The sequence below is a fragment of the Rhodococcus sp. T7 genome (assembly GCF_009872365.1).
In the GTDB taxonomy this organism is placed as follows: Bacteria; Actinomycetota; Actinomycetes; order Mycobacteriales; family Mycobacteriaceae; genus Rhodococcus_F.
Genome location: NZ_WXYH01000325.1, coordinates 1 through 57,409 on the forward strand (window position 1 = coordinate 1; position 57,409 = coordinate 57,409).

The following is a 57,409-nucleotide window of genomic DNA, read 5'->3' on the forward strand; positions in this document are numbered from 1 at the left end:
GTCCGTGACGAAACGGGCACCGGGCGCAGGCTGAAAGCGGTGGAGAACTAGTCGGAGATGGTGCGCACGTGCATCCCGGAACCGACCGTGTCCACGATGTCCGCGACCGGGATGCCGAGGCTGGCGGTGCCGCCCTCCGGTGCCAGCACCAGGTTCGCCTCCGTGCAGTTGGGGGCGCCGGCGGCATTGGAACCACTGGTGATGCCCAGCGCGAGGGTGCCGGTGACGATGGCGCCGCCGCTGTCACCCGCGAGGGTGCACGCGGTGCCCGCGAAACCGTTGATCACGCGGCTCGAACCGTCGGCCACGAACAACTGCGTCTCGACGTGATCGGCGGCGACCACACCACATGTGAACGACGACGTCTGACCCGACTTGCAGATCGGGGCGCCGACGACGGGACGGGCGGTGCCGGTGATCTCCAGCGTGGTGCCGTTCGCGCCGCGCACCGCGGGACGGTCCAGACCGGCCTTGACGCCCGCGTCGTTCAGCTTGATCACCGAGTAGTCGAGCTTGTCGGCCGGGTTACCCACCGACGACTTCGAGAACGCGCCGATCTGCTGGCTGTCGTCGACGTTCTGATGGTTGGGGAGGAACACCGGCGACGGCTGACCCTCGACGGGGTTGCAGTGCCCGGCGCTGATGTTGACGGCCTGGCCGCTGTCGTCGACGGCGTTGAAGCCGAGCGAGCAGACGGAGATTTCCGAGATCGGCGTCTTCGGCAGTTCACCCGCGGTGGTGATGTACGTGTCGCCGGCGAGGGGACCTCGCTCCACCGGACCGCCGCCACCGGGGCTCAGCATCACCTTGACGTTGGCGAGCAGCGTCGGCAGGTTCAGTGCCTGGCCGACGGGGCTGTTGACGACGTCGATGACGACGCGGTTGTCGAGAACGTCGATCGACGCGGAGTTGACCTGGGAGGCCACGTCCTTCGGCAGGCCCGCGATCCAGCCGTTCACGTCGGCGAGGGTCTTCTCTAGACCGTTCGCGGACACCGGCGCAATCCGGGTGTCGTACCCGGCCTTGGCTGCTGCGGCGGCGGCCTCGTTCGTGGTGACCGCGACGACGGGCTTGCCGTCGAGGCCGATCCACGCCCCGGCGAAGTCGTCGGGATGCTGCTCCCGGAAGTCCTCGGCGTAACTACCCAGCTCCTGTGCCTTCGCGGCGCGGTCGAGGTATTCCTGCGGGCTGATCTTCAGGTCGCGGGTAATGGCCTCGACGAGTTCGGCCGGCAACTTGTCGGCGCTCAGCTGCGTGGTGTCGGGCTGCGTAACAGGGTCGGCCTGGGCGGCAGTGGAAAACGGAAAGAGAAGAAGCATTGCCGAGGCGCCTACAACAGCGGCGCGGTGCGCCAGCACGTTACGCATGAAATCCCTTCTGCACGGAATCCGTTCACTGGGGATTCCTTCTGGGGTGGGTATCAGCGCCCCACCTTAAGCTACGGACGGGTCGACCCGTCGGGCAGGTGTGATCGAAGCCTCACTGACCTGGCGTTTTCAGTGCAGGCTGCACCGGAGTCGTCGTGGTGGTGATCGCGGCCACCGATTCCTTCGTCGTTGTGGTGGTCGTCGTCTCCGGCGCAGTGGTCGTGGTCGTCGCGGCGGTCGTCGTCGTGGTGGTCTGCGGGACCGTGGTGATCGAGGGAAGGGTGATCACCGGCGTCGTAGTCGTCGTGGTTGTAGTCGGCGGGGGCGGCGGCACGAACACGGACGTCGTCTCCACCGGGGTGGGCGGGGGAGCGACCGGGATCGGGGCCTCCACCTCCGGCGTCACGGCCACCTCCTGCGTGCTCGCCGTCGGGAACACCGCGGGCGCGACCGGTGTGGGCCGCGCGGTCGTCGTCGTCACCGCCGCGGTCTGCGCGTCCTGGATCGACGGGACCGCGGTGCTGCCGTTGCCGGTGAGCGCGAACGCGACCGCCCCACCGGCCACCACCAGTGCGGCCGCGGCGACGCCGGCGATGATCAGCGGCCGACGGTCGAGGCGCTTGGCGGTAGCGGTCGGCGTGCTCGCCGGAAGGGACGCCTCGGTCTCGGCCGGCGGAAACGCGTCGGCGGACGCGGCAGCAGCGGCCGCCGGCACCGCCGTCACGGCGGAGTACGCGGTGTGCAGCGGGGCCTCGACGACGGGAATCGACTCCGTGTCGGCGCTCGTGTCCTCGTCGGTCAGCGCCAGCCCGGCCGCCAGCAGCGCCGCACCGTGGGCCGGGGACTCGGATGACGCGGCGAGCGCCACCGACTCCGGGATGAGCGTCGCCTCGCCCAGACCCATGTAGTCGAGCGATTCACGCAGCTTGGTGACGATCTCCGGCGCCCAGTCCGACGGATGGGTCGCGGTGACCTTCACCGTCCCGGACAGTCCGTCCGACGCCTCCCGGAACAGGCAGAACATCGCCGTCGCGACGAGGTCCTCGGCGCGGGTCAGGGAACCCGCGTACTCGATGCCCGCGGGCTCGCCGACGCGTGCGAGGAAGTCGCGGACGGCGCCCGTCGACTCCGTGCCGGGATCGCCGAGCTGAACAGTGCCGTCCGGTGCCGTGAACAGGACGGACGGGTGTTCGATCGTCCTCACGTCGGTTCCGGAAGCGGTCACCACCGCCGTGGAAACCGAATCGCCGACGGTGAGTCCGACTCCGGTGGTCATGGAAGATCCTTACTGGCACGGTTCAGAGGGGTGCATCATCGCACCATGTGCACAGTGTGTCGCGCGCCGCAGGCGAATGGTTACATACGGCACCCGTGAGTACTTCTTAACCGCCGGCGGTTAAGAAGTACTCACGGGCGGCGAAGCCGCAGAACCGTGGCCCATCGCACGCAGCATCGACAGCAATTCCGACCGCGACCCGGCGCCCAGCCGCCGCCGGATCCGGGCGACGTGGTGCTCGATCGTCTTCGCGGAGATGTAGAGACGCGACCCGATCTCCCGGTACGTCAGCCCCTGGACCAGCAGTTCCGCGACCTCCGCCTCGCGGTCGGTGAGCGCCCCCGGGGTGCTCGGGCTCGGCACGACCGCGGAGTCGGCGCCGTTGCCGGCGGACGTCGGCTGGCGCAGGGCCCGCGCGACCTGCAGCAGGGTGGTCGCCACCCTGGTGTCGGAGGCGCGCAGCGCGGCCTCACCGGCGAGGCGGGCGCCGTCCCACGGCAGGCCGATCCGGTCGAGGGTGCGGGCCGCGTCCTCGACGGAGGCGGCGTCGATGTCGCCCTGCAGCACGCGCAGCCAGGCGCGACCGGCGGTGGCGAGCCCGGACGCGTACGTGCTGACCTTGGCGGCCTCGCCGAGGGCGCGGGCGTGCGGCATCAGGTCGGCGGGGCATTCGGCGAGGATCGAGGCCTGCACGCCGTACCAGTGCAGGGCCGATCCCCACATCGCCGGTTCGCCGAGGGTTCGCAGCAGCGACTGGGCGTCCTCGACGAGGTGGGTGATCCGGCCGGGTTCGCCGACGCGGATCGCGGTGAGCCACAGTTCGCCGAGCGGCAGCAGGCTCAGCAGGTCCACCGAGTACTCGGCGAGCACCCCCTGCGCGCCCGCCCACGCCTGGAGCAGGGCCGCGTTGTCGCCGGTGCGCCGCGCCAGCCCGACCCGCAGGCCGTGGACGAACAGCAGATCGCGCTGGTGCATCGTCGCCGCGTCGAGACCGTCGAGCCGGGACTGCGCCGACGTGAGGTCGCCGCGGACCATCGCCGTCCACGCGGTGAGCAGTTGGTGCCGGTTCGCGGTGACACTGCCGGGGCGCTCTGCGTCCCGGGCCCGGGTGAGGACGGCGTCCGCGTGGGCGAGTTCGCCGCAGTGGAGTGCGGCGAGGGCGGTGATCGCGGCGGGAGAGTCGGGCAGCATCCGGGGCCGCGACGCGCGGCCGGGCAGCGACAGGGCGCGGGTCAGTGAGTTCAGTGCCGCATTCGCGGACGCGGTCACCGACTGCACGAGTCCGGTCGCGACGAGGGCCGCGCCCGCGGTGGCAGCGGTGGGAGGTGCGCCCGCGCTCGTCGCGAGGACGGCTTCGGCGTCGTCGAGCCTGCCTGCGACCACGAGGACGGAGGCGGCGACGGAGGCGTCGGCGCCGGCCCGGTCCGCACCGAGCCAGGCGTACAGTTCGGCGCTCCGGTCGATCATCCCGCAGTACGCGGCGCCTGCGGCCGAAATCCGGACGGCCGCAGCGAGTTCCGGACCGTCGACGGTCGCCGATCGTTCGAGGACCGAATCGGCCAGGCCGACCGCGGTGTCGAGGTCACCGTTCAGGGCGCTCGCCTCGGCGTACGCGACGACGGCGCTGTCGGAGAGCCTGCCGGCCCGGCCCGCTTCGGCGTACAGCGCGACGGCGACGGCCGGCTCGGCGAGTTCGGCCTGGGCGCAGAGGAATTGGCTCAGCTCCTCGCTGGGTGTTCCGGTCGAGGCCACCGCACGGGCGACGGGCAGCGTGAGCGTTCCGCCGTCGAGATGATGGGCGAGCAGGCGGCGCGCCAGCGTGTGCAGGCGGTTCTCGCCGAGTGTCGTCGTGAGATGCGTGCGATCGAGAACCAGGGTGTCCCGTTCGTCGACCCAGCCGTCCGAACGGAGCGCGTCGACGGCCGCGCGGGCACGGTCGGGTTCGACGTCGAGGACCCGGGCGACCACCGTCTCGTCGAGGTCGCTGCCGAGCAGAACCAGTGCGAGAGCGGAGAGTTGGGGGCCGTCGAGGTCCGCGAGTTCGGTGGGAGGAAGCGGTGAGGGCAGCGTGGACACCGGCGCCCTATCCGCCGTTGCCGAGGACGCCGGGCACCAGGCCGGTGACTCCGCCGACAACGCCGCCGACCGTGTCGCCCACCCCGGTGACGGTGTCGCCGACCGCGCCGGCACCACCGACGATGGTGTTGGCGATCGCGGCGCCGCCGTCGGACGGAACGCTCGGTGCCGGAGCGGGCGCAGGTGCCGGCGCGGGAGCAGCGGGTGCCGGAGCGGGTGCGGGCGCCGCAGCGGCGGGGGCCGGGGCCGTGCCGGGTGCCGCGGCAACCGGTGGGGCCGCGGCCGGTGCGACGGTGCCGGGTGGGACGGTGCCGGGCGCGGCGACCGGAGTCGCGACACCGGCCGCGGTGCCGGGAACCCCGGTCGCGGCGGCGACACCCGCAGCTTCGGTGCCGGGTGCGACGGCGCCCGTGGCGGCGGCCTCCGCCGGAACACCGGACGTGGAGGCCGCACCCGCCGACGTGCCCGACGACTGCGAGGTGGTCGAACCCGAACTGGACGCCGGTGCGACGTCGAAGGCCGTGCCGAGCGACAGCCCACCCGCGGCGAGCAGGGCGATGGCGGCGACGGACGCGGTGATGATCCCGGCCTTCTTCTTGCGCGACATGCCGGTGGGGGCGGGGTCGACGGGTCTCGGTGCGGGCGGCCGGGCGGCGAGGACGACGGTGTCGGCGTCCGACTCGACGGACTTGGCGGCGGCGGACGCTGCCGCCGCCGGTGCGGCGGCGGGAACGACGACCGGCATCCGCGCGACGGTCGGGGCGGCGGCGCGTCCCGCATCCCGGTCGGCGGCGAGCAGCGCCGCACCCAGGGCGGCGGTGTGGCCCGGACGTTCGGCCGCGACGACAGGGACCCGCAGTTCCGCGGACAGGAGTTCCGCGACGAGCGGGATGGCGGCGCTGCCACCGGTGAGCACCACCTGGGTGACGTCGCTGGATTCGAGACCGGCGGCGTGGATGCTCTCGCGGACCAAGGTCACCGAGTCCTGCAGGGGTTCGCGGATGAGGTCTTCGAGTTCCGAGCGGACGAGGCGCACATCGGTGGAGATGCCGGGCAGTTCGATGCCGATGGTGGCCTCGGTGTCGGAGGACAGTGCCTCCTTCGCCGCGGTGCACCGGGTCCGCAGGCGGGTCAGCGCGGCGACGGTGTCGGGGGCGAACGGGTCGATGTCGCCGAACTCCTCGGCGACGTTGCCGAGGACGTACTGCATGGTGGCGTGGTCGAAGTGGGCGCCGCCGAAGTCCTCGGACCGCACCGGCTTGCCGAGGACACCGGTCTCCGTGCCGTGTGCGTCCGAACGGAACAGGGTGATGTCGAGTGATGTGCCGCCGAGGTCGTAGATGACGGTCAACGCGTCGTCGTGGGTGCCGCGGGTCCGTTCGAGCCACGTCATCACCGCCTGCGCCTCCGACACGAGGGTGGCGTCCGCGACGCCGGCCTCCTCGAGCGCCTCGGCGAGGACCCCGACGGTGTACGGCGGCCAGACGGTCGGGTGGGCGACGACGGTGGCCGGGAGACCGTGCCTGCCCGACGCCGCCTCGTGCACGATGCAGCTCACGGCGGTGGCCACGAGGTCTTCACCGGAGTAGGTCGAGCCGTCGTCGGTGAGGATCCCGACCGGGTCGCCCACGCGGTTCGCGAAGTCGGACACCGTCACGGCGTCCGGTTCGCCGCCGTCGCCGCCGAGTACGGGTGCGCGGTCGGGGGAGAGGTGCAGAACACTCGCGCGGGACAGGACGGTGAGGTCGGCGGCATCCGTCACGCTCGCCCCGTCCGTGTCGACGGCGGCCACCGTGTTGACCGATCCGACACCGATACCGAGCGCTGCAGCCATGTTCCACTCCTGTGATCCTGGCGGGCGTCACGCCGCCTGTGTCAGACGGACGGTGCCGCCGTCGCATGTGACGGCCGGGGCCGTCGTGGTCACTCGAATTGTCGCGTGCGGCGGCCGTTTCGTTACGCCGATGCGCAGGTCGACGGCAGTTACGGGGCCGATCCCCTAATGCCCCCCTACCCCCTAACGGTGGGGGCCCGACCCCCGATGGGAGATCCCCGATACCGGGGCCGGCGAGTAGGGGGCGCCGCCCCGTTGGGAAGGGGGCCGCCGATCCATAACGTGTATTTCACTCGCCGTCACAGCAGTTGTGGTGGCCACCCGAACTCCCCGAACCTCGACCACAGGAGAGATTGCCATGGCTACCAACGCCGTCCTCGACTTCATCCTCGGCCTTCTTCGCGACGAGCAGGCTGCGGCGGCCTACTGCGCCAACCCGACCGACGCGCTGTGCGCTGCCGGCCTGCAGGGTGTGAGCCACGCGGACATCGTCTCCGTCGCTCCCCTGGTCGCGGAGTCGGGACTGTTCGCGGGCAGCGGAGCCGACCTGGCCGCGATCGTCAACGCCGGTGCCGGTGTCGTCGGTGACGTCGCCGGCGGTCTCGGCGCGGGTGTCGGCGGCGGACTCGGTGGCGGCCTGGGCGCAGGCCTCGGTCTCGGTGGCGGCCTCGGCGGTGCGGTCGGTCTCGGTGCCGGCGCAGGCCTCGGTCTGGGCGCCGGCCTGGGAGGCGACTTCGACTTCGCCGCGGAACTGGCCGCCGGTCTGAGCTCCGCACTCGGCGCCGCACTGGAGATCGGCGGCGAGATCGGTGCACAGCTCGGTGCCGCGCTGGGTGCGGCCCTCGACGCGGCACTCTCCCTCACCGGTGGCCTCGACCTCGGCAGCGCCCTCGACCTCGGCACCGTGATCAGCGGAGCCCTCGGGGGAGCGCTCGGACTGGGCACCGACCTGACCGCGCAGCTCGCCACCACCCTCACCGCGGCAATCACGGCCCTGCCGGTGGTCAACGTGGCCGGTGGTCTCACCGGGATCCTCGCGCCGGCCCTGTCGATCGGCGGTGACCTCGGCGCCGAGCTGGGGGCGGCTCTCGGTGCCGCCCTCGCAAGCGTCGTCGACCTCGGTGGCAGCGTGGACGGCGACATCCTCACCGGAGTCGGTGCCGGCCTCGACCTCGGCGGCCTGCTCGGAACGACCCTCGGCAGCGTGCTCGGTGTCGACGCCGGTCTCGGTGGCACGCTGGGCGGTGCCCTCGACGCGGCGATCGGTGCCGGCGGCGGACTGGGCGCGACCCTCGACGGACTGCTCGGCGGTGACCTGCTCGGCGACGTCGCCGGTTCGCTCGGCGGAGTCCTCGGCACCGACCTCGGCGCCGTCCTCGGTGGCGCGCTCGGCGGTGTTCTCGGTGCGGGCGGCGACCTCGGCGCAGACCTCGGTGGCGCGCTCGGTGCGACGCTCGGCTCGATCGCGGACCTGGGTGGCGGGCTGGACCTCGACGCGATCCTCGGCGCGGGCGGCAGCCTCGGCGGTGCGCTGAGCGGGCTGCTCGGCGGTGAACTCGGAGTCGGCGGCGACCTCACGGCCGGTCTGGGCACCGCACTGGACGCGGCGCTCGGTGCCGGCGGCGGACTCGACCTCGGTGCCGTGCTCGGTGCCGACGGCGACCTCGGTGGCGCGCTGAGCGGCATCCTCGGTGGCGTCCTCGGCGCAGGCGGCGACGTCAGCGGTGATCTCGGCGGAGCCCTGGGCGGTCTGCTCGGCGGCGCACTCGACCTGGACGGCGGCCTCGGCGGCGCACTGTCCGGCGCACTCGACAGCGGCCTGGGTCTGGATGCCGCACTCGGCACGGTCCTCGGCGGCGCCCTCGGCCTGGACGGTGGCCTGGCCACGCAGCTGGGCAGCACCCTCGACGCCGCACTCGGTGCCGGTGGCGTGACGGGCCTCGACCTCGGTGGCCTGCTGGACGGCGGACTGGACCTTGGTCTCGGCGGCGACCTCGGCCTCGGCGGGGAACTGACCTCGGAGCTGACGACGGCCCTGAGCGGTGCCCTCGGTCTGGGCGGCGACGCAGGCGCGAACCTGGGAACGGTCCTGGGCGGCGCGCTGGAGAGCGGCCTCGGACTGGGCGGTGTCCTCGACACCGGTGCCGATCTGGGAACCACGATCAGCAGCGCGCTCGGCGGAGTGCTCGGAGTCGACGGTGACGCCACCGCCGGACTGGGTGCGGCGCTCGACGCGGTGCTCGGTGCGGACGGTGGGGTCGACCTCGGCGGGGCGACCGACCTGGGTGGTCTGCTCGGCGGTGCGTTCGGTGCCGGTGGCGCCGCGGGCGCCGATCTCGGCGCGGCCCTCGGCGGAGTGCTCGGCGGTGCGCTGGAGACCGGCGGCGCCCTCGACCTCGACAGCGTCCTCGGCGCGGAGGGAAGCATCGGCAGCACGCTGGGCACCGCTCTCGGCGGCGTCCTCGGCGCGGACGGCGACCTCAGCGCGACCCTCGGTTCCGCACTGGAGACGGCACTGGAGGCCGGTGGCGGGCTCGACCTCGACTCCGCTCTGGACGCCGACCTCGGACTCGACGCGGCAGCCGGCGTGGGCGGCGCCCTCGACGGTGCGCTGGACGCAGGCACCGGTCTCGCGGGTGGCCTGACGAGCGGCATCGACGGTGCGCTGGGCGGGCTGCTCGACGTCGGCACTGACGTCACGGGCAACGTGGGCGGCGCCGTCGGCGGCGGTGTGGCGGGCGGCGCGGACGCTGCGGCCGGCATCGGTGCCGGTGTCGCGGCGGGTGTCGGCGCGGTCGCCGACGCCGGAGCGGACCTGGGCGGCAGCCTCGGAACCAACCTGGTCGGCGGACTGGACACGGCCGGTGGCCTGGGCGCCGGCCTGACCAGCGGCCTCACCGGTGGTCTCGGCGGAATCTTCGAAACCGGTGCGGGCCTCGGCTCGGCACTGACCGGCAGCGTCGGCGGTGCCGTGGACGCGGTCGGGGAGGCGGGCGCCTCGGTCGGCGCGGTCGCCGACGCCGGTGCGAGCCTGGACGCCAACCTCGGCGGTGCTCTGGACACGGCCGCCAACCTGGGCGGCACGGTCGGTGGCGCCCTGGACACGGCCGCGAACGTCGGCGGAGGCCTCGGCGGCACCGTGGACGCCGCTGCCGGAATCGGCGGCGACGTGGCAGGCGGACTCGAAGGCAGCGTGGACAGCGCCGTCGACGCCACCGCCGGTCTGACCGGTGGCCTGGAGGCCACCACCGACGCGGCCGCCGACCTCGGCGCCGGACTGTCCGGTGGCGTGGGCGGACTCGGATCGCTCGGCACCTCGGTCGGCGGCGCCCTCGACGGTGCCGTCGGTGGAGCGGTCGACGGCGGAGCCGCAGCGGGCGGTGCCCTCGACGGTGCAGCGTCCGCCGGTGGATCGGTCGCGGGTGGCGTTTCCGCCGGTGCGGATGCAGGTGCGGACGCCGGTGCGGACGGTTCCGCGGACCTCGGAGCGGTCGGCGGCGCCGTCGCCGACACCACCGGTTCGATCGCCGGCGGCCTGGGATCCACCCTGGGCGGTGCCGTCGACACCGGGGCCGACACCTGGTCGTCGATCGACGCGGACAACGCGTTCGGCGCCGACTCGGGCCTGCACGCCGACACCGACGGTTCGCTGTTCGGCGACACCGACTCCTCGGTGGACCTCTCGCACGACGTCACGGGCGTGGTCGATCACCTCGAGCCGTGATGAAATGGCGGTTCCGGCATCCCCCAGACAGGGCGGCCGGGACCGCCGTACGATGTAACGAAATCAGCCCCGGACGCGTTATGCGTGCGGGGCTGTTTCACACAGTCGGGTGTCGGGGCACCGAACAGGTGCCCGCACGAGGTCGGAAGAATTGCGGGTCAACGAAGCTCATGGACAGTGCAGCCGCCGAGAAGAGTCCAGCCCGATCGCAGTCGATGACGGCGCTGCTCGAGCAGGCCCTGGACGTGGCGAAGCGGTTCGGTCGCGGCGACCTGGCGCAGCGCCTCGACTCGGCCCGGAGCCGGGTGCAGGACCCGCGGATGCGGATCGTGGTGGTCGGGCCGCTGAAGCAGGGCAAGAGCCAGTTCGTGAATTCGCTTCTCAACCTCACCGTGTGCTCGGTGGGCGACGACGAGACCACCGCGATCCCCACCGTCGTCCAGAACGCGGAGACCGCGTCGGCGGAACTGGTCCTCGCCGATCCGGGAGCCGACCCGATCCGGGTGCCGCTGCCGCTCGACGAGCTGAAAGGCATCACCCCGGCCTCGCCTCGCGCCGGGGGCCGCGAGGTGCTGCGGGTGGAGGTCAACGTTCCGAGCCCGCTGCTCGCCGACGGACTGGTCCTCGTCGACACACCCGGGGTGGGCGGCGCGGGCAACCCGCACGCCGCGAGCACGCTCGGTCTGATTCCGGCGTCGGACGCCGTGTTCGTCCTCTCCGACGCCAGCCAGGAATTCACCGAGCCGGAACTCGGTTTCATCCGCCAGGTCACGAGCCTGTGCCCGTCGGTGGCCTGCCTGATCAGCAAGACCGACCTGTACCCGCACTGGCGCGAGATCGTCGAGGCCGATCGAGGGCACCTCGCACGCGCCGGTCTCGACGTTCCCCTGATCCCGATCTCCTCGGTGCTGCGTTCGCACGCGCTGCGACTGCAGGACGAGGAACTCAACACCGAATCCGGTTTCGTCGACCTGTACGCGTTCCTGCGCGACCGGGTGGTGGCGCGCGCGGAGGCGAACACCCGCCGGGCCGTGTCGCTGGACGTGTCGTCGGCGGCCGAGCATCTGACCCTGGGGATCGGCAGTGAGCTTGCCGCCCTGCGTGATCCGGCGAAGGGAGTCGCCGCGGTCGCGGAACTACAGAAGGCGAAGGCCGCCGCCGAGGAACTCCACAAGAAGACGTCGCTGTGGCAGCAGACGCTCGGCGACGGCATCGCCGACCTGGCCGCGGACATCGACCACGACCTGCGGGACCGGTTGCGCCGCGTCACCCGGGAGGCGGAGGAGACGGTCGACGAGGGCGATCCCGGCAAGGACTGGGACGCACTGGGGCAGTGGCTCGAGCAGGAGTTCGCCACCGCGATCGGCGACAACTTCGTCTGGGCCCACGACCGCGCGCTGTGGCTGGCCGAGGTGGTGGCGCAGCACTTCGCGGAGACGGGTTCCGTCGAGTTGCCGCACCTGGACGTCGCGAACGTGGACGGGGTCCTCGAACCCGTGGCGTCGCTCGCCGACCTCGAGGCGGGGCGCATCGGCATCACGCAGAAGGTCCTCGTCGGGATGCGCGGGTCCTATGGCGGCGTCCTCATGTTCGGTCTGATCACCACCATGATGGGGATGGCCCTGGTCAATCCGATTTCGATCGGCGCCGGAGTCCTGCTGGGCACCAAGGCGTACCGGGAAGACCGGGAGAGCCGGATCCTGAAGCGGCGGGCCGAGGCGAAGGCCGCGATCCGCCGGTTCGCGGACGACGCCAGCTTCCAGGTGGGCAAGGAGTCGAAGGACAGGCTCCGGTCGATCCAGCGGTTGCTGCGTGATCATTTCACCGCGATCGCCGAGCAGGCGCTGCGTTCGATCAACGAGTCGCTGCGGGCCGCGCAGGAGGCGGCGAACCTCGAGTCCACCGAGCGGACCCGCCGCATCGCGCAACTCGAGAAGGATCTGCACGTCGCCTCCGAGCTGAAGCAGCAGGCCGCGCAACTCGTCGCAGGCGACGCCGGAGCGGTCACGGCATGACCACCGCTCCGCTCCACGAAGCCCGGGCACTCATCGCGTCCGCCCGGCAGTTGTACGCGGGCCGCCCCGAGATCCGGGACCAGCTGACCGAATGCGCCCGGCGATTGGAGCAACCGCTGCGGGTGGCGCTGGCGGGTTCGTTGAAGGCCGGCAAGTCCACGCTGCTCAATTCGCTGGTGGGCCAGGACATCGCACCCACCGACGCCACCGAGTGCACCCGCGTCGTCACCTGGTACCGGAGCGGGTCGACGCCCACCGTGACGGCCTGGTACCAGCCGGACCCGGGCACCGGCGGCCGGCGTTCGGCGAACGTCCCGGTACTGCGCCGGGACGGACATCTCACGTTCGACCTCGGTCACCTCACCGCCGACCAGGTGGACCGCCTCGACGTGGAGTGGCCGTCGTCCGCGCTGGCGCACACGACGATCATCGACACCCCGGGCACGTCCTCGCTGTCCCGGGACGTCTCGGCCCGCACCCTCGAGATGCTCACCCCGGACAACGAGGCGTCCGGTGCCGACGCCGTGGTCTACCTGCTGCGCACGCTCAACGCGACCGACGTCCAGTTCCTCGGTCAGATCGGCGACCACGTCGGCGACGAATCGGGACCGCTCGGTGTGGTCGGGGTCGTGTCGCGGGCCGACGAGGTGGGGGCCGGACGCCTGGACGCCATGATGTCGGCGAAGGAGGTGGCGTCCCGGTTCGCCGGCGAACTCGAGCGCACCGGGCTGTGCCAGGCCGTCGTCCCCGTCGCGGGTCTGCTGGCACTGGGGGCCCGCACGATGCGTCAGGCCGAGTTCACGGCGTTCCAGCATCTCGCCGAGGTGCCGGTGGACGATCTGAACCTGGCGATGCTGTCGGCCGACCGGTTCGCCCGGGAGGACAGCCCGCTTCCCGTGGACGCCCGGATGCGGGCCCAGCTGGCAGACCGCTTCGGGCTCTTCGGGATCCGGATGGCCGTCACCCTGATCCGGCTGGGCACCAAGGACTCGCCGACGCTGGCGGCCGAACTGGTGGAACGCAGCGGGCTCGACGAACTGCGTCAGGTGATCGACATCCAGTTCGGGCAGCGGGCCGATCAGTTGAAGACCCACTCGGCGCTCGTCGCACTCAAGCGGGTCCTTACGGCGCATCCGGTGCCGGGGGCGGGCGAGATCCTGATGTCGGCCGAACGACTGCTCTCCGACGTGCACGGTTTCCAGGAACTGCGGCTGCTCGGGCGGCTGCGGTCCACCGAGGTGGGTCTGCCCGCCGACGACGTGGCCGAACTGCAGCGCCTGATCGGCGGGTTCGGAATCCAGATTTCCGAACGACTGGGCACCGACGGTGACGACTCCGTGGAGTTGCAGCGCATGCGGGCGCTCGCCGCGGTGCGGAAGTGGCGCGAACGCGCACGGCACCCGTTGCTCGACCAGTTCACGGCAAGGGCGTGCACCGTCGCGGCCCGCAGCGCGGAAGGTGTTCTGGAGGAACTGAACACGGTCCGCCTTTGACGCCCTCCTCGGCCTAAAGACCGGGGATTCCTACCAGCGCCGATTGACGCTCTCGGTGGGTTCCTGCTTCGCCGCGCTGCGCCGGAACACGTTCCGGTCTTACCTGCGCTCCACAGGCGTTTAGCCTCTCCGCCCGTCCGGCGGCGAGAATGTTTCGTGCTGCATTGAGGTCCCGATCGTGCTCGGCTCCGCACGGGCAGGTCCACGAGCGCACCGACAGTGGCTTGAGGCCGTCGATCCGTCCGCACGCCGAGCACAGTTGCGAGGACGGGAACCACCGATCGACCTTCGAGAAGTGCCGTCCGTACCGGGTGGCCTTCTCCTCGAGCAATCGGGTGAAGATGGACCATCCGGCATCGTGCACCGATTTCGCCAACCTGGTCTGTGCCAGCCCCTTCACGCACAGGTCCTCGACGTACACCGCTTGGTTCTCGCGGATGATCGCCGTGGACTGCTTGTGCGCGAAGTCGAGTCTGGCAGCCCGGATCTTCGCGTGTGCCCGGGCAACCTTGATGCGGGCCTTGGCCCGATTCTTCGATCCTTTCTGCTTGCGGGACAGATGCTGTTGCGCCTTGCGGAGTCGACGTTCGGCGCGGCGGAAGAACTTCGGGGAGTCGACGCTCTTCCCGTTCGAGAGAACCACGAACGTCGCCAATCCGAGATCGATACCGACTTCGGTGTCCATCTCCGGCATCGGTTCGTCGTCCACCGCCACCACGAACGACGCGAAGTACCGACCCGACGCATCCTTGATCACGGTCACACTCGACGGCTCGGACGGCAACTCCCGAGACCAGCGCACTTCCACGTCCCCGATCTTCGGCAACCGCAGTGCGCGTCCGTCCGTGATCTGAAATCGCGCGTTTTTCGTGAACCGGATCGACTGCCGGTGATCGTGACGGGACCGGTATCGCGGCGATCCGAGCCTCGGCCCTTTGCGCGTGCCGGTGATCGAGGCGAAGAAGTTGCGGTACGCGGAATTCAGATCGGCCAGCGCCTCATACTTCGCGGGGTCGGTCGGCGGTGCCCCGATCTCCATCCTTCGCCAATACATCGAGCAGCAGCACCGGCCCGCCTAGCCAGGACGCGCTCGGGCCTGAAGGGGCCCTCCCGTGCGCCTTCACCCCCGCCGTGAACGGCGGAGCACTGGCGCACAACCTGGTAGCCGAGCTACGTCGCGGACACGCCCGCGATTTCGCCCTCCCGGAACGCGTCCACGAACAGTTGGTGATCCTTGCGGCTGACCTCGGCGTAGGCGATGCCGAAGTCGACGATCTCGCCGACGAACTCGTCCAGCCTGCCGTCGACGACGTTCTGGATCGCGTCCTCGGTCTGGAACGTCACCAGGGTCTGGTCGCTGTCCTCGTCGGAGACGCAGTGCACCTTCGCCGTCGCCCGGCCGAGGTCCTCGAGCAGCGGCGCGATGTCCTCCGGTTCGGTGAGGTCGGACCAGTCGAGGTCCAGTTCGTACGGAGAGAGTTCGGCGACGACGAAGCCGCTGCCGTCGATCTCCGTGTAACCGAGCAGTGGATCCGTGTGGACCTGCAGGGCGCGCTGACTCACCGCGGTGCGGTGGCCCTCGTGCTCGAAGTACTCGCGCACACCGGGTTCGTCGACGATCCGGCTCGGAGCGGCGACGTTGCCCTGCTTGAGAGACAGCACGATGTCGTTCTCGAGCGCCTGGGACGCCCCTTCGATGAGCACGTTGTACGCGGGCAGGCCGGCGCTGCCGATCCCGAAGCCCTTCCGGCCCACCACGTCCTTGATGCTGTAGAACACCGGGCGTGAGGACCGCTTGCTGCGGGGGATCCTCTCGACGTACGTCTCCACCGCCTCGCAGACCGTGGTGCGTTCCGCCTCCTCCAGTTCGCGGACCCCGCGGCCGCGGCGGAAGTGCCGGTCGTAGTCCTCGAGCACCGTCACCGATTCGAGCAGGCTCACCCGGGTGGCGAGGCGCGCGCTCAGCAGGAGGTCGTGAATGGCGCCGCGCGAATTGTCCAGGCGCAGCGCATACGCCTCGTCCGCCTCCTCCCGCGCATACTGCAGGACCTGCTCGACGTAACTGCGCAGATACGTCTCGGCGAGTTCCCGGACATCACTCTCGGGGAGCGCCTTCTGCCAGCCCATCAACGCCAGACTCGCGACGAAGCGCCGCAGATCCCAGCTGAAGTGCCCCACGTACGCCTCGTCGAAATCGTTGACGTCGAAGACGAGCGTGCCCTCCGAGTTCATGTACGTGCCGAAATTCTCCAGATGCAGATCGCCGTGAATCCACACGCGGCCGGTGCGCTCGTCCGCCCACGGATCGTCGAAGTCACGCAGATCGTCGTAGAACAAGCACGCGCTGCCCCGGTAGAACGCGAACGGGTTGGCGGCCATCTTCCGGAACTTCGTGCGGAACGCGCTCGGATCCGCCTCCATCAGGTCGGCGAAGGCCTCGACGAGGACCTCCACGATCCGCCTCTGCCTCGTGGAATCGGCGTCGTCCACAGCAGCCTCCTTCTCGCGGCACAGCCGTCACGACCGCACCGAACCACGGTAGCGCCGCCGCCCGGCCGGCGACTGCAGATACGCCCAGGCATCGGCCACGATCTCGTCGAGATCGGTGTGCCGTGGCTGCCAGCCCAGTTCGGCCTGCACCCGGGCGCCGGACGCGACGAGTACGGCCGGATCCCCGGCGCGGCGCAGGGCGTCCCGGGTGGCGACGGACCGCCCGGTGACGCGTTCGCAGGACGCGATCACCTCCCGCACACTGAACCCGGTGCCGGTGCCGAGGTTGTAGATCCGGTGCGTTCCGGGCCGCGAGAATTCGAGAGCGAGGACGTGCGCCTCGGCCAGGTCGCGGATGTGGATGTAGTCGCGGACGGCGGTGCCGTCGGGGGTGGGCCAGTCGGTGCCGAACACCGAGATCTCGTCGCGGTGCCCGGCCGCGACCTGCAGCACCAGCGGGATCAGGTGTGTCTCCACGGCCCGGTTCTCGCCGAGCCCGGCGTACGCGCCTGCGACGTTGAAATACCGGAGGCTGCACGCCGCCAGCCCGTGGGCGTGCGCGTACGACGTGATCGCGTGGTCGATCGCCAGTTTGGTGGCGCCGTACGGGTTGGTCGGCCGGGTGGGTGCGTCCTCGGTGATCGGCACAGAATCCGGGGAACCGTACGTCGCCGCCGTCGAGGAGAACACCAGCCGGGCTGTACCGGAGGAGCGCATCGCCTCCAGCAGCGTCAGGGTCTTGACGACGTTGGCCTGCCAGTACGTTTCCGGTGTCTCCACCGACTCGCCGACGAGGGAGCGGGCGGCGAAATGCAGCACGCCGTCGATATCTTCGGCGCCGAGAACCCGGTGGGCTGCGCTCGCGACGTCGTCCTCGACGAATTCCGCTCCTGCAGGCACCGCGTCGGCGTTGCCGGTCGACAGGTCGTCGACGATGACGACCGTGTGGCCGCACTCGAGTAGTCGCTGCGCGCAAACGCTGCCGACGTACCCGGCGCCGCCGGTGACGAGAAGTTTCACCGTTCTCCTTCCGTTTCAGTCGCCGAGCCGGGCGCCGGTGGTGGGCGAGAAGTAGTGCAGGCGGGCCGGATCCGGTGCCAGCCGGATCACGTCGCCCTTGGCCGGGGAGGCGGAGTCGCTGACCCGGGCGACGATGTCGTGGCCGCCGAGGTCGCCGTCGCGGACGAGGCGTCCGTAGATGTAGGCGTCGGCGCCGAGTTCCTCGACCACGTCGACCTTCACGGCGGTGCCCTGATCGGACACGGTCCACGCCTCCGGGCGGACACCGACGACGACCCGGCCGGTGTCCAGGGCGCCCAGCACCGACCGCTCGATCGGCGTCGACAGCGAGCCGATCCGGGCGTCGCCGTGCACGACGTCCACCTCGAACAGGTTCATGGCCGGTGACCCGATGAACCCGGCGACGAAACTGTTGACCGGCTTCTCGTACAGGGTCTTCGGGCTCGCACATTGCTGCAGGACGCCCGCCTTCATGACGGCGACGCGGTCGCCCATCGTCATTGCTTCCACCTGGTCGTGGGTGACGTAGACGGTGGTGGTGGCCAGTCGGCGCTGCAGCAGCGAGATCTGGGTGCGGGTCTGCACCCGGAGTTTCGCGTCGAGGTTGCTCAGCGGTTCGTCCATGAGGAACACCTGCGGGTTGCGGACGATCGCCCGGCCCATCGCGACCCGCTGCCGCTGCCCACCGGACAGTGCCTTCGGTTTGCGGTTCAGGTAGTCGCCGAGGTCGAGGATCTTCGCGGCCTCCTCGACGCGGCGCCCGATCTCGCTCTTGTCCATGCCGGCGATCTCGAGGGCGAAGCCCATATTCTTCGCGACCGTCATGTGGGGGTACAGCGCGTAGTTCTGGAACACCATCGCGATGTCCCGTTCCTTCGGGGCGAGCGCGGTGACGTCGCGTTCGCCGATGCGGATGGCGCCGTAGTCGACGTCTTCGAGACCGGCGAGCATCCGCAACGACGTCGACTTGCCGCAGCCGGACGGGCCGACGAGGACGAGGAATTCGCCGTCCTCGATGTCGAGGTTCAGCGAATCCACTGCCGGCACGTCCGAGCCGGGGTACATCTTGGTCGCCGCGTCATACGTGACTCGTGCCATGGTCTTCTCCTCGCAGTTCGAGAAATCGGTTGTTCGAGAAATCGGTGGGGAAATTCAGAGTCGGTGGGCCGAGCCCGACGGCTCGGCGGACAGGAACTGCGGTGTGGGCAGGGACGCGGATTCGGCGCGGCGGACGATGTTCTCGGTGACGGCGTCGACCCGGTCGAGGGGGACGAGCGCGATCGCGGAACCGCCGAAGCCGCCGCCGGTCATCCGTGCTCCCCAGGCGCCGGCCTCGACCGCGGCGTCGACGGCGGAGTCGAGTTCGACGGAACTGACCTCGTAGTCGTCGCGCAGGGAGGCGTGCGAGCGGTTGAGGGCGTCGCCGAGGTCGGCGATCCGGCCGCGGTCGAGCAGATCGGCGACCTCCCGGACGCGGCCGATCTCGCCGAGCACGTGCCGGGCCCGCTGCGCCGCAGGGGAACTCAGCGCCGCGACGGCCGCGTCGGGGTCGGCGACGTCGCGCAGGGTGGCGACACCGAGGTCGGCGCACGCCTTCTCGACGGCGGCGCGCCGGTTGCCGTACTGGCCGTCGACCAGCCGGTGCGGCGCGTTGGTGTCGACGACCACCAGCCGGGCGCCCGCGGAGCCGAAGTCGAGCGGGACGTGCCTGCTCGTCCCGTCCCGGCAGTCGAGGAGCAGGGCGTGGCCGGGGCGGGCGAGCATCGCGACCGACTGGTCCATGCCGCCGGTGGACGCCCCGGCGATCTCGTTCTCCGCGCGGATGGACGCGTCGATCAGCGGCCGGCGGCCGGACTCGTCCGTGGGCAGCCCGGCGAGGTCGGCGACGGCGAGCGCGAACGCGCACTCGAGCGCGGCCGAACTCGACAGCCCGGAGCCGACCGGGACCGTCGAATGCACTGCCACATCGAAACCTGTTCCGGCCGTGAGATGTCCGGATCGGCGCAGCGCCCACACCACCCCGGCGACGTACGCGGCCCAGCCGGACGGGGGGCCCGGGGCGACGTCTGCGAGCGCACCCTGCCAGGACTCGCCGGTGTGGGTGGACAGGGCGTGCAGGATCCCGTCGTCCCGTACGCGGACGGCGACGACGGTGACGTAGGGGAGGGCGAACGGCAGGACCAGTCCGCCGGCGTAGTCGACGTGCTCGCCGATGAGGTTGACGCGGCCGGGCGCCGCCCAGACACCGTCCGCGTCGCCGCCGAACGTGGTGCGGAACAACGCCTCCGCGGTGCCTGCGACCGTGTGCTCTTCGGCGGGGGTCACCCACTGTGCGGCATTCACGACGCCACCTCCCGTAGCCGGTCGGCGATGCGCTCGGGCGTGGTGTCGTTGACCCACGCACCCATCCCGGATTCCGAGCCGGCCAGGTACTTCATCCGGCCTGGTGATCGCATCATCGAGAACAGTTGCAGGTGCAGCCGTCCGAGCGGGCGGTCCTCGCCGACGGGTGCCTGGTGCCACGCCGCGATGTAGGGCACGGCGTCGACGCCGTCGAAGAAGCGGTCGACCCGCCGCAGCAGTTCGAGATACACCTGCGCGAGTTCGTCGCGTTCGTCGTCGGTCAGTTCGGCGAGGTCGCGGACGTCGCGGTGCGGTGCGAGGTGCACCTCCAGCGGCCAGCGCGAGGCGGCCGGAACGTACGCGGTCCAGTGTTCGCCGGCCAGCACCACCCGTCTGCCGGAGCGGCGTTCGGCGTCGAGGACGTCGGCGAGCAGCAACCGCCCGGTGCTCTCGAAGTGCTCGCGGGAACGCCGGATCAGCGCGTCCGTGCGCGGCGGCAGATACGGGTAGGCGTAGATTTGCCCGTGCGGATGGGTGAGAGTGACACCGATTTCCTTGCCCCGGTTCTCGAAGCAGAACACCTGCCGCACCCCCGGCAGCGCCGACAGTTCGGCGGTGCGGTCGGCCCAGACGTCGACGACGGTGCGGACCCGGTCGATGCTCAGAGTGGAGAACGCGGCATCCGGGTTGCTGGTGAAGCAGACCACCTCGCACCTGCCTGCTCCCGGTGCCAGCGGCCACAGCGCCTCGCCGTCGACGCAGTCCGGGAGGTCCTGCTCCGCGGCGGCCGTGGCCAGCGAGGGGAAGCGGTTCTCGAACACCACCACGTCGTAGTCGTCGGCCGGAATCTCGGTGGGCGCCTTGCCCGGCCGGCTCGGCGCGAGCGGCGACGCGTCCGGCGGCGGCAGGAACGTGCGGTCCATCCGCTGCGCGGCGATGACCACCCACTCCCCGGTGAGCACGTCGAAACGCATCTGCGACAGCGACACCGCGGGCGGCAGCGGACGCGAATCCACCAGTTCCCGGGTGGCGCCGCCCGACACGTATGGCTCGGAGTCGTCGAAGTAGAGGAGTTCGCGGCCGTCCGCGAGCGTCGTCCGGGTCTTGCGCATCCGGACGCGCGTGGGGGCCTCCAGCGCCTCCTGTTCGTCACGCACGGTCATCGATATGTCCTTCCGCGTTCTCCCGTGTGACCACGAGATCGCCGACGTGGTCGGCGAGGGCTTCCTGGGCGGTGCGCTCGAGCCCGGCGTCGGTGATGAGGATGTCGACGTCGGACAGCGGGATCGTGTTGGCCAGCGCGGTCACCCCCCACTTCGTGTGGTCGGCGAGCACCACGACGCGCCGCGACGACGCGACGAGCGCCTGATTGGTCTGGGCTTCCATCAGATTGGGGCAGGTCAGCCCCGAGTCGATCCCCATGCCGTGCGTGCCGAGGAACAGCATGTCCACGTGGATGCCGCGCAGGGCGGCGACCGTGAGCGGTCCGACCAGGGCGAACGACGGGGTGCGCTGACCGCCGGTGAGGAGGATGGTCTGGTCGTCGCGGCCGCCCTCGTGGAAGGCGTCGGCGACGGGCAGCGAGTTGGTGACGACGGTGATGTCGGGGACGTCGAGGAGTTCGCGGGCGAGGGCGTGCGTGGTGGTGCCGCCGGAGATGCCGACCGACGTGCCCGGCCGCACCAGCCTGGCGGCGGCGCGGGCGATGGCCCGCTTGGCCTCCCGGTCGAGTTCGGACTTCGCCGAGAACCCCGGTTCGTGGACGCTCGCCGAGCGCGGCAGCGTCACCCCGCCGTGCACCCGCTCGACGAGACCCTGCTCGACGAGTTCGTTGATGTCGCGCCGGATGGTCATGTCGGAGACCCCGAGCGTCACACCGAGGTCGACGACCTTCACCGCGCCGTGCGTGGTGACCTCGTCGAGGATCACCTGCTGGCGCTGACGAGCGAGCATCATGCGTCCGCCTTCCGTGTCGGGGCGCCGGTGCCGGCGCTGTCTTCGCGAATCACAGCACAGTTGCCCGGTTCCAGCGTGAGCGGTCCGTCGAACACCCGTTCAGTCACGAGGTCGGTGCCCGAGACGTCGACGGTCACCTTCTCGTTCGTGTGATTGAGGACGAACAGCCACGACCCGTTCTCGCCCCGCCTGCGTACGATCTCGACGTCGGAGTTCCCCCCAGCGTGCAGGTCGAGACCGGCTGCGGCGCAGACCGTCTCGGCGAGCCGCTCCAGGCCCCGCGTGTCGGGGACGGTCGCGAGATACCACGCGGCGCCGTCGCCGACGGGACGCCGGGTGACGGCGGGCACGCCCTGCAGGTGTCCCTCGGTGTGGCGGGCGAGGACGTCCACGTCCCCGGCGACCGTGAGGTATTCGGTCCAGACGCGGGCCGACGTGCCGTCGTCGAGGGCGACCGTCTCGTCGGCGCCGAGTGGGAAGAACTCCTCGGTCCGGACGCCGAGCAGGTCTCCGAACGCCCCCGGGTAGCCGCCGAGCCGGACGTGGTCGTCGCGGTCCGCGATCCCGGAGAACGCCGTCACCAGTACCTGCGCGCCTGCGCGGGCCGCCGCGGCGATGCGGTCCGCCTCCTCGTCGCTGCACAGATACATCGCGGGCACGACCAGCACCGAGTACCGGCCGAGGTCGGCGTCCGGGGGAACGACGTCGCAGGTCACCCCGGCGAACGCGCGGTGCATCCGCTCGGCGATCGTCATCGGCTGCATCAACCGCGACGGGTGCCCGTCCTGCTCGCACGCCCACTGCGACTCCCAGTCGAACAGGATGCCGACCGGGGCCTCGACGCGGCTGCCGCGGACCGGCTCCAGCCGCTGCAGCACCGCCCCGAGTTGGACGACTTCACGCCACCGGGCGGAGTCGGTGCCCGCGTGCGGCACCAGCGCGGAGTGGAACTTCTCGGCCCCGGCCTGCGACGCGCGGAACTGGAAGAACGCGACACCGTCCGCGCCGCGAGCGACGTGGGCGAGGGAGTTGCGCAGCATCTCGCCGGGCGCCTTCGCCCGGTTGACCGGCTGCCAGTTGACGGCACTCGTCGAGTGCTCCATCAGCAGCCACGGCTCGGAACCGGCGATGCCGCGGGTGAGGTCGGCGGAGAACGACAGCCGGTGGTGGGCGGCGCCGTCACCGGTCGCGGGTCCGACCAGATAGTGGTCGGTGGAGACGAGGTCCTGTTCCGGCGCCCACTGCGCGTAGTTCATGTCGCCGGCGAGGGACAGCGGCGAGCCCATGCCCACCATGAAGTTCGTCGTCACCGGGACCTCGGGGGTGATGCGCCGCAACACCTCCCGCTCCGCGAGGTACTGGTCGAGGAGCGCGTCGGAGCAGAAGCGGCGCCAGTCCAGCAGATGGGTGGGGTTACCGAACGTCGTGCTCGCGGCAGGCGGCACCACCTCGTCCCACGCGCTGTAGTGCTGGCTCCAGAACGTCGTGCCCCATACCCGGTTGAGTTCGGTGAGGTCGCCGTAGCGACGCTGCAGCCACCGCCGGAACGCCCGCGCGCTGTCGGGGGAGTAGCAGCGCGAGTTGTGGCAGCCGAGTTCGTTCGACACGTGCCAGAGAGCGAGTGCGGGGTGGTCGCCGTAGCGGGTGGCCATCTTCTCGACGAGGGCGAGGGAGTGGTCGCGGTAGATCGGCGAACTCGGGCTCCACGTCTGCCTGCTGCCGATCTCGTACCGGTAACCGCGTTCGTCCACGGGCCGGATCTCGGGATGCGCCGCCGTGAGCCAGGGGGGTGGGGACGCGGTCGCGGTGGCCAGGTCGACGCGGACGCCGCCGTCGTGCAGGAGGTCGAGGACGCGGTCGAGCCAGCCGAAGTCCCAGGTGGAGGGGGTGGGCTGCAGTCGCGCCCAGGAGAAGACGCCGACGGTCGCGAAGTCGACGCCCGCCTCGCGCATGAGTTCGACGTCGTGCTGCCAGACCTCTTCCGGCCACTGCTCGGGGTTGTAGTCACCGCCGAAGGAAATGCCCCGGGTCGGCCACCGCAGGTGCCGCCCGCCGGAATCGCTCGCTGTGTGCATGCTCACAATCTGTCCGATCGCTGCTCAAAAGTCAACACGAATGAACATTTATGCACTTACGCAGGTAAACGCGCTGTGTAGCGGTTGACAACGCGTGACAAGGCGTGGTTTTGTAACCTGCATCACGTAACGGCGTGAGGCGACATCAGCGAAATGTGATCGAGTTTGTTCGATTTCGATTCGGATGGTGAGCGACTCCGCCCCACCCCGCTACTCGAGCGAAAAGGGCACCATGAACCGAAACGAGCTGCCGCACCCGTGGCAACCCTCCCGGCGCACCTTTCTCAAGGCCGCGCTCGGCGCCGCGGGCGCCCTGTCGACGGCCGGCCTGCTGTCCGGGTGCACCAGCGGCGTCGACCCCCACGTGATCACCCTCGGATCGCGGCTGTCGGACAAGAACGCCAAACTCGGCGTGCAGGACGTCGTCGGGATGTTCCAGCAGCAGACCGGCGGCGCCGTGCGCATCAACTCCGTCGACTCCACGTCGTTCCAGGAGAACGTCAACAACTACCTGCAGGGCACCCCGGACGACGTCTTCACCTGGATGTCGGGATACCGGATGAGGTATTTCGCCGACAAGGGCCTCGTCGACGACGTCAGCCCGGTGTGGCAAACGCACGGCAGCGGCTTCAGCGACAGCTTCCGCGAGGCGTCCACCGGCACCGACGGCAAGCAGTACCTGATCCCGTTCTTCTACTACCCGTGGGCCGTGTTCTACCGCCCCAGCCTCTGGCAGCAACGCGGTTACGCGCCGCCGAAGACGTTCGACGAATGGGTGGCCCTGTCGAAACGCATGCAGTCGGACGGGCTCACCCCCATCGGTTTCGGGGTCCGGGACGGCTGGTCGCCGTTCGGCACGTTCGACTATCTCGATCTGCGCCTCAACGGCGTCGACTTCCACCGCTCCCTCCTCGCGGGCGACGTGAGCTGGACCGACAACCGCGTCCGGTCGGTGTTCGACACCTGGCGCGAGATCCTTCCGTTCCATCAGCCGCAACCGCTGGGCCGCAAGATGTCCGAGGCGCAGCAGGCGCTCCTCAACAAGGAGGTCGGGATGCTGGTGGCCGGCATGTTCGTCGCGCAGAGTTTCCCGGCGGGCCCCGACCGCGAGGATCTGGACTTCTTCGCGTTCCCCGAACTCGACTCCGCGGTCGGCACGTCGGCGGTGGAGGCGCCGATGGACGGATTCATGATGCGCAAGGATCCGCGGAATCCCGACGGGGCGCAGCAGTTCCTCTCCTTCCTCACGAACGCCGACGCCGCCGTCGCGTACGCGAAGCAGGACCCCCAGGCGATCCCGGCGCACCGCGACGCCGACCTGTCGAGTTTCCCTCCGCTCGTGCAGAAGTCGGCTGCCCTCGTCCAGGGTGCGGGGTCCATCACCCAGTTCCTCGACCGGGACACCCGCCCCGATTTCGCGTCCGTCGTGATGATCCCCGCGATGCAGCAGTTCCTCGGCAACCCGAACGACGTGGACGGCTTGGTCCGGAGCATCGAGCGGCAGAAGGCGGCGGTGTTCGGGCAATGAGCGCACACGAGAAGACAACGACCGCCATCACGGTCCCGACAGGTCAGGTGAATTCATGACCAGCACAGTTCCTCCCCAGGCCGGAACCGAACCCAGGATCCCGGCGCCGAAGATCCGGCGCAGCCGCGGCGACCGGTGGACCATCGCCGTCATGCTCGGGCTGCCCGCCGCGATCGTGATCGGGCTGGTGTGGATTCCCACCGTCTTCACGGTGATCCTGTCGTTCGCCCGCTGGGACGGCATCGGCGGCACATCGAGCATCGAGTGGATCGGCCCGCAGAACTACGTCGACGCCGTCCAGGCGTACCCGCCGTTCCAGCAGGCGCTCCACAACAACGTCCTGTGGCTGGCGTTCCTCTTCGTCTTCCCGACGATCCTCGGCATCTTCCTCGCCGTGTTGCTCGACCGGGGCCTGAAGGGAAGCCGGCTGTACCAGAGCATCTTCTACATCCCCGTGGTGCTGTCGATGGCCCTCGTCGGGTTCGTGTGGCAGCTGATCTACTCCACCGACGGCGGCGTGCTCAACACCATCCTCGGCACGGACGTCGACTGGCTCGGCAACCCGGACGTCAACATCTGGGCCGTCATGGTCGCCGCGAGCTGGCGGCACACCGGCTACATCATGCTGTTGTACTTGGCCGGTCTCAAGGCCATCGACCCGTCGGTGCGCGAAGCCGCCCTGATGGACGGTGCCGGGCCGATCCGCACGTTCTTCCGGATCGTGTTCCCCCTGATGAAACCCACCAACCTGCTGATCATCGTCATCACCGTCATCGAGGCCCTGCGCGCCTTCGACCTCGTGTGGGTGATCAACAAGGGCCGCAACGGACTCGAACTGATCTCCGCCCTCGTCACCGCGAACGTCGTGGGTGAAGCGGGCCGCGTCGGATTCGGTTCGGCCCTGGCGACGATCATGCTCGTGATCTCGCTGGTGTTCATTGCCCTCTATCTCTGGATCGTGATGCGGAGCGACGACTGATGACCATGACGACACCCCTCGCCGACCGCAGTGCGCCCGCCGATCGGACCGGGCCCCGCAACAGGGCCGCGGTGGCCAACCGGCGCCGGCTCAGTGCCGCGCACGCGGCGATGTACCTCCTGCTCACCGCGCTCGCGTTGCTGTGGATCTTCCCGCTGCTGTGGGCGCTCTACAACTCGTTCCGCGACTACGACTACGTCCTCACCCACGGCTACCTGTCCGTAGGCGGCTTCACGCTGAGCAATTACACCGAGTCGTGGGAGGTCGGCGGAATCCCGCACTACTTCCTCAACTCGATGATCATCACCATCCCGGCGGTGCTGCTGATCCTGTTCATCGGGTCGATGGCGGCGTTCGTGCTCGCCCGGTTCCCGTGGAAGTTGAACGTGATCATGCTGGCGGTGTTCATCGCAGGCAACCTGCTGCCGCAGCAGACGCTGCTGACCCCGTTGTTCCGTCTGTACAACGCGATTCCGCTGCCGTACTGGATGAGTTCGTCGGGTTCTCTTTACGACAGCTACTGGGGACTGATCCTGGTGCACGTCGCATTTCAGACCGGCTTCTGCGTGTTCGTGCTGAGCAACTACATGAAGACCGTTCCCCCCGAACTGCTCGAGGCCGCGACGGTCGACGGCGCCGGCCTGTTCCGCCAGTACTGGCAGGTGGTGCTGCCGCTGTGCCGTCCGGCGCTGGCCGCGCTCGCGACGCTCATGATCACCTGGATTTACAATGATTTCTTCTGGGCCCTCGCGTTGATGGTCAGCGGCGACAAGCTGCCGGTCACCACCGCCCTGCAGAACCTGCAGGGCAGCTTCTTCACCGACACCAACCTGCTCGCCGCCGGATCGGTGCTCGTCGCGTTGCCGACGGTGCTCGTATTCGTCGCGCTGCAGCGACATTTCGTTTCCGGACTCACGATGGGAGCCAACAAGTGAGCGACACCGCCTCACCGCACGCATACGTTCACCTCACCGCCGGCGGCGTGTCCGTCGTGCTCGACGTCACCGGGGGCCGGTTGCCGGCGGTCGTGCACTGGGGTGCGGCGCTCGGCGACCTGAACGTCGGCGATGCCGTGGCCCTGGCGCAGGCGAACATCGAGCCCCTTGCGGGAAATGTCGTCGATCTTCCGGTGCGACTGTCGATCCTCCCGGAACACCACACCGGATGGGTGGGAAAACCAGGGATCGCGGGCCATCGGGACGGCACCGACTGGTCGCCGCTGTTCACGACCACCGCGCTGACCGTCGACGGGGCCGAACACCGGCCGTCCCCGGACGCGGAACTCGTCTCGGCCGGTGCGGGCACCGTCCGGGTCTCGGCGCACGACGCCATCGCCGAACTCGGGCTGACCCTCGACATCGAGCTGCGGCCGAGTGGTCTCCTGCGGGCGCGCGCCGAGGTCACCAACACGGGCAGCTCCTTCTACGTTCTCGACGACCTCCAGCTCGCGTTCCCGGTCCCGCCGCAGGCCCGGGAGATCCTCGACTTCGCAGGCCGGTGGGGGAAGGAACGGACCCCGCAGCGCCGCGAACTCACCGTCGGGATCCACGAACGCGAAGGGCGGAAGGGGCGCACCGGCCCGGACGCGGCAACGGTGCTCTCCGTCGGCGTGCCCGGTTTCGGTTTCGGCCGCGGTGAGGTGTGGGGCACCCATGTCGGGTTCAGCGGCAACCATCGCCACTACGCCGAGCGGCTCTTCACCGGTTTCCAGGTGGTCGGCGGCGGAGAACTGCTGCTGCCGGGCGAGATTCGGCTGTCCGACGGCGAAAGCTACGAAACCCCCTGGATCTACGGCGCCTACGGTGACGGGCTCGACGCCCAGGCCCACCGCTTCCACGACCATCTCCGGTCGCGGCCCACCCACCCGCGGCGCGCGCGCCCGGTCACGATCAACGTGTGGGAGGCCGTCTACTTCGATCACGACCTCGCCCGGTTGAAGGACCTGGCGGATCGAGCGGCCAAGCTCGGCGTCGAGCGTTACGTGCTCGACGACGGCTGGTTCCGGTACCGGCGCAACGATCTGGCGGGGCTGGGGGATTGGCACGTCGACGAGACGGTGTGGCCGGACGGACTGCACCCGATCATCGATCATGTGCGCTCGCTCGGCATGGAGTTCGGCCTTTGGTTCGAACCGGAGATGATCAACTTCGATTCCGATCTCGCGCGGGAACATCCCGAATGGGTCATGGCGACAGGCGGGCGCACGCCGGTGCCGTCCCGGAACCAGCAGGTGCTCAACCTGGGGATCCCCGAGGCGTACGACCACATCCTCGAGCGGATGTCCGCGATTCTCGGCGAGTACGACATCGCCTACATCAAGTGGGACCACAACCGCGACCTGATCGACGCGGGCACCGCCCCGCACGGGCGTGCCGGGGTCCACGACCAGACGCTCGCGACGTACCGGCTGATGGACGAGCTGAAGCGCCGGTTCCCCGGACTGGAGATCGAATCCTGCTCCTCGGGTGGCGCGCGGGTCGACCTCGGCATCCTCGACCGCACCGACCGCATCTGGGTCTCGGACTGCATCGATCCGCTCGAACGCCAGCAGATGAACCGGTGGACGATGCAACTGCTTCCCCCCGAACTGCTCGGCTCGCACATCGCGTCGGGGATCTCCCACACGACGGGCCGGTACCACCGGCTGTCGTTCCGGGCGGGGACGGCGCTGTACGGGCACCTCGGGATCGAGTGGGATCTCGCGACCGCCACCGACGACGAGAACGCACAGCTCGCCGTGTGGATCGACCTGTACAAGCGGCACCGGGAACTGCTGCACACGGGAACGATGGTGCGCGCCGACGAGATCGACCCCACCCTGCTGGTCTACGGTGCCGTCGCCGACGACCGCGCGGAGGCACTGTTCTTCCTCGCGTACGTGGGGCGGTCCGACGTGTCGCCGCGCGGCCGGTTCACGCTGCCCGGGCTCGACCCGGACCGGCGGTACCGCGTGCGGCCAGTCTTCGCCGGTGAACCGGACGAGGGCCTGAAACCGCCCGCCTGGTTCAACGTGCCGCCGCAGCCTCACCCGGCCGTCACCACCCTGCCCGGCGGCGGCCGAGCCGACGGACTGTCGGCGGGCAGCGAGGTTCCCGGCGTCTCGATGACGGGACGGGCCCTCGCCGTCGTGGGCCTGCAGACGCCCGCGTCCTTCCCCGACGACGTGGTGGTGCTGTCCGTGACCGAGGAGACGTAGCCACACACCGAGACGAGAAACACCTCACCGGAACCCGAAGCCGGTGAGGTGTTTTCGTCTGTGCCGTCGGGTGGGTCAGAACTCCATGCCCGCGTCGGCGCCCATCTGCCTGGTGGTGTTTCCGCCGTCGAGGGATTCCCGGATGATGTCGGCGTGACCGGCGTGGTGGCTGGTCTCCCGGATGATGTGCAGCAGGGTGCGGCGGACGGTCCACCACTGCCGCTCCGGCGCCCAGGGGGCGGTGGGCAGCGGAACGAGCACGTCCAGGTCGTCGAGTCCGGCCACGGCGGCCTCCGTCGCGCGGGCCACCTCGGCGTACTCGGCCAGCAGTCCCTCGAGGGTTTCGTCGTCCCGCATGTAGTACTGCTGCATCGACCACTCCATGTCGAACTCCGCGTTCTCGTCGGGTTCGAGAATGGTTTCGATCCAGTGCTTTTCCGTCTGGGACACGTGCTTGATCAGACCCCCGAGCGTCAGGTCGCTGACGGTCGAGCGCTTCCGTGCCTGTTCGTCGTCGATGCCGCGGATCGTGATCAGCAGGGTGGCGCGCTGCTCCTGCAGGATCTGGAGGAGGTCGGCGCGTTCGCCGGTGGCCGGGGAATTCTGCGAAGTGGTCATGAGAAGAACGATAGAAGCGATTGAGGTCAGAAACGGTCCTCATTAGGAAGGGCTTTTCGGGGTGTCGCTCGGCTGGGTGTCCTGTGTGGAGTAAGAAAAGCGCCGGCCGAGTCAGCGACTCGGGCGCAGCCACGGCGACACACCGGGAGCGAACAGCGCGAGCACTCCCACCACGACGAGGGCGCTGTAGGCGAGCGGCGCCCACTGCAGCACACCCGCGGTCGCGTCGCCGGCGTCGGACAGCAGCATCCACAGGCCCACCCCGCCCGCGGCGCTGAGGACGCCGACGACGGCGAGGGTGATCCGCCCCGCCGTCTTCCGCGCGCGCAGCAGTTGAATCCCCAGCAGTCCGAGCAGGATCAGCACGACCGCGATGGCGCCGCTGCCGATCAGCGTCAGGTTCACCGTGTCGGTGATGTCCGTCGCCGAGTCGCCGGGATTGTCCGCGGCCACCGACGCCTCGAGGGCGTCGCGGACCGCGCCGAGGTCGAGGGCGACGGCCCCGGCGATGCCGGCGAGAACGACGAACGATCCCACCCAGGCGGACAGCGACACCGCGACGGCCTTCGGGGTGGCGTCGGTGGGGGCGGCGCGCAGCGGGGTGACCGCGAACTCCGGGCGCGGCGGTACGGGTCGCGGCGGTGCCGGCCGGCGTGGCGGCTGTTCGGGTGTCGTCACGCTGCGATCCTATCGAGCGGTCGCCGGTAGATTGGCCGACGCGCACGGGACCGCGCCGGCGGCGCCGAAAGAAAATCCGGGCGGCCGGGAACAAATCTCCTCACTCCTCCTTTGAGCCCTACGACAAGATTGAGCGTGCTCGACTCAAGTTCGAATTGACTCCCGACGGTGTCGGAGTGCAAACTTGAGCGGAGGGCGCTCACTAAGCGCCAACATCGCAGTTCAGTACTGAACAACCTGCCCACAGGACTGCAAAACGGAAGTGAGGAACACTATGGCTCGTGCCGTCGGTATCGACCTCGGTACAACGAACTCGGTCGTGTCTGTGCTGGAAGGCGGCGAGCCCGTAGTGGTCGCCAACGCCGAAGGTTCACGCACCACCCCGTCGATCGTCGCCTTCGCCAAGAACGGTGAGGTGCTGGTCGGCCAGCCCGCCAAGAACCAGGCCGTCACCAACGTCGACCGCACCATCCGCTCCGTCAAGCGCCACATCGGCACCGACTGGAACGTGGAGATCGACGGCAAGAAGTACACGCCGCAGGAGATCAGCGCGCGCACGCTCATGAAGCTGAAGCGCGACGCCGAGGCCTACCTGGGTGAGGACATCACGGACGCCGTGATCACCGTCCCCGCGTACTTCGAGGACGCCCAGCGTCAGGCGACGAAGGAAGCCGGCCAGATCGCCGGCCTCAACGTCCTGCGCATCGTCAACGAGCCCACCGCGGCCGCACTGGCCTACGGCCTCGACAAGGGCGACAAGGAACAGACCATCCTGGTCTTCGACCTCGGTGGCGGCACGTTCGACGTCTCGCTGCTCGAAATCGGCGACGGCGTCGTCGAGGTCCGCGCCACGTCCGGCGACAACCACCTCGGTGGTGACGACTGGGACGAGCGCATCGTCACGTGGCTCGTCGACAAGTTCAAGGCTCAGAACGGCATCGATCTGACCAAGGACAAGATGGCCCTGCAGCGTCTCCGTGAGGCTGCCGAGAAGGCGAAGATCGAACTGAGCTCCTCGCAGAGCACGTCGATCAACCTGCCCTACATCACCGTCGACGCGGACAAGAACCCGCTGTTCCTCGACGAGCAGTTGTCCCGCAGCGAGTTCCAGAAGATCACGTCCGATCTCCTCGACCGCACCCGCGCGCCTTTCCAGGCCGTGATCAAGGACAGCGGCATCGCCGTCAAGGACATCGACCACGTCGTGCTCGTCGGTGGTTCCACCCGTATGCCCGCCGTCTCCGACCTGGTGCGCGAGCTGACCGGTGGCCGTGAGCCCAACAAGGGCGTCAACCCGGACGAGGTCGTCGCCGTCGGCGCCGCCCTGCAGGCCGGCGTGCTCAAGGGCGAGGTCAAGGACGTGCTGCTCCTCGACGTCACCCCGCTGTCCCTCGGCATCGAGACCAAGGGTGGCGTGATGACCAAGCTCATCGAGCGCAACACCACCATCCCGACCAAGCGGTCCGAGACCTTCACCACGGCTGACGACAACCAGCCCTCGGTGCAGATCCAGGTGTTCCAGGGTGAGCGCGAAATCGCGTCGCACAACAAGCTGCTCGGCTCGTTCGAGCTGGCCGACCTGCCGCCCGCCCCGCGTGGCGTGCCGCAGATCGAGGTCACGTTCGACATCGACGCCAACGGCATCGTGCACGTGACCGCCAAGGACAAGGGCACGGGCAAGGAAAACACGATCAAGATCCAGGACGGCTCCGGTCTGTCCAAGGAAGAGATCGAGCGGATGGTCAAGGACGCCGAGGCGCACGCCGAGGAAGACAAGGCCCGCCGCGAGGAGGCCGAGGTTCGCAACCAGGCCGAGTCGCTGGTGCACCAGACCGAGAAGTTCATCAAGGACAACGAGGACAAGGTGCCCGCCGACGTCAAGGAGAAGGTCGAGGCTGCCATCAAGGAAGCCAACGACGCTCTCGCAGGCACCGACATTGCGGCCGTCAAGACCGCGGTCGAGAAGCTGGCCACCGAGTCGCAGGCCCTCGGCCAGGCGATCTACGAGGCCAGTGCCGCCGAGGAGGCCGCCAACACCGACGGCTCCGGCGCGAGCGGTGCCGACGACGTCGTCGACGCCGAGGTCGTGGACGAGCCGTCCGACGCGGAGAAGAAGTGACGTCCGACAACACCGAGCAGGAACCGGTCACTTTCGTGGACAAGCGGAAGATCGACCCCGAGACCGGTCTCACACGGGACGCGGAACCGGTAGTGGAGCCCCTCGCGGGCGCCGCTGCCGCTCCGCAGCCCGGCTCGGTGGACGAAGGGGCCCTGTCGGAGACGGCGGCACCGGAGACGGACGAGTTGGCGGAGCGCACCGCTGACCTGCAGCGACTGCAGGCGGAATACGCGAACTACCGTCGCCGCGTCCAGCGCGACAAGCAGTCCGACATCGCGAACGCGAAAGCGTCCGTCGTCGGTGAGCTCATCGCGGTGCTGGACGACCTCGACCGTGCCCGCAGCCACGGCGACCTCGACTCGGGGCCGCTGAAGGGTGTGGCGGACAAGCTCACCGGCACCCTCACCTCGCTCGGTCTGAGCGAGTTCGGTGCCGAGGGCGACGCATTCGACCCGGCGCTGCACGAGGCAGTGCAGCACGAGGGCGAGGGTCACGACCCCGTTCTCGGCACGGTGATGCGAAAGGGCTACAAATTCGGTGATCGCGTCCTGCGGCATGCGATGGTAGCTGTGATCGACCGCGCCGGCGATGCCGACGCGAACACCCCCGACGGGGCGGCGAAGCCCGCCGCGTCGGAACAAGAGTAAGAGCGAGAGGAGGAGACGCCCAGTGAGCCAGCGGGAGTGGATCGAAAAGGACTTCTACAAGGAGCTGGGCGTCTCGTCCAACGCATCCGCGGACGAGATCAAGAAGGCGTACCGCAAGCTCGCCCGCGACCTGCATCCGGACGCGAACCCCGGCGACACGAAGGCCGAGGAGCGTTTCAAGTCCGTCAGCGAAGCACACGCCGTGCTGTCCGATCCGGCCAAGCGCAAGGAATACGACGAGGCGCGGCGGCTGTTCGCGAGCGGCGGCTTCGGTCAGGGCGGCGGCGGATTCAACCCCGGAGCCGGCGGTTTCGGCCAGGGCGGATTCGACATCAACGACCTGTTCGGCGGCGGCGGCGCGGCGGCCGGTGACGGCGGCCTCGGCGACATCTTCGGCGGCCTGTTCAACCGCGGTGCCGGCGGCGGTGGCGGCGGCGCGACCCGCACTACCAACCGTCCCCGCCGGGGCAGTGACGTCGAGACGGAGACGACCCTCGAATTCCGCGAGGCCACGCTGGGTGTCACGGTTCCGCTGCGACTGACCAGCCCCTCGCCGTGCACCACCTGCCACGGCAGCGGCGCCCAGCCGGGCACCAGCCCGCGAGTCTGCCCGCGCTGCAACGGGACCGGGATCGTCAGCCGCAACCAGGGCGCGTTCGGGTTCAGTGAGCCGTGCGACGACTGCCGCGGCACCGGATCCATCATCGACTCGCCGTGCGAGGTCTGCCACGGCAACGGCGTCACCAACCGGACCCGCACCATCACCGTCCGCGTCCCCGCGGGTGTCAGTGACGGACAGAAGATCCGGCTGGCAGGCCAGGGCGAGGCGGGCCTGCGCGGCGCGCCGTCCGGCGACCTGTTCGTGACGGTCCGGGTGCGTCCCGACAAGGTGTTCGGCCGCAACGGCGACGACCTCACCCTCGTCGTCCCCGTCAGTTACGGTGAGCTCGTGCTCGGAACCACTGTCTCCGTCCCCACCTTGGAGGGCCGGGTCGGTGTGAAGATTCCGGCGGGCACGGCCGACGGCCGGATCCTGCGCGTACGCGGCCGGGGAGTCCCCAAGCGTGCCGGTGGCGCCGGTGACCTGCTGGTCACGGTCAAGGTCGCGGTTCCGCAGAAGCTCGACGACCCGGCCACCGAAGCACTGAAGACCTATCTGGAAGCAGAGAAGGCCAGCGGATTCGATCCGAGGGCCGGGTGGGCTGGTGCCTGATGAGCGACACGACCGGGGATCCACGCGAAACCGCCGTTGATCCGGATGCCCAGATATTCGTGATCTCGGTGGCCGCGGAACTCGCGGGCATGCACGCCCAGACGTTGCGCAACTACGACCGGCTCGGACTGGTCACCCCGCACCGCACGTCCGGTGGTGGGCGACGCTACTCGCCGCGGGATGTGGCTTTGCTCCGCGAGGTGCAGCGCCTCTCCCAGGACGAGGGTGTCAATCTCGCCGGGATCAAGCGGATCATCGAACTCACCAACCAGGTGGAGGCTCTGCAACACCGGGTTCGCGAGCTGGCGGAGGAGATCTCGAAGGTCCACGCCGGTTACCGGCGCGACCTGGTGCCGATCCCGCGGAGCAACGCACTCGTTGTGTGGAAGCCACGGCACCAGCGCTGACCGGGCGTTCCGCCGTGTGAACCGGAACCGGTGTCGCACTGATCCTGTCGGAGTGGATCAGTGCGACACCGCATCCCCCGCCCTCCAGCCCCCCAGCCCCCGGCTTATCGGTCGCGGCTGCCCCAGCGGGGCCCGCGGCGGGTGTGTGAGCGTGGAATGTCCATCTGCTCGAGTCGTGCCTTGATCTCCTCGGTGCTCCACAGTGCCTTGGAGACGGTGGGGGTGGGGGTGGGGGTGACGTGCATGATCATGGTCTCGCTCTTTCGGGGAGTGTTCGGTGGATGGTTGTGGTCGTCGATCAGGGCTGGCCGTACAGGTGGTAGCCGGCGTTCATGTTCGGGTAGCCCGAGTCGATCCAGCTGCTGATGCCGTAGCCGTGGCCGAAGTTGCCGTCGATGCGGGTCCCGTCCACGTCGGTCGTGTTGTTGTAGTTGTCGGCGCGGAACACGGCCTGGGCACCACCGGGCAGTGAGTAGGTGGTGTCCACCTCGACGCCGTTCGGGTCGTTGGAATACGCCTTCACGATCTGGCTGCTGTGCGGGGCGAGGTAGTCCGACGGCGCCTGAATCCACTGCCCGTACGGGTTCGACGATCCTGCGAGGACCATCGGCAGGTCGGTGTCGTTGCTGATCGTCATCGCGATCGTCGGTCCCGACGTCGGCATCGTGCCCGCGGTGGCGACTCCGGCGGCCGCGACGGCGAATCCGGTGACGGCCAGGGCGGTGGCGGGCAGTGCGATGAAGAGGGCGATTCGGCGGCGGGCGTTGGTGCGCATGATGGCTTCTCCTGAGTTGTGACTCTTCGGGGGAACGTCTGGGGCCGTGGGGTTTTCGTTTTCCGATCACCCCGTTTTCCGGTGTGCACCAACTATGTCGCGAATCCGCGCCGCAGTCTGTCCACCGACAGGACCGAGGGCGGGATGAATCCGGTGTCCCCCGATCGGGGGACACCGGCGCCGCGAAGTGCTCCGCGCGGGCCCGGTCTCGTGAGAAAGTGAGCAATGGAATTCGCCGGAGCCGACACGGATCGGACCGCGCCGTGACCGCCGTGCGGGTCGTGGTGGGCGACGACCACCCGATCTTCCGGGACGGTGTCGTCCGTGCCCTCCTCGCGAGCGGCGACATCGAGGTGGTCGGCGAGGCGGACGACGGTGCGGCGGCGCTCGCCCTGATCCGCGAACTCGCCCCCGACGTCGCGCTCCTCGACTACCGGATGCCGGAACTGGACGGTTCGCAGGTGGCGGCGGCCGTGCGTCGTGCCGAACTCGCCACCCGGGTGCTGCTGCTGTCGGCGCACGACGAGTCCGCGATCGTCTACCACGCATTGCAGGAGGGGGCGGCGGGGTTCCTGCCGAAGGAGTCGACGCGGGCGGAGATCGTGAAGGCCGTCCTCGACTGCGCTCAGGGACGCGACGTCCTGCCCGCCTCCCTCGCCGTCGGGCTGGCCGGCGAGGTGCGGCGCCGCAGCGAACCGGTCGGGCCGGTGCTGAGCGGCCGGGAGAAGGAAGTGCTGGCGCTCATCGCACGCGGCCAGAGCATCCCCACGATCGCCGGGGAGTTGTACCTGGCGCCGTCGACGGTCAAGACCCACGTCCAGCGTCTCTACGAGAAGCTCGGGGTGAGCGACCGCGCGGCCGCCGTGGCCGAGGCGATGCGACGCGGTCTGCTGGAGTGACGTGCGCGAGACGTCGCAGAGTCGCGTAGTCCGCCGCTACACCACCGAGGCGGTCCGGGTGACCGCCATTCTCCGGTTACCGCTGATCGGGCTGATGGCGCTGCTCGGCCCGGTGATCAGCGTGACGCACTGGCAGCCCGACGTGTTCGCCGGGCTGCTGATCGGATATGCGCTGCTCTCGGCGGGCTGGCTGATCTTCGTCCTCGTCCGGGACGTCGGTCCGTGGGCGGGCTGGGTATCCACCGCCGCGGACATCTCCGCGGTGGTGGCATTGTGCATCGCGTCGGGCGGCGCGACGTCGGTGCTGCTGCCGGTGTTCTTCCTGCTGCCGATCTCGGTGGCGTTCCAGTACCGGCCGCGGCTGACGGCGATCGTCGGGGTCTGCACCGCCGTCGGGTATCAGGTGGTGTGGATCGTCTACTCGAAACGCGACGACCTCGTGGGTTTCCCCGACGAGGTGTACCTCTACTTCGGTTTCCTGTTGTGGCTCGCGGCCGCGACAACGGCGTTGTCGTACGTGCTGGTGCGGCGTTCCGCGACGGTCATCTCGCTGATGGACGTGCGCAGGCAGCTGATCGCGGAATCGATGGGCGCCGAGGAACGCGAGCGACGGCAACTCGCCGAGCACCTCCACGACGGGCCCCTGCAGAATGTCCTCGCAGCCCGGCTGGATGTGGAGGAGGCGCTGGAGCGGCACCCGGACGCGCAGCTCGACGCCGCCGAAACCGCTCTCCGCGAGACCGCGGCGCAACTGCGCTCCACCGTCACCACCCTGCATCCGCAGGTACTCGCGCAGCTGGGACTCACCGCGGCGCTGCGCGAACTCGCGGACCTGTTCTCCCGGCGCGGGGAGATCGAGATGTCGGTGAGACTCGACGACGTCGGTCACCCCGACTGCCAGGAGCTGCTCTACCGGGTGGCGCGGGAACTGCTCACCAACGTCACCAAGCACGCGGGCGCCACGACGGTCGAACTCGCACTCACCCGCGCCGATGGGCTGACCACGCTGACGGTCGCCGACGACGGCACCGGATTCGATCCCGCCGTCGTCCCGGAACGGGTGGCGCAGGGTCACATCGGACTGGCGTCGCACATCGTGCGGGTCGAGAGCCTCGGCGGCACCTTCGACGTCACGTCCTCGCCCGGATCGGGCACCCGGGTGGTGGTGACGGTCCCGGATTCCGGCTGACCAGACCCGTCGGGTTCACTGCGGGTGGCGGCCCTCGGCGAATTCCTCGACGATCTTCGCGCAGAACGCGGGGAGATCGTCCGGATTGCGGCTGGATACCAATCCGTTGTCGACCACCACTTCCTCGTCGACGACGGTCCCGCCGGCGTTGCGGATGTCGGTGCGCACGCTCGGATACGACGTGAGAGTGCGGCCGCGGACGACATCGGCCTCGACGAGCGTCCACGGTCCGTGGCAGATCACGCCCACCGGTTTGCCCGAAGTGACGAAGTCGCGGACGAATCCGACGGCCGCCTCGTCCATCCGCAGGTGGTCGGGGTTGGTGGTGCCGCCCGGCAGGATCAGTGCGTCGAAGTCGCCGGCGGACACGTCGCCGACGACGGCGTCGACGGCATAGGTGCCTGCCTCGTTCACATCCGAGTTCATCGCCTGGATCTTGCCGGGGGACAGCGAGATCAGCTGCACCTGCGCGCCGGCCTTCTCGACGGCGGTGCGGGGTTCGACGAGTTCGACTTCTTCGACGCCGTCGGTGGCGAGGATCGCGACCTTCCGGCCGCGCAGTGTGTCTGCCGATGTCATGGGTAATTCCTTTCGACGGGAAGGGGTTACGGCTTCAGGAGGACCTTCACCGCGCCGTCCTGCTTCTTCTGGAAGATCTCGTACGCGTGCGGTGCCTGGTCCAGGGGCAGTTCGTGAGTGGCGAACGTGTCCACTCCCAGGGGGTCGGCGTCGGTGAGCAGCGGCAGGATGTCCGGGGCCCACCGCTTGACGTTGGCCTGACCCATGTGCAGCTGAATCTGCTTGTCGAACAGCGTGAGCATCGGGATCGGGTCGGCCATCCCGCCGTACACCCCGCTGAGCGAGATGGTGCCGCCGCGCCGCACGATGTCGATGGCCGAGTACAGGGCGTGCAGGCGGTCGATTCCCGCCGTCGACATCAGCCGGGCAGCGATGGCGTCGGGAAGGAACGACGTGACCTGCTGCAGGAGTTTCGCGGTGGGGGAGCCGTGCGCCTCCATGCCGACGGCGTCGATGACGGAATCGGGACCGCGGCCGTGGGTCATGTCCCGGATGATGCCGCCGAGTTCGTCCCCGGCGTCGTTCAGGTCGACCGTCTCGATCTGCCGCGCCTTCGCGCGGGCGAGACGCTCGGGCACGAGATCCACGCCGATGACACGAAAACCCTTGTGCGCGGCGATGCGTGCGGCCATGTCGCCGATCGGCCCCAGCCCGAGAACGACGACGGAGCCACCGTCGGGCACGTTCGCGTATTCGACGGCCTGCCATGCCGTCGGCAGCACGTCGGACAGGTACACGAACCGTGAGTCCGGTGGGCCCTCCGGGACCTTGATATGGGTGTTCTTCACATGCGGCACGCGGAGATACTGGGCCTGCCCGCCGGGCACGCTCCCGTACAGCTTCGAGTACCCGAACAGCGCCGCGCCCATGCCCTCGTCCCGGGTCTGCGTGACTTCGCACTGGGTGAACAGTTTCCGGTCGCACATGTGGCAACTGCCGCAGGAAATCTGGAACGGGATGACCACCCGGTCACCGACCTTCACGTCGGTCACCTCGGACCCCACCTCGCGGACGATGCCCATCGGCTCGTGGCCGAGGATGTCGCCCTCGTTCATGAACGCGCCCAGCACCTCGTACAGGTGCAGATCGGAACCACAGATGTTGGTGGTGGTGACCTCGATGACTGCGTCCGTCGGCTGTTCGATCACCGGGTCGGGCACGGTGTCGACGCTGACCTTCCGCCTGCCCTGCCAGGTAACGGCTCTCATCGTGCCCTCCGATTCGCCTTTTCGATGGCCTCGACGAGTTCGTCCTTGGTCATGGTCGACCGGCCGTGAATGTCGAGTCTCTGCGCGATATGCATCAGGTGCTCCTTGCTCGCGTTGGCGTCGACGCCCTCCGCGGTCTCGCCGGACGGGTTCGGGCCGCCGCTCTCGGCGCGTTCGTCGGAGGGGCCCTTTTCGGCCTTTGCCTCCCAGTGGTCGCCGACCTTCTCGTAGCTGTGCTTGAGGGCGTCGAACGCGACGCGATGCGCTCGTTCCTCGTCCCCGTACTGGTCGATCGCGGAGTCGTACACCTTGGCGAACGTGCGCTGCGCCTTCTCGGGCGACTTCTTCAAGGTCTCGGGGAGTTCACTCTTCTTCGGCTTGCCGCTCTCGGTGGTCTTCGGCACGGAAATCCTCCTCGGGTGTGGCGGTGCCCTCGCGGACGATTACCCGACTCCCGGAGATTTACGCGACGGGCGGAGGTACGTGGCCGGGCACCGAGGCCAGTGCCTGCTCGAGCAGGGCCAGTGCGTGTTCGGTCGTGGCGGTCACGACGTCCTGCGGTTCGCCGTCGAAGCGGCGCATCTCGGTGTCGACGCGACCGTGGGCGAAGAGCCCGAACCAGACGGTGCCCGGGGGTTGCCCGTCCTGGGGGTCGGGGCCGCCCGCCCCGGTCACCGCGACGGCGATGTCGGCTCCGAGCAGTTCCGCGACCGCCCCCGCCATCGCGCGGGCACTGGCCTCGCTGACGACGGGGCCGTCCGGCACCTTCAGCACCCGGTGTTTGACCTCGCTGGAATAGGCGACCACGCTGCCCCGGTACCAGTCGGAGGACGCGGGCGCGGCGCCGAGAAGGCACGAGATCTGCCCGCCGGTGAGGGATTCCGCCGTCGCGAGGAAGACGTGCGCGCTCCGGGCCGCCGTCGAGATCCGTTCGGCAACTCGATCCTGCAGAGTCATGGACCTCACGTTATCGGACGTGACCCGGCCGGGAGCGGGGATCGCCACCCGTAACGGGAGTGGAACAGGTTTCAGTTTTTCCGGTTTCCGGTTAGGGTGTCGGTGACCCAGGACACAGAAAATCCAGGCCGCCGCACGACGCACCCCGGCCTCGCGGGAGTAGAAGGATCACAGATGACCGACGAGTTCGCAGATCTGCATCGACCCGCCTTCGCTGCAGACCTCCTCATCACTGCACTGGACCGCAATTCCGACAAGCCGGCGCTCTACCTCGGCGACGTCGTTCTCACCGGCGGTGAGATGCGCGATCAGATCAGTTGCTTTGCGCAGGCACTGGCTTCGCTCGGGATCGGCAAGGGGGCGAGCACCGCCATGCTGTCCAAGAACCGGCCCGAAGTGCTCATCAGCATGGGCGCCACCATGATCTCCGGATGCCGCGCCAGCGCGCTGAATCCGATGGGCTCGCTCGACGACCACCTCTACATCGTCGGCGACGCCGAGATCCGGACCCTGATCTTCGATCCCACCGCGTTCGAGGGGCGCGCCGCCGAACTGGTGGCGCAGTCGCCGTCGATCGAGAACGTGTTGTCGTTGGGGCCGTCCGAGGTGGGCACCGACATCCTGGCCCTCGCCGAGACGTTCACCCCCCAACGCCTGCGGGCGGCAGACGTGGCCGCCGACGACAACAGCAGCATGGTCTACACCGGCGGCACCACCGGCAAGCCGAAGGGCGTCGTCGGCTCCTACCAGTCCGGCGCGACACTCAACCAGATCCAGATGGCCGAATGGCAGTGGCCCGACGAACCGCGTTTCCTCATCTGCACGCCGCTGTCGCACGCCGGCGCCGCCTTCTTCATCCCCACCCTGCTGCGCGGCGGCGCGCTGATCGTGCTGCCCGCGTTCGAACCCGGCGCCGTCCTCGAGGCGATCGAGAAGCACAAGATCTCCGCGACGATGCTCGTCCCCACCATGATCTACCTGCTGATGGACCATCCCGACCTGCCGAAGCGGGACGTGTCCAGCCTGCAGACGCTGTTCTACGGCGCGTCGGCGATGTCGCCGGCCCGGCTGAAGGAGGGCATCGAGAAGTTCGGTCAGATCTTCTTCCAGTTCTACGGGCAGACCGAATGCGGAATGACGATCGCGGTGCTCCGGAAGGAGGAGCATCTGCCGGACGATCCCAGCCGCCTCGCGACGTGCGGACGCCCCGTGCCCTGGCTGAAGGTGGCACTGCTCGACGACGACCTGAACGAGGTCCCGCACGGTGAACTGGGGGAGATCTGCGTCCGCGGCCCCCTCGTCATGAAGGGTTACTGGAACAAGCCCGCCGAGACCGCCGAGGCGTTCCGTGGTGGGTGGCTGCACACCGGTGACGTCGCGCGCAGGGACAAGGACGGTTTCATGACGATCGTCGACCGCAAGAAGGACATGATCGTCACCGGTGGATTCAACGTGTTCCCCCGCGAGATCGAGGACGTCATCTCGGCGCACCCCGCCGTCGGCTCGGTCGCGGTGGTCGGCGTCCCGGACGAGAAGTGGGGCGAGGCCGTCAAGGCGTGCGTGGTGCTGCGGGCGGGACAGACGGTCGAGGCCGCCGAACTCGTCGAACGGGTGCGGGCCGCGAAGGGGTCGGTGCACGCCCCCAAGTCGATCGATTTCGTCGACACCCTGCCCCTGACCCCGCTGGGCAAACTGGACAAGAAGGCGCTGCGCTCCCGGTACTGGGAAAGTGCAGACCGAGCGGTCTGATAGCACGGCTGGGGCGAGAAACAAGGGACCTGGTCTGCGGCGTGGCGCTCACGCCTATAGTCTGCCCAAGTACTTCGCGGCGGGGCCGCGTTCAGTCGGTGACGAGGATGCGCGGTGGATTCACAGGCAATATCGCTGGTCCGGTCGAGTTTCAAGGCTATCGCGGCAGTGCCGGACGGGCCTCAGACTCTGTCGCGGTCCTTCTATGCCCTGCTGTTCGCCCGGTATCCCGAAGCTCGCGACTTCTTTCCCGCGGCCATGGACGAGCAACGTGACCGGCTGATCGCCGCCGTCCAGTACGTGATCGAGCGGCTCGAGGAGGAGTCCGGGCAGATCCTCGCCTACCTCGCCCAACTCGGCCGGGACCACCGCAAGTACGGGATCGAGGACTCGCACTACGTCGCCGTCGGCAACTCCCTGATCGCCGCAGTCGAGCAGTTCCCCTCGACCGAGCCGTGGACCGACGAACTCGAGCAGGCGTGGCGTGACGTCCTCGCGGTCGTCGCCGCCACCATGATGGACGCGGCCAACGCCGAGAGCGGCCCGCCGGCGTGGGGCGCGACCGTGATCGAGCACCTGCAGGTCCGCAAGGACGTCTCGATCATCCGACTGCAACTCGACGAGCCGATGACGTATACCGCAGGCCAGTTCGTGAGCGTGCAGGTGCCGTCCCGGCCCCGGATGTGGCGGTACCTGTCGCCGGCGAACCCCGCCAACGACCAGGGCATCATCGAGTTCCACGTCCGCCGGGTGTCGGGCGGCTGGGTGAGCCCCGCCATCGTCACCCAGACACTCGTGGGCGAGCGGTGGGTGGTCGGATCCCCGCTCGGCGACCTCGGGATCCGCTACGAAAACGGTCGCGACATTCTCATGATCGGATCGGGGACCGGCATCGCCCCGCTGCGCGCACAGATCCTTCAGATGTCGCAGCGCGGCCAGGACCGGCGCGTCCACCTCTTCTTCGCCGGCCGGTACCCCTGCGACCTCTACGACCTGGGCACCCTGTGGGCGCTCGCGGAACAGAATCCGTGGCTGACCGTCGTCCCGGTCACCGAGGAGGACGAGGATCCCTGGTGGTACACGGGCCCCAGCAGTGCCGGGATACCCGGTATGCACCGCAGGCTGACCGGCAAGGTCGGACAGGTCGTCGCCGACTTCGGGACGTGGGCCGAGCGCGACATCCAGCTCGTCGGCTCCGAGGCCATGATCAACACCACCAAGTTCCGGCTGCACGCCGCAGGGACGCCGCCGGAGAACATCCGGCACGATCCGTCCTACTGATCGGCCCGCTCAGTACGGGTCGAACTGAATGTTCTCGGTGGGGGTCCCGGTGTCACGGAGGCGGTCGAGGGTGGCGCGGACCATCGCCGCCGAACCGCACACCAGCACCTGGTGCTCGGTGAACGCGCCGTAGGACGTGACGACGTCGGGCAGCGAGCCCTCGATGAGGTCGTCCTCGGTGAACCCCACGTCCACTCTGGTGCGCTCGTACCACTCGTCGGTCCAGTCCGGATTCGCGACGTTCTCCACCACCGGAATGACGGTGAGCCACGGCAGATTCTGCAGCAGCAGGTACAGCATGTCGGACGCGTAGAGATCGCGCGGCGTGCGATCGCCCGTGAACAGGAACACCCGCGGCGGATTCGGCCTGCGGGACAGGTCCAGCAGGATCGACCGGAACGGGGCGAGGCCGGTGCCGCCGGCGATCATGATGACGTCCGGTCCGTCCTCGTCGACGGACATAGTGCCGCGCGGTTCGAGGATCTGCCACTGGTCACCCGGTGAGGTCCCCGTGACGATGTCGCCGCTGACCCAGCCGCCCGGCACCGTGCGGACGTGAAATTCGAGTTTGCCGTCCAGCGACGGCGGAAGGGCGGGGGAGAGCCTGCGCAGCAGCCGCGGATTCTGGGGCACGCTCACGTCCACGTACTGCCCTGGCTCGAACGGGACGTAGTCCCCGACGAGGCGGACGACGGCGAGGTCGTGCCGCAGTCGGTGATGCTCGACGACGGTGCTGGTCCAGGTGGTCTGCGTGGCTTGCATGGCGTGATGCTCTCCCGACGGTCGAACCGGATGGCGGATGGGCAGGGACTGGCTGCGCGACTAGATCAGGGGGTCGTGGCGGATCAGCTCGGGCGGGGTGCCGCCGCCCTGCAGTGCGTACGCGGTGGTCTTGATCATCGCCGGTGAACCGGAGATCTGGATCTGCCGGTCCGCCCACGACCCGAACCGCGCGACCACCCGGCCCAGCTGGCCCTGGAGTCGCTGATGCAACCCCGGCGGCGCCTCGGGGGCGGGAATCGTGTGCCACCACGGGTCCTCGTCCTCCTCGGAGACGGGAACCACGGTCAGCCACGGATTGCTCAGCGACAGGTGCCACAGGGTCTCGATGTCGTACAGGTCGCACGGGTACTTGCCGCCCACGAACATGTGGACGCGCGGGTTGTTCGACCGCATCGCCATTTCCATCACCTGGGCGCGCAGCGGTGCGATGCCCGTCCCCGAACCGATCATCAGGACGTCCCGACCGCTCTCGCGGTCCACCTCCAGCCCGCCGAGCGGCGAGCTGAGCAGCCAGCGGTCGCCGACCTGCGTCTCGTTCACAATCGCCGGACTCACCCACCCGCCCGACACCCGGCGCACGTGGAACTCGAGCTGTCCGTACGGGTTGGCGGGGATGGCCGCCGACAGGTACCGCCACATCCGGGGCCGCTGCGGGATCTGGACGCTGAGGTACTGGCCCGCGCCGTAGGGGATGGGGGAGTCGGTCTCGAGCCGGACGATCGCGAGATCGTCGAGGCGGCGTTCGTGATCGACGACGGTGGCGCCCCAGGCGGCGGGCAGGTCGTCGTTGTCCGCGGCGTCGGCCATCGTGTGCAGGAGAAGGTCGAGCAGGTCCGTCCAGGCCGCGGTCAGCGACGGCGTCCAGATGGCCTGGGTGAAGGAGCTCTGCACGGCGACCAGCAGCGCATGGCCCGACGCGAAGTAGTGCCTGCCCTCGACACCGTACTTGCGGTGGTCGCGGCCGAGCTGGCTCAGGAAACCGAGGACCCGGTCGGCGTCCTCGAGGTTGTCGATGACGTACTGCAGCGCCTGGAACAGGCGATGACTCTGCTGATCCAGCGCCGCCGGGAAGAGCGCGCGGAACTCGGGGTGTTCGGCGAACAGGGTGGCGTAGAACGTGGTGGTGAGCCGATTGTGGCCGTGTTCGGTGGACACGATCGACGAAAAGCTGGCGCGCAGACGCGAAATCACGAGTGGGTCGAGGCAATCTCGTGTCAAGCCGTCCCCTGCCTCCGTGCCTGCTGATTCGAACACCCGCATTCTAGCCGTCCTCCGCACGGGACCCCGGGTTACGGCGCCGGCCGGTTCGGCCTCCGACCCCGGCATTTCGCCGGGTCGCTATTGAGCCGTGACCACCGGCAGGGCACGATGTGCACCGAGAATCGGACCGGGTTACCGAGGGGGCTCCATGCGAGTTGGTGTTGCGCGGGATCGGGGTCGGTTCCGCGAGGGGATACGCAGCGCCGACTCGGTTCGACGCGTGGGCACCGTCGTGCTGGCGGTCGGCGCCCTGATGGCGGCGAGCGTGGGAACGATCGCCTCCGCGGAACCCCGGGCGACGGTCGAGTCGATCACGGCCGACGAGGCGCCCGACGGTTCGCGGCTGGTCGAGGTCACCCCCGTCGGCGAATCGCCGATGAACTTCACCGTCCACTCGACCGCCATGGACAAGGACGTCACCGTCCGGGTCATCCGGGCCGCGTCCGGGAAACGTCCCACCGTGTACATGCTCGGCGGCGTCGAGGGGAACTCCGAACAGTTCGGCTGGGAGCAGAAGGCGGACGTCGAGAAGTTCTTCTCCGACAAGGACGTCAACGTGGTCATCCCGTTCGGTGGCCAGTCCAGTTACTACGCCGACTGGCAGCGCGACGATCCCGAACTGGGGCGGAACAAGTGGCAGACGTTCCTGACGAAGGAACTGCCGCCCATCGTCGACTCGGCGCTCGACACGACCGGCAAGAACGCGATCGCCGGGCTGTCCATGTCGGCCACCAGCGTGCTCAACCTCGCGATCGCCAAGCCCGGGCTGTATCAGAGCGTCGGCGCGTACAGCGGGTGCGCGATGACGAGCGACCCGGTGGCCCGCCGATTCGTCGAGATCACGGTCGCGGACTTCGGCGGCAACCCGGAGAACATGTGGGGTGCGGCCAACGATCCGCTGTGGGCCGCGAACGATCCGTACGTCAACGCCGAGAAACTTCGGGGGACCACCCTGTACATCTCCAACGGAAGCGGACTGCCGGGACCGTACGACACCCTGGACGCCAAGACCGTCGGCGGCGACCGCCGCGCCCTCGCGACGCAGGTGGTGGTCGGCGGTGTCATCGAGGCCGTGACCAACGACTGCACGATGCGGCTCGCGGAGAAACTCCGGGCCCTCGACATTCCCGCCACCGTTGATCTCCGGCCGGTGGGCACGCACTCGTGGGGGTACTGGCGTGACGACCTCACCACGTCCTGGCCGATGATGGGTGCCGCGATCGGGGCGTGATTTCCCGCCCCGCGGAGTCTCGGGGGCGAGATGATGGGGGTAGCCAAAAAAATTCAAAGTTGAGCGGAACAGACTCAACTCTTCGTGCGTTAAGAAGATGACAGCGTCGCCACGTGCCACCCGGCCCGGCGGCGAACCGCTCTACAACGCCAGAAGAGGTGACCAGTGGACTCGTTCAATCCGACCACCAAGACCCAGGCCGCGATGACCGCTGCGCTCCAGTCGGCGTCGTCGGCCGGTAATCCCGACATCAGGCCCGCGCATCTGCTCGTGGCCCTGCTCGACCAGACCGACGGCATCGCCGCCCCGCTGCTCAAGGCCGTCGGGGTCGACCCCACCGCGGTCCACCGCGAAGCGCAGAATCTCGTCGACCGGCTCCCCAAGACGACGGGCGCCACCACCACACCGCAGCTCGGTCGCGAGGCCCTCGCCGCACTCACCACAGCACAGCACCTCGCCACCGAACTCGACGACGAGTACGTGTCGACGGAACACCTGATGGTCGGACTCGCATCGGGTGAGTCGGACGTGGCCGGGCTGCTCGGCAGGCACGGCGCCACCCCCGACGCGCTGCGCGACGCGTTCACCACTGTCCGCGGCAGCGCGCGCGTCACCAGCCCGGATCCCGAGGGGACGTACCAGGCGCTCGAGAAGTACTCCACCGACCTCACGGCCCTCGCCCGCAACGGCAAGCTGGACCCGGTGATCGGACGCGACAACGAGATCCGCCGCGTCGTGCAGGTCCTCAGCCGCCGCACCAAGAACAACCCGGTGCTGATCGGTGAGCCCGGCGTCGGCAAGACCGCCATCGTCGAGGGGCTGGCCCAGCGCATCGTGCAGGGCGACGTCCCCGAATCGCTGCGCGGCAAGTCGGTGATCTCCCTCGACCTCGGCTCGATGGTCGCCGGAGCCAAGTATCGCGGCGAATTCGAGGAGCGGCTCAAGGCCGTCCTCGACGACATCAAGAACTCGGCCGGTCAGGTCATCACGTTCATCGACGAACTCCACACCATCGTCGGTGCGGGTGCCACCGGTGAGTCGGCGATGGACGCCGGCAACATGATCAAGCCGATGCTCGCCCGCGGTGAGCTGCGGCTGGTCGGCGCGACCACCCTCGAGGAGTACCGCAAGTACATCGAGAAGGACGCCGCTCTCGAACGCCGCTTCCAGCAGGTGCTCGTCGGCGAACCGTCCGTCGAGGACACCGTCGGCATCCTGCGCGGGCTCAAGGAGCGGTACGAGGTGCACCACGGTGTGCGCATCACCGACTCCGCGCTCGTCGCTGCCGCCACGCTCAGCGACCGCTACATCACGTCCCGGTTCCTGCCGGACAAGGCGATCGACCTCGTGGACGAGGCCGCGTCCCGGCTGCGGATGGAGATCGACTCGCGACCCGAGGAGATCGACACCGTCGAACGCATCGTCCGCCGCCTCGAGATCGAGGAGATGGCGCTGCAGAAGGAATCCGACGCGGCGTCGAAGGACCGGCTCGAGAAGCTGCGTCAGGAACTGGCCGACGAACGTGAGAAGCTCAATCAGCTGACCACCCGCTGGCAGAACGAGAAGCAGGCCATCGACTCCGTGCGCGGAGTCAAGGTGCAGCTCGAGACGCTGCGCGGTGAGGAGGAACGCGCCGAACGCGACGGCGACCTCGGCCGGGCCGCGGAACTGCGCTACGGGCGGATCCCGCAGCTCGAGAAGGAACTCGAGCAGGCCGCCCGCGAGTCCGGTGCCGCCGCCGACGGCGACGTCATGCTCAAGGAGGAAGTGGGGCCCGACGACGTCGCCGACGTGGTCGCGGCATGGACCGGCATCCCCGCCGGCCGCATGATGGAGGGCGAGACCGCCAAGCTGCTGCGGATGGAATCCGAACTGGGTAAGCGGGTCGTCGGACAGGAAGAGGCCGTCGTCGCCGTGTCGGACGCCGTCCGCCGCGCCCGCGCCGGCGTCGCCGACCCCAACCGGCCCACCGGATCGTTCCTGTTCCTCGGACCGACCGGCGTCGGTAAGACGGAGCTCGCGAAGTCTCTCGCGGACTTCCTGTTCGACGACGAGCGCGCCATGGTCCGCATCGACATGTCCGAGTACAGCGAGAAGCATTCGGTGGCCCGGCTCGTCGGCGCGCCGCCCGGATACGTCGGGTACGAGGCGGGCGGGCAGCTCACCGAGGCCGTGCGACGGCGCCCGTACACGGTGGTGCTGTTCGACGAGGTGGAGAAGGCGCACCCGGATGTCTTCGACATCCTGCTCGCCGTCCTCGACGAAGGCCGGCTGACGGACGGTCAGGGGCGGACGGTCGACTTCCGCAACACCATCCTGATCCTCACGTCCAACCTCGGTGCGGGCGGATCGCGGGAGCAGGTGATGGATGCGGTGCGGCACGCGTTCAAGCCGGAGTTCATCAACCGGCTCGACGACGTCGTGATCTTCGAACCGCTCACCGAGGAGCAGCTCGAGTCGATCGTCGACATCCAGCTCGACCAGCTGTCCCGCCGGCTCGCGGCGCGCCGGCTGACGCTGGACGTGTCCGACTCGGCCCGCTTCTGGCTGGCCGTCCGCGGCTACGACCCCATGTACGGGGCCAGGCCGCTCCGCAGGCTGATCCAGCAGGCGATCGGCGACCAGCTCGCGAAGCTGCTGCTGGCCGGCGACGTCAAGGACGGCGACACCGTCCCCGTGAAGGTGTCCGAGACCGGGGACGCGCTCGTCCTCGGCTGATCCCCCACGTGAGTGGCACGGAGTGCTCCCGCACGCCGTGCCACTCACCTGTGTTTTCACAGGGGCGTCTTAAGTTTCGCCGTTACCCTGGACCGTCCATAAGCGCAGGACACCGGCCACACGAACCCCGAGGAAGGGGCCGATCATGACGAACCCCGACGATCCGCGCACCCCGCAGGAGCGCGCGTACGACGGCACTGAGTCGTGGACGACCGACGGCACGGAGTCGTGGACGACCGATGATTCCGCGTCGCGGGCTCGTGACGAGGACCCGACACAGGCGTGGTCGCGGCAGGACCAGCCGACCGAGCACCTCGGCGCGTCGGATCAGGACCACCGCACCCAGTACCTGGGGTCCGCCGGTGGGCCGACGGAGCAGTTCTACACGTCCGACCCGACCGCGGCGTACGGGCGGAACCAGCCCAATCCGACGCAGGCGTACCCGACCTACGACCCGCGGTTCGACCAGCAGGCTCCGCCGCCGAACGCCACGCAGGCGTATCCGCCCTACGAGGCACAGCAGTACCAGGGCGGGTATCCGACGGGGCAGTATCCGAACGCCCAGTACCCGGGATCGCAGTACCCGCCGGGCCAGTACCCGGGATCGCAGCACCAGCCGCCGGTCGCGGAGGCCACCGAGGAGAAGAAGCCTCGCCGGATCGGCACGTGGATCGCGGCCGCGGCCGCCGCGCTGCTGCTGATCGCGGTCATCGGCTTCGGCGTCGCCCTGTTCACGACGGCGCCGAACAACTCGTCGAGCACCACCGCGGCGGGCCCCACCACGTCCCGCCCGCCGGCCACCACCGCGCCGCCGAAGACGACCACGCCGCCGCCGTCGAGCACCAGCGAGTCCCCGCTCGATCAACTCCCCGGCGGAATCGGGGAGGCCATCGGGGCCGCGGGTGCCGCGTTCGGAACGATCAGCACCAACGACGGTTCCACGCTCACCCTCGACGCCCTCGGTGGTTCGAAGCTGACGGTCCAGACCAACGCGCAGACCAACGTGATCGCACTCGACGGCACCACGGTCGCCGATCTGAAACCCGGATTCACCGTCATGGTGCAGGGGACGAAGGTCGAGAACGGCACGATGATGGCCGAGACGATCATCAGCACCGAGCTGCCCAAGCTCGGTGGCAACTGAGCCATCCGTGCCGGCGGGCACGGCCGTCGGGCCGGTTCGGGCAAAACCGACACGGGGTGTCCCGGCACCGCCTACCCTCGTTACGCCCTCGACTCGCTAGGCTGATCATCGATGACCGGAATGTGGTTCGTACTGGCGTTGATCGCACTCGCAGGCGCGTGCGCGTTGCTCTATTTCGATCGCTCGCGTCGTGATCAGACGGGTCGTGTGCGGCAGATCTGGGCCAAGGCCCAGGGCTACACGTACGACAACGTCGAAGAGCGGCTACCCGCCCAGTTCCACCGGGCCGCGCTGGCCAAGCAGGAGTACCTCAGCGCCATCGACGTGGTGAAGGGCGAACGCCGCGGTGAGTCGTTCATCCTGTTCGACCTCGAGGAGACGGCGACCATCGTCGCGGTCCGCCGCCGGGTCGGTTCGGACGTCGACATCGACCTCCGCCTCAAGTCGACCCCGCCGCCGAAGGACTCGGACCTCGACCTCCTCGGCGCCATCGGACCGCGCGTCGTGTTCGCCACCGACCTCGAGATCGCCCGCAGGGTCTGCGATCAGCGGATGGTCGCGTTCACCGAGTCGGTGCCGCCGCACGTGAACATGCTGTGGAGCGAGGGCGAGTGGACCCTCGGTTCGCTGCCCATCGGCAGCAGCGGGCGGGAGTGGGATTCGGCCATCGAGGCCGTCGCCCGGCTGTCCGGCATCCTGCACGTCCTGCCCCCGGTCACCGAGCCGAGCGGACTCGACCGTGGCCATCACGATCCGAGCAGGCCGCGACTGCGTGACGGCGCCCCCGCCGAATCGCGCCCCGCACCGGAGAAACGCCCCGCACCACAGGGGCGTCCGGCGCCGCAAGCGCGCCCCGCGCCGCAGGGACGTCCCACCCAGCAGGGACGTCCCGCACCGCAAGCGCGTCCGACATCCCAGGGACGTCCGACCCCGGAACCGCGCCCGGCCACACCGCCGCGTCCCGCACCGCAGGACCGTCCCGCACCGCCGCCGGGCGCTCCGCGCTCGTGAGTGCGTAACGAGTCCCTGGACTCGTTAACCGCGCACAGGCGCGTAGCGCCTTGCTACCGTCACCGGTATGTCGACGCCCCCCAGCTCAGCCCGACCCGTTGCCCTCGTCACCGGCCCGACGTCGGGGCTCGGTGCCGGTTTCGCGAGAAAGTTCGCGTCCCTCGGTTACGACCTCGTGCTCGTCGCGCGTGACGACACCCGCCTGCACGCCCTCGCCGACGAGATGAAGGCGTTGTTCGACACCGAGTCCGAGATCCTGCAGGCCGACCTGGCGACGGCGTCCGGGCGCGAGGAGGTGGCGCAACGCCTCGGGAAGGGCGTCGAGGTACTGGTCAACAACGCCGGATTCGGCACGTCGGGCGAATTCTGGACCGCGACGCCGGAGCTGTTGCAGTCCCAGCTGGACGTGAACGTCACCGCCGTCATGCAGCTGACCCGCGCGGCGTTGCCCGGCATGATCGCGGCGGCGAACGGCACCGTCATCAACGTGGCGAGCGTCGCGGGACTGCTGTCCGGGCGGGGGTCGACGTATTCGGCGAGCAAGGCGTACGTGATCTCGTTCTCCGAGGGATTGGCGAACGGGCTGGGCGGCACGGGTGTGCGGATCCAGGCGCTGTGCCCGGGATTCATCCGCACCGAGTTCCACGAGCGCGCGGGCATCGAGATGAGTTCGATTCCGAATGCGATGTGGCTGAGCGTCGACCAGGTCGTCGCGGCGTCGCTGTCCGATCTCGAGAGCGGCAAGGTCGTGAGCATTCCCGGCCTCCAGTACAAGGTGCTGACGACCGCCGGGCGTCTCGTCCCGAAGAGTCTGGTCCGGCGGCTGACCAACGTGTTCGGCCGGGGGCGTGCCCGCACGTAGAGGTGGGTAGGGTTTCGGGCATGAGTGATCGCGAGGATCTGGCCGCGTTGGTGCGCGAGCTGGCTGTTGTGCACGGCAAGGTGACGTTGTCTTCGGGCAAGGAAGCCGACTACTACGTGGACCTTCGCCGCGCCACGCTGCATCACGAGGCGGGCCCGCTGATCGGGAAGTTGCTGCGTGAATTGGTGGCGGACTGGGATTTCGACGCAGTCGGCGGGCTGACGATGGGCGCCGACCCGGTGGCGATGGCCGTCATGCACGCGCCGGGCAGGCCGATCGACTCGTTCGTGGTGCGCAAGGCCGCGAAGGCGCACGGGATGCAGCGGCAGATCGAGGGACCGGACGTCGTCGGTAAGCGTGTCCTCGTGGTCGAGGACACCACCACCACGGGTAACTCGCCGCTCACCGCGGTGAAGGCACTGCGCGACGTGGGGGCGATCGTCGTGGGTGTCGCGACCGTCGTCGACCGGGCGACCGGGGCCGGCGACGTGATCGCGGCCGAGGGTCTCGAGTACCGTTCGCTCCTCGGACTTCCCGACCTGAACCTCTGACAGGTGAGTGGCAAAGTGTGCTCGCGCACGCTTTGCCACTCACGTCAGGGAGTCAGTCGGCGTCGCCGGCCGTGACGGCCAGTGCCTCGTCGACGCTGTGCGGTTCGGGATCGTGCTCGTCGACGTGGGCGAGGACCTTGCGGCCGGTCGCGAGGACGAGGATCGCGGCGGCGGTGCACACCGCGCCGACCCAGAACGGCAGGTGAATGTTGCTCTCACCGAGCTTGCCCGCGACCCACGGTGCCGCGGCCCCGCCGACGAAGCGGACGAAGCTGTAGGCCGCGGACGCCGTCGACCGCTCGACGGGGGCGGAGATCATCACGGTCTCGGTGATGAGGGTGTTGTTGACACCGAGGAACAGCCCGGCGAGGACGACGCCGACGATGAGCACGGTCTTGTTCTCGGTGAACGCGGCCATCATGGCGAGGTCGAGGGCGAACAGCGCGAGGGCCACCATCATCATCGGCAGCGTGCCGAAGCGCCGCTGCAGGCGCGGGGCGAGGAACACCGACGCGACGGCCAGTGCGAGACCCCAGCCGAAGAAGATGAACCCGATCGAGTACGTGCCCATGTCCAGCGGGAACGGCGTGTACGCGAGCAGGGTGAAGAAGCCGTAATTGTAGAGCAGCGCGGTGATCGCGACGGTGAGCAGGCCGCGGTGGCGCAGGGCGAGGAACGGCGCGGCGATCGACGTGCGGTGCTCCGGCTTGGGAGCGGACGGCAGCATCACGACGATCAGGATGAACGCCACGGCCATCAGGGCTGCGACGCCGAAGAACGGTGCGCGCCAGCTGATGTTGCCGAGGACACCGCCGACCAGCGGGCCGACGGCGATGCCGATGCCCAGCGCGGCCTCGTAGAGGATGATGGCCCGCGCGACGCCGCCACTGGCCGCGCCGACGATGGCGGCGAGTGCGGTCGCGATGAACAGGGCGTTGCCCAGTCCCCAGCCGGCGCGGAAGCCGACGATCTGGGCGATGGTGCCGGAGCTTCCGGCCAGCGCCGCGAACACGACGATGACAGCGAGACCGGTCAGGAGCGTCTTCTTGGCGCCGATCCGGCTCGACACCACACCGGTGATGAGCATCGCGACCCCGGTGACCAGCATGTAACTGGTGAACAGCAGCGACACCTGGGAGGGGGTCGCGTCCAGCTGTTCGCCGATCGGCTTGAGGATGGGGTCGACGAGGCCGATGCCCATGAACGCGATGACGCTGGCGAAGGCGACGGCCCACACCGACTTCGGCTGGTGGAGGAGGCTCGGTGGTGCCTCGCTGCTGTTCGTGACGGTTGCGGTCGTGGTGCTCACGGCCACCTCCTTCGATGTGTTTCGGGGTGGATGGGTCGTCAGGCGAGGGCCGACGACTTGACGATCGAACGCAGTTCCGCCAGGCCCTGCGCCAGTCGTTCGAGCTGCTCGGGTTCGAGGTCCGCGAAGTGCGGGGCGAGGGCGCCCGCGATCTCGCCCCGGGCCACGGTCAGCCAGTTGCGTCCGGGATCGGTGATGGACACCCGGACTGCCCGGGCGTCGTCCGGATCGGGCCGGCGGGCCACGTATCCGCGATCGGCGAGCTTCTGGAGCAGGGCGGTCGCGGACGGTTGCGAGCAGCGGTCGATGCGGGCGAATTCGCTGATGCGGAGTTCGCCGTGGTCATCGAGCAGGGCGAGGGCACGTACCCATGGCCGGGGATGGTCCTCGGATCCGAAGGAGCTCGCGAGCCTGGTGAATCGGTGAGAATTCGTGACCAGGTCGACGAGCAGGCTCTGCAGCCGCGTGTCGTCGTCCATGGAAAACATATTACATAGGCTAACTAACTATGTACACAGCGCCGGCTGTTCCACCTGTCACACGAGGGTGAACGGCGGGCGTGCAGTGAGTCAGGCCGACCGGCGCGCGACTTCCTCCACCTGACGCCGCAGCGTGGCGTCGGTGTGGCGGATCGCCTGGGCGACGAAGGGCTCGATGATCCTGCCGAGCGCCTTGCCCGCGAGCCCACCGGGCAGGTCGTAGCGGAAATCGACCGTCAGGCGGGTCTCGGTCTCGCCGACGGCCTCGAACTGCCACCGCGAGTGCGTGTACAGGCCGTCGATCGATTCGAGCTCGATCAGCGAATTCCGTTCCCACCCGGTGACCTTCACGACCGAACCACGGGTCTTGGGGCCGATCTTCATCGCGGCGTCGTAGACGGCTCCGAGCCCGCGATCCTGTTCGCCGATCGGGTCGAACTTCGTGATCCCGAACATCCAGGACGGGACGTGGCGATAGTCGTCGACGTAGTCGAACGCGCCCGCGACGGGTGCGCCGGCGACAGCAGTGTGATGGATCTCGATCATCGTGACTTTCCTGACGGGTGAGGGGAGGGGGACGGCTGTGTCCGGTACGGCCGGACGGCGTAGTTCTCGAGGTCGAAACGGGCGAGGCGGCGGCGCAGGGACCCGGTGGACCACGGCCACGCGGCGAAGTTCCTGCCGTCGGCGTCGAGGTAGTAGCTGCTGCACCCGCCGTTGTTGAACACGGTCGGCTCCAGGCCCTTCTGCACCGCGTCGTTGAACCGGCGGAACGGCTGGTCGCGGACCTCGAGCACTTCGATGCCCTGCCGCTCCGCCTTGGTGATTCCGTCGATCACGTAGTCGAGCTGGGTCTCGGCCAGGCCGAGGAACGAGTTGTACACCAGGATGTTCGGTCCGAGCATGATGTACGCGTTCGGTGCGCCGGGTGTCGTGGTGGCCAGATAGGCCTCGGGGCTCTTCGACCATTTTTCGGACAGCAGTGCCCCGTCGCGTCCGCGGATCCGGCTCGCGATCGGCGGATGGCTCACGTCGAAACCGGTGCCGAAGATGATGACGTCGACCTCGCGCCGGGTGCCGTCGGCTCCCACGACGACGCGTCCGTCGACCTCGGTGAGGGCGTGCGGGATCAACTCGACGTTGCTCTTCGTCAGGGCCGGGAGATACGTGTTGGACAGCAGGAGTCGCTTGCATCCGAGCGTGAAGTTCGGGGTCAGCGCCGAACGGAGCGCCGGGTCCGGCACCTGCCGGGCGAGCCAGCGGGTGCCGAGGGGGTTGAGGAGCCGGGCGGTGCGTTCGCGGCGCATCGCCCACGAGAGGGTCCGCAGGACGACGTCGAGGACCTGTCGCAACGCGCGCTGCACCGCGGGGACCCGCGAGAACACCGACTGCGCGAGCCGGGGGAACGGGAAGTCCAGGCGGGGCACCACCCAGGCCGGGGTGCGCTGGAACACGTACAGCGCCTCGACGTCCGGCTGGATCTCGGGGATGAACTGCACCGCGGACGCGCCCGTGCCGACGACCGCGACCTTCTTTCCGGTGAGGTCGACGTCGTGGTTCCAGCGGGCCGAGTGGAAGATGTCGCCGCCGAAACCGTCGATGCCGGGTACCGCGGGAGTGCTGGGTTCGGTGATGGGTCCCGCCGCGAAGATCACGTGCTGGGCGACGATCGTGCCGCGACTGGTGTCGAGAATCCAGCGTCGGCGCTCGTCGGACCACACTGCCTCGTGGAGTTCGGTCTGCATCGAGATCCTGGACTGCACGTCGAACTCGGCGACGGTGTTCTCGATGTAGGACAGAAGTTCCGGCTGGAGTGCGAAGTTGCTGCGCCATCCCGGGTTGGGTTTGAACGAGAACGAGTACACCGGTGCGGGAATGTCGACACCGCACCCGGGGTACGTGTTCTCGCGCCACACGCCGCCAACGCGATCGGACTTCTCCAGGACGACGAAATCCGTGATGCCCGCGCGTTCGAGTTTGACCGCGGCGGCGATTCCGGACAGGCCGGCGCCGACCACGACGACGCGCAGGTGCCGCTCGTCTCCGCTGCTCTCGCGCGCTGCGGCGTGCTCGGGGGTGGTCGCTGTCATGGTCGCTTCCCTGGGTGGATACGGAGCCTTCGCCGTCAGTCCATTTAACTGAGACGTGGTGTCACAGTAAAAGGAGTGTGGGCGGCTTGGCAAGTGATCGGCAATCATTTGCGTCTTGACTTATATAAGTGAAGGCTGAAATATAAGACGGCATGCACGCCTTCGACGTACTCGGCGATCCGGTCCGACGCCGGATCCTCGAACTGATCGCGGACGACGAGAAGACGTCCGGTGCGGTCAGCGACGTCATCCGTGCCGAGTTCGGCATCTCGCAACCCGC

48 protein-coding genes and 1 pseudogene (1 of these 49 cut by a window edge) are annotated in these 57,409 nt (G+C 69.2%); 23 read left to right on the forward strand and 26 right to left on the reverse strand.

Going from position 1 to position 57,409, the window contains the following annotated elements:
• Positions 1-47: 47 nt before the first annotated feature.
• The 4 genes from MLGJGCBP_RS26840 to MLGJGCBP_RS26855 form a co-directional block, all read right to left on the reverse strand.
• On the reverse strand, positions 48-1,367 hold the full coding sequence (locus MLGJGCBP_RS26840; protein ID WP_160099264.1) for a S1 family peptidase: 1,320 nt from the start codon (positions 1,365-1,367) through the stop codon (positions 48-50).
• A gap of 112 nt (positions 1,368-1,479) precedes the next feature.
• Positions 1,480-2,643, reverse strand: a complete 1,164-nt coding sequence (locus MLGJGCBP_RS26845; RefSeq protein WP_160099266.1) for a hypothetical protein — start codon at positions 2,641-2,643, stop codon at positions 1,480-1,482.
• A 120-nt stretch (positions 2,644-2,763) separates the two neighbouring features.
• Entirely contained in the window at positions 2,764-4,719 is a 1,956-nt protein-coding gene (locus MLGJGCBP_RS26850; RefSeq protein ID WP_160099268.1) for a LuxR C-terminal-related transcriptional regulator, read from the reverse strand.
• Between the two features lie 7 nt (positions 4,720-4,726).
• Positions 4,727-6,553, reverse strand: coding sequence for an Hsp70 family protein (locus MLGJGCBP_RS26855; protein WP_160099270.1), 1,827 nt, complete (start codon positions 6,551-6,553; stop codon positions 4,727-4,729).
• A 358-nt stretch (positions 6,554-6,911) separates the two neighbouring features.
• Here MLGJGCBP_RS26855 and MLGJGCBP_RS53275 point away from each other — a divergent pair, with 358 nt between their 5' ends.
• From MLGJGCBP_RS53275 to MLGJGCBP_RS26870, 3 genes are all read left to right on the forward strand, one after another.
• Positions 6,912-10,277: an IniB N-terminal domain-containing protein gene (locus MLGJGCBP_RS53275; RefSeq protein WP_160099272.1), complete on the forward strand. Its 3,366-nt coding sequence runs from the start codon at positions 6,912-6,914 to the stop codon at positions 10,275-10,277.
• Between the two features lie 170 nt (positions 10,278-10,447).
• Entirely contained in the window at positions 10,448-12,292 is a 1,845-nt protein-coding gene (locus tag MLGJGCBP_RS26865) for a dynamin family protein (RefSeq protein ID WP_160099274.1), read from the forward strand.
• On the forward strand, positions 12,289-13,785 hold the full coding sequence (locus tag MLGJGCBP_RS26870) for a dynamin family protein (protein ID WP_160099276.1): 1,497 nt from the start codon (positions 12,289-12,291) through the stop codon (positions 13,783-13,785). The genes MLGJGCBP_RS26865 and MLGJGCBP_RS26870 overlap by 4 nt, the downstream gene beginning before the upstream one ends.
• 13 nt (positions 13,786-13,798) lie before the next feature.
• Here MLGJGCBP_RS26870 and MLGJGCBP_RS26875 read toward each other — a convergent pair whose 3' ends face one another.
• The gene (locus MLGJGCBP_RS26875) at positions 13,799-14,818 is read right to left on the reverse strand and encodes an RNA-guided endonuclease InsQ/TnpB family protein (RefSeq protein ID WP_236581397.1); all 1,020 of its coding nucleotides are present in this window, start codon (positions 14,816-14,818) and stop codon (positions 13,799-13,801) included.
• On the opposite strand from MLGJGCBP_RS26875, the pseudogene MLGJGCBP_RS26880 reads away from it, so the two are divergent.
• Positions 14,778-14,864, forward strand: a pseudogene (locus MLGJGCBP_RS26880) (IS200/IS605 family transposase); the annotation flags it as partial. The gene MLGJGCBP_RS26875 and the pseudogene MLGJGCBP_RS26880 sit on opposite strands and share 41 nt — an antisense overlap.
• 91 nt (positions 14,865-14,955) lie before the next feature.
• On the opposite strand, the gene MLGJGCBP_RS26885 reads toward MLGJGCBP_RS26880, so the two are convergent.
• From MLGJGCBP_RS26885 to MLGJGCBP_RS26915, 7 genes are read right to left on the reverse strand one after another with little or no spacing between them, the layout of a single operon-like run.
• Positions 14,956-16,275 (reverse strand): DUF2252 domain-containing protein, encoded by a 1,320-nt coding sequence (locus tag MLGJGCBP_RS26885; protein ID WP_160099278.1) that lies wholly within the window; start codon positions 16,273-16,275, stop codon positions 14,956-14,958.
• Positions 16,276-16,302: 27 nt separating this feature from the next.
• The gene (galE, locus tag MLGJGCBP_RS26890; protein WP_160099280.1) at positions 16,303-17,295 is read right to left on the reverse strand and encodes a UDP-glucose 4-epimerase GalE; all 993 of its coding nucleotides are present in this window, start codon (positions 17,293-17,295) and stop codon (positions 16,303-16,305) included.
• A 15-nt stretch (positions 17,296-17,310) separates the two neighbouring features.
• Entirely contained in the window at positions 17,311-18,393 is a 1,083-nt protein-coding gene (locus tag MLGJGCBP_RS26895) for an ABC transporter ATP-binding protein (protein ID WP_160099282.1), read from the reverse strand.
• Positions 18,394-18,447: 54 nt separating this feature from the next.
• The gene (gene galK, locus MLGJGCBP_RS26900) at positions 18,448-19,638 is read right to left on the reverse strand and encodes a galactokinase (RefSeq protein ID WP_160099284.1); all 1,191 of its coding nucleotides are present in this window, start codon (positions 19,636-19,638) and stop codon (positions 18,448-18,450) included.
• On the reverse strand, positions 19,635-20,801 hold the full coding sequence (galT, locus tag MLGJGCBP_RS26905) for a galactose-1-phosphate uridylyltransferase (protein WP_160099286.1): 1,167 nt from the start codon (positions 20,799-20,801) through the stop codon (positions 19,635-19,637). Before galT ends, galK begins: the two co-directional genes overlap by 4 nt.
• Entirely contained in the window at positions 20,788-21,594 is an 807-nt protein-coding gene (locus tag MLGJGCBP_RS26910; RefSeq protein ID WP_160099288.1) for a DeoR/GlpR family DNA-binding transcription regulator, read from the reverse strand. The genes galT and MLGJGCBP_RS26910 overlap by 14 nt, the downstream gene beginning before the upstream one ends.
• Entirely contained in the window at positions 21,591-23,669 is a 2,079-nt protein-coding gene (locus MLGJGCBP_RS26915) for a beta-galactosidase (protein WP_160099290.1), read from the reverse strand. Before MLGJGCBP_RS26915 ends, MLGJGCBP_RS26910 begins: the two co-directional genes overlap by 4 nt.
• Positions 23,670-23,901: 232 nt before the next feature.
• Between MLGJGCBP_RS26915 and MLGJGCBP_RS26920 the strand changes: the two genes are divergently transcribed.
• From MLGJGCBP_RS26920 to MLGJGCBP_RS26935, 4 genes are read left to right on the forward strand one after another with little or no spacing between them, the layout of a single operon-like run.
• Entirely contained in the window at positions 23,902-25,197 is a 1,296-nt protein-coding gene (locus tag MLGJGCBP_RS26920; RefSeq protein WP_160099292.1) for an ABC transporter substrate-binding protein, read from the forward strand.
• 55 nt (positions 25,198-25,252) lie between these two features.
• On the forward strand, positions 25,253-26,176 hold the full coding sequence (locus tag MLGJGCBP_RS26925) for a carbohydrate ABC transporter permease (RefSeq protein ID WP_087561370.1): 924 nt from the start codon (positions 25,253-25,255) through the stop codon (positions 26,174-26,176).
• Entirely contained in the window at positions 26,176-27,111 is a 936-nt protein-coding gene (locus MLGJGCBP_RS26930) for a carbohydrate ABC transporter permease (protein WP_160099294.1), read from the forward strand. The genes MLGJGCBP_RS26925 and MLGJGCBP_RS26930 overlap by 1 nt, the downstream gene beginning before the upstream one ends.
• Positions 27,108-29,372 carry an alpha-galactosidase gene (locus MLGJGCBP_RS26935; RefSeq protein ID WP_160099296.1) on the forward strand — a complete coding sequence of 755 codons (2,265 nt, stop codon included), beginning with the start codon at positions 27,108-27,110 and terminating at the stop codon, positions 29,370-29,372. Before MLGJGCBP_RS26930 ends, MLGJGCBP_RS26935 begins: the two co-directional genes overlap by 4 nt.
• A gap of 75 nt (positions 29,373-29,447) precedes the next feature.
• On the opposite strand, the gene MLGJGCBP_RS26940 is transcribed toward MLGJGCBP_RS26935, so the two are convergent.
• Positions 29,448-29,990: a DinB family protein gene (locus MLGJGCBP_RS26940; protein WP_087561373.1), complete on the reverse strand. Its 543-nt coding sequence runs from the start codon at positions 29,988-29,990 to the stop codon at positions 29,448-29,450.
• A 111-nt stretch (positions 29,991-30,101) separates the two neighbouring features.
• Positions 30,102-30,668 carry a hypothetical protein gene (locus MLGJGCBP_RS26945; RefSeq protein WP_160099298.1) on the reverse strand — a complete coding sequence of 189 codons (567 nt, stop codon included), beginning with the start codon at positions 30,666-30,668 and terminating at the stop codon, positions 30,102-30,104.
• Between the two features lie 274 nt (positions 30,669-30,942).
• Here MLGJGCBP_RS26945 and dnaK point away from each other — a divergent pair, with 274 nt between their 5' ends.
• The 4 genes from dnaK to MLGJGCBP_RS26965 are packed head-to-tail and all read left to right on the forward strand — an operon-like array spanning position 30,943 to position 35,054.
• A complete protein-coding gene (gene dnaK, locus MLGJGCBP_RS26950) occupies positions 30,943-32,787 on the forward strand; it encodes a molecular chaperone DnaK (protein ID WP_072937401.1) in 1,845 nt (614 codons plus the stop codon).
• Positions 32,784-33,434 carry a nucleotide exchange factor GrpE gene (grpE, locus tag MLGJGCBP_RS26955; RefSeq protein WP_087561376.1) on the forward strand — a complete coding sequence of 217 codons (651 nt, stop codon included), beginning with the start codon at positions 32,784-32,786 and terminating at the stop codon, positions 33,432-33,434. The genes dnaK and grpE overlap by 4 nt, the downstream gene beginning before the upstream one ends.
• A gap of 22 nt (positions 33,435-33,456) precedes the next feature.
• A complete protein-coding gene (dnaJ, locus tag MLGJGCBP_RS26960; protein ID WP_160099300.1) occupies positions 33,457-34,647 on the forward strand; it encodes a molecular chaperone DnaJ in 1,191 nt (396 codons plus the stop codon).
• Positions 34,647-35,054, forward strand: a complete 408-nt coding sequence (locus MLGJGCBP_RS26965; RefSeq protein ID WP_072937428.1) for a heat shock protein transcriptional repressor HspR — start codon at positions 34,647-34,649, stop codon at positions 35,052-35,054. The genes dnaJ and MLGJGCBP_RS26965 overlap by 1 nt, the downstream gene beginning before the upstream one ends.
• A gap of 104 nt (positions 35,055-35,158) precedes the next feature.
• Here the strand turns inward: MLGJGCBP_RS26965 and MLGJGCBP_RS50680 are convergent, their stop codons facing one another.
• Complete coding sequence (locus tag MLGJGCBP_RS50680; RefSeq protein ID WP_167372165.1) at positions 35,159-35,305, reverse strand: hypothetical protein; 147 nt, start codon at positions 35,303-35,305, stop codon at positions 35,159-35,161.
• 47 nt (positions 35,306-35,352) lie between these two features.
• Positions 35,353-35,829, reverse strand: a complete 477-nt coding sequence (locus tag MLGJGCBP_RS26970; RefSeq protein WP_087561378.1) for a hypothetical protein — start codon at positions 35,827-35,829, stop codon at positions 35,353-35,355.
• Between the two features lie 263 nt (positions 35,830-36,092).
• Here MLGJGCBP_RS26970 and MLGJGCBP_RS26975 point away from each other — a divergent pair, with 263 nt between their 5' ends.
• Together MLGJGCBP_RS26975 and MLGJGCBP_RS26980 are read left to right on the forward strand one after the other, a co-directional pair.
• The gene (locus MLGJGCBP_RS26975; protein WP_072937397.1) at positions 36,093-36,728 is read left to right on the forward strand and encodes a response regulator; all 636 of its coding nucleotides are present in this window, start codon (positions 36,093-36,095) and stop codon (positions 36,726-36,728) included.
• Position 36,729: 1 nt separating this feature from the next.
• Positions 36,730-37,917, forward strand: a complete 1,188-nt coding sequence (locus MLGJGCBP_RS26980; RefSeq protein ID WP_160099302.1) for a sensor histidine kinase — start codon at positions 36,730-36,732, stop codon at positions 37,915-37,917.
• A gap of 15 nt (positions 37,918-37,932) precedes the next feature.
• Here the strand turns inward: MLGJGCBP_RS26980 and MLGJGCBP_RS26985 are convergent, their stop codons facing one another.
• From MLGJGCBP_RS26985 to MLGJGCBP_RS27000, 4 genes are read right to left on the reverse strand one after another with little or no spacing between them, the layout of a single operon-like run.
• Complete coding sequence (locus MLGJGCBP_RS26985) at positions 37,933-38,496, reverse strand: type 1 glutamine amidotransferase domain-containing protein (protein WP_160099304.1); 564 nt, start codon at positions 38,494-38,496, stop codon at positions 37,933-37,935.
• Between the two features lie 26 nt (positions 38,497-38,522).
• The gene (locus MLGJGCBP_RS26990; protein ID WP_160099306.1) at positions 38,523-39,704 is read right to left on the reverse strand and encodes a zinc-dependent alcohol dehydrogenase; all 1,182 of its coding nucleotides are present in this window, start codon (positions 39,702-39,704) and stop codon (positions 38,523-38,525) included.
• Positions 39,701-40,108, reverse strand: coding sequence for a ChaB family protein (locus tag MLGJGCBP_RS26995; RefSeq protein ID WP_087561383.1), 408 nt, complete (start codon positions 40,106-40,108; stop codon positions 39,701-39,703). The genes MLGJGCBP_RS26990 and MLGJGCBP_RS26995 overlap by 4 nt, the downstream gene beginning before the upstream one ends.
• Positions 40,109-40,166: 58 nt before the next feature.
• The gene (locus MLGJGCBP_RS27000) at positions 40,167-40,661 is read right to left on the reverse strand and encodes a CinA family protein (RefSeq protein WP_160099308.1); all 495 of its coding nucleotides are present in this window, start codon (positions 40,659-40,661) and stop codon (positions 40,167-40,169) included.
• A gap of 174 nt (positions 40,662-40,835) precedes the next feature.
• Between MLGJGCBP_RS27000 and MLGJGCBP_RS27005 the strand changes: the two genes are divergently transcribed.
• The gene (locus tag MLGJGCBP_RS27005; RefSeq protein WP_160099310.1) at positions 40,836-42,410 is read left to right on the forward strand and encodes an AMP-binding protein; all 1,575 of its coding nucleotides are present in this window, start codon (positions 40,836-40,838) and stop codon (positions 42,408-42,410) included.
• 114 nt (positions 42,411-42,524) lie between these two features.
• On the forward strand, positions 42,525-43,691 hold the full coding sequence (locus MLGJGCBP_RS27010; protein WP_160099312.1) for an FAD-binding oxidoreductase: 1,167 nt from the start codon (positions 42,525-42,527) through the stop codon (positions 43,689-43,691).
• 9 nt (positions 43,692-43,700) lie between these two features.
• On the opposite strand, the gene MLGJGCBP_RS27015 is transcribed toward MLGJGCBP_RS27010, so the two are convergent.
• Both MLGJGCBP_RS27015 and MLGJGCBP_RS27020 read right to left on the reverse strand, forming a co-directional pair.
• A complete protein-coding gene (locus tag MLGJGCBP_RS27015) occupies positions 43,701-44,453 on the reverse strand; it encodes an FAD-binding oxidoreductase (RefSeq protein WP_087561387.1) in 753 nt (250 codons plus the stop codon).
• Between the two features lie 60 nt (positions 44,454-44,513).
• A complete protein-coding gene (locus MLGJGCBP_RS27020; protein WP_160099314.1) occupies positions 44,514-45,734 on the reverse strand; it encodes a globin domain-containing protein in 1,221 nt (406 codons plus the stop codon).
• 253 nt (positions 45,735-45,987) lie between these two features.
• Here MLGJGCBP_RS27020 and MLGJGCBP_RS27025 point away from each other — a divergent pair, with 253 nt between their 5' ends.
• From MLGJGCBP_RS27025 to pyrE, 6 genes are all read left to right on the forward strand, one after another.
• Positions 45,988-46,965 carry an alpha/beta hydrolase gene (locus MLGJGCBP_RS27025; protein WP_236581398.1) on the forward strand — a complete coding sequence of 326 codons (978 nt, stop codon included), beginning with the start codon at positions 45,988-45,990 and terminating at the stop codon, positions 46,963-46,965.
• Positions 46,966-47,130: 165 nt separating this feature from the next.
• Positions 47,131-49,683 carry an ATP-dependent chaperone ClpB gene (gene clpB, locus MLGJGCBP_RS27030; protein ID WP_160099316.1) on the forward strand — a complete coding sequence of 851 codons (2,553 nt, stop codon included), beginning with the start codon at positions 47,131-47,133 and terminating at the stop codon, positions 49,681-49,683.
• A gap of 145 nt (positions 49,684-49,828) precedes the next feature.
• Positions 49,829-50,827 carry a hypothetical protein gene (locus tag MLGJGCBP_RS27035; RefSeq protein WP_160099318.1) on the forward strand — a complete coding sequence of 333 codons (999 nt, stop codon included), beginning with the start codon at positions 49,829-49,831 and terminating at the stop codon, positions 50,825-50,827.
• Positions 50,828-50,938: 111 nt separating this feature from the next.
• The gene (locus MLGJGCBP_RS27040; protein ID WP_201453215.1) at positions 50,939-51,838 is read left to right on the forward strand and encodes a hypothetical protein; all 900 of its coding nucleotides are present in this window, start codon (positions 50,939-50,941) and stop codon (positions 51,836-51,838) included.
• 67 nt (positions 51,839-51,905) lie between these two features.
• Entirely contained in the window at positions 51,906-52,700 is a 795-nt protein-coding gene (locus tag MLGJGCBP_RS27045; RefSeq protein ID WP_160099320.1) for an SDR family NAD(P)-dependent oxidoreductase, read from the forward strand.
• A 20-nt stretch (positions 52,701-52,720) separates the two neighbouring features.
• The gene (gene pyrE / locus MLGJGCBP_RS27050; protein ID WP_015889338.1) at positions 52,721-53,251 is read left to right on the forward strand and encodes an orotate phosphoribosyltransferase; all 531 of its coding nucleotides are present in this window, start codon (positions 52,721-52,723) and stop codon (positions 53,249-53,251) included.
• A gap of 52 nt (positions 53,252-53,303) precedes the next feature.
• Here the strand turns inward: pyrE and MLGJGCBP_RS27055 are convergent, their stop codons facing one another.
• From MLGJGCBP_RS27055 to MLGJGCBP_RS27070, 4 genes are all read right to left on the reverse strand, one after another.
• The gene (locus MLGJGCBP_RS27055; protein ID WP_095861285.1) at positions 53,304-54,566 is read right to left on the reverse strand and encodes an MFS transporter; all 1,263 of its coding nucleotides are present in this window, start codon (positions 54,564-54,566) and stop codon (positions 53,304-53,306) included.
• 32 nt (positions 54,567-54,598) lie between these two features.
• A complete protein-coding gene (locus MLGJGCBP_RS27060) occupies positions 54,599-55,039 on the reverse strand; it encodes a MarR family winged helix-turn-helix transcriptional regulator (RefSeq protein WP_160099322.1) in 441 nt (146 codons plus the stop codon).
• Positions 55,040-55,129: 90 nt separating this feature from the next.
• Positions 55,130-55,585 carry an SRPBCC family protein gene (locus tag MLGJGCBP_RS27065; RefSeq protein WP_160099324.1) on the reverse strand — a complete coding sequence of 152 codons (456 nt, stop codon included), beginning with the start codon at positions 55,583-55,585 and terminating at the stop codon, positions 55,130-55,132.
• Positions 55,582-57,129, reverse strand: a complete 1,548-nt coding sequence (locus MLGJGCBP_RS27070; RefSeq protein WP_160099326.1) for a flavin-containing monooxygenase — start codon at positions 57,127-57,129, stop codon at positions 55,582-55,584. Before MLGJGCBP_RS27070 ends, MLGJGCBP_RS27065 begins: the two co-directional genes overlap by 4 nt.
• Positions 57,130-57,281: 152 nt before the next feature.
• Between MLGJGCBP_RS27070 and MLGJGCBP_RS27075 the strand changes: the two genes are divergently transcribed.
• Positions 57,282-57,409, forward strand: partial view of an ArsR/SmtB family transcription factor gene (locus tag MLGJGCBP_RS27075; protein WP_160099328.1) — the 5' end (the start) only. 244 nt of this gene lie beyond the right edge of the window; only the first 128 of its 372 coding nucleotides appear in the window; the start codon lies at positions 57,282-57,284; the stop codon falls past the right edge of the window.

Bases quoted from the DNA above. Each gene is read 5' to 3' on its own strand.
- MLGJGCBP_RS26870 (WP_160099276.1), top strand. From the start codon at position 12,289: ATGACCACCGCTCCGCTCCACGAAGCCCGGGCACTCATCGCGTCCGCC.
- MLGJGCBP_RS26940 (WP_087561373.1), bottom strand. From the start codon at position 29,990: ATGACCACTTCGCAGAATTCCCCGGCCACCGGCGAACGCGCCGACCTC.
- MLGJGCBP_RS27015 (WP_087561387.1), bottom strand. From the start codon at position 44,453: ATGCAAGCCACGCAGACCACCTGGACCAGCACCGTCGTCGAGCATCAC.
- MLGJGCBP_RS26915 (WP_160099290.1), bottom strand. From the start codon at position 23,669: ATGCACACAGCGAGCGATTCCGGCGGGCGGCACCTGCGGTGGCCGACC.
- pyrE (WP_015889338.1), top strand. From the start codon at position 52,721: ATGAGTGATCGCGAGGATCTGGCCGCGTTGGTGCGCGAGCTGGCTGTT.
- MLGJGCBP_RS27070 (WP_160099326.1), bottom strand. From the start codon at position 57,129: ATGACAGCGACCACCCCCGAGCACGCCGCAGCGCGCGAGAGCAGCGGA.
- MLGJGCBP_RS26985 (WP_160099304.1), bottom strand. From the start codon at position 38,496: ATGACATCGGCAGACACACTGCGCGGCCGGAAGGTCGCGATCCTCGCC.
- MLGJGCBP_RS26845 (WP_160099266.1), bottom strand. From the start codon at position 2,643: ATGACCACCGGAGTCGGACTCACCGTCGGCGATTCGGTTTCCACGGCG.
- MLGJGCBP_RS26920 (WP_160099292.1), top strand. From the start codon at position 23,902: ATGAACCGAAACGAGCTGCCGCACCCGTGGCAACCCTCCCGGCGCACC.
- MLGJGCBP_RS26990 (WP_160099306.1), bottom strand. From the start codon at position 39,704: ATGAGAGCCGTTACCTGGCAGGGCAGGCGGAAGGTCAGCGTCGACACC.
- MLGJGCBP_RS27065 (WP_160099324.1), bottom strand. From the start codon at position 55,585: ATGATCGAGATCCATCACACTGCTGTCGCCGGCGCACCCGTCGCGGGC.
- MLGJGCBP_RS26855 (WP_160099270.1), bottom strand. From the start codon at position 6,553: ATGGCTGCAGCGCTCGGTATCGGTGTCGGATCGGTCAACACGGTGGCC.
- MLGJGCBP_RS26865 (WP_160099274.1), top strand. From the start codon at position 10,448: ATGGACAGTGCAGCCGCCGAGAAGAGTCCAGCCCGATCGCAGTCGATG.
- MLGJGCBP_RS26840 (WP_160099264.1), bottom strand. From the start codon at position 1,367: ATGCGTAACGTGCTGGCGCACCGCGCCGCTGTTGTAGGCGCCTCGGCA.
- MLGJGCBP_RS27060 (WP_160099322.1), bottom strand. From the start codon at position 55,039: ATGGACGACGACACGCGGCTGCAGAGCCTGCTCGTCGACCTGGTCACG.
- MLGJGCBP_RS26925 (WP_087561370.1), top strand. From the start codon at position 25,253: ATGACCAGCACAGTTCCTCCCCAGGCCGGAACCGAACCCAGGATCCCG.
- MLGJGCBP_RS26910 (WP_160099288.1), bottom strand. From the start codon at position 21,594: ATGATGCTCGCTCGTCAGCGCCAGCAGGTGATCCTCGACGAGGTCACC.
- dnaK (WP_072937401.1), top strand. From the start codon at position 30,943: ATGGCTCGTGCCGTCGGTATCGACCTCGGTACAACGAACTCGGTCGTG.
- MLGJGCBP_RS26965 (WP_072937428.1), top strand. From the start codon at position 34,647: ATGAGCGACACGACCGGGGATCCACGCGAAACCGCCGTTGATCCGGAT.
- MLGJGCBP_RS27025 (WP_236581398.1), top strand. From the start codon at position 45,988: ATGGCGGCGAGCGTGGGAACGATCGCCTCCGCGGAACCCCGGGCGACG.
- MLGJGCBP_RS26930 (WP_160099294.1), top strand. From the start codon at position 26,176: ATGACCATGACGACACCCCTCGCCGACCGCAGTGCGCCCGCCGATCGG.
- MLGJGCBP_RS50680 (WP_167372165.1), bottom strand. From the start codon at position 35,305: ATGATCATGCACGTCACCCCCACCCCCACCCCCACCGTCTCCAAGGCA.
- MLGJGCBP_RS27045 (WP_160099320.1), top strand. From the start codon at position 51,906: ATGTCGACGCCCCCCAGCTCAGCCCGACCCGTTGCCCTCGTCACCGGC.
- MLGJGCBP_RS53275 (WP_160099272.1), top strand. From the start codon at position 6,912: ATGGCTACCAACGCCGTCCTCGACTTCATCCTCGGCCTTCTTCGCGAC.
- MLGJGCBP_RS27020 (WP_160099314.1), bottom strand. From the start codon at position 45,734: ATGCGGGTGTTCGAATCAGCAGGCACGGAGGCAGGGGACGGCTTGACA.
- MLGJGCBP_RS27005 (WP_160099310.1), top strand. From the start codon at position 40,836: ATGACCGACGAGTTCGCAGATCTGCATCGACCCGCCTTCGCTGCAGAC.
- MLGJGCBP_RS27035 (WP_160099318.1), top strand. From the start codon at position 49,829: ATGACGAACCCCGACGATCCGCGCACCCCGCAGGAGCGCGCGTACGAC.
- MLGJGCBP_RS26895 (WP_160099282.1), bottom strand. From the start codon at position 18,393: ATGGCACGAGTCACGTATGACGCGGCGACCAAGATGTACCCCGGCTCG.
- MLGJGCBP_RS27000 (WP_160099308.1), bottom strand. From the start codon at position 40,661: ATGACTCTGCAGGATCGAGTTGCCGAACGGATCTCGACGGCGGCCCGG.
- MLGJGCBP_RS27040 (WP_201453215.1), top strand. From the start codon at position 50,939: ATGACCGGAATGTGGTTCGTACTGGCGTTGATCGCACTCGCAGGCGCG.
- MLGJGCBP_RS26970 (WP_087561378.1), bottom strand. From the start codon at position 35,829: ATGCGCACCAACGCCCGCCGCCGAATCGCCCTCTTCATCGCACTGCCC.
- galT (WP_160099286.1), bottom strand. From the start codon at position 20,801: ATGACCGTGCGTGACGAACAGGAGGCGCTGGAGGCCCCCACGCGCGTC.